This window comes from Rhizobium sp. P2_G9 (assembly GCF_056403475.1).
The window spans coordinates 1-51,605 of sequence record NZ_JBFUFK010000053.1 but is presented as its reverse complement, the minus strand read 5'-3'; the positions used below and the strand labels follow the sequence as shown (position 1 = coordinate 51,605).

Genomic DNA, 51,605 nt, shown 5'->3' with positions numbered 1-51,605 from the left:
GCATTCTCCAGCCGCCTCTCACACGTTGAGTGCTCGGCGCTCGACGCTGATCTGGGGCGGAGGTCGCGCCTCTTGCCAATCTCCCCCCTTGAGGGGGAGATGGCCGGCAGGCCAGAGGGGGGTGCCCCGGATCGCTGCGAGAAAAAACGGCTCCATACAGCATCAAAGGCTGAGACTATGCGCGACCACCTCAAACCTACGCTGCTGATCGGGCCGATCCTGCTCTTCCTCGCAGCTGCCTATGTCGTGCCCTTCCTCGGCGTGATCAACTGGAGTTTCACCCTCCCCCAGCCCGGCCTGCAGAACTACGCCAACGCCGTTACCGACCCGCTGGTGCTCTCTGTCTTCGTCCGCACCTTCCGCATCTGCCTCTTCGTGACAGTCTTTGCCGTCATCGCTGCCTATATGATCGCGCTCATCTGGGTGCGCGGCACGCCAACGCAGCGGCTGATCGCGGAACTCTGCATTCTCATCCCCTTCTGGATCTCGGTGCTGACCCGCGCCTTCGGCTGGGTGGCGCTCTTATCAAATCGCGGCCTGATCAACACTTGGCTGACCCAGCTCGGCGTCATCTCCGAACCGCTGACCCTGGTGCGCAATGAATTCGGCGTCATCCTCGGCATGGTGCATTATCTGATCCCCTTCGCCGTCTTCCCGATCGCGTCGTCCATGCGCAGCCTCGACGAGCGCGTCCTGCTCGCCGCCCGCGGCATGGGCTCGACACGCACCCGCACCTTCTGGCAGGTCTTTCTGCCGATGACCGGACCCGGCATATTGGGCGCCGCGATCATGGTCTTCGTCGTTTCGCTCGGCTTCTTCATCACCCCCGCCATCCTCGGCGGCGGCCGCTCGGTGATGGCAGCGGAGCTGATCTACCTGCGCATCTTCCAGAGCCCGGATTGGGGCCTGGGCGCAGCCATCAGCGTGCTGATGATGCTCATTGTCGGTGGACTGCTGGCGCTCCTGATGCGCTATGCCCGCCCCGCCAGCATGTTGAAGTGAGGTGCGATCATGTCGACCATGTATAGACCCAGCACCCTTGCCGTCGTCCTCGCCGCGATCGTGGCACTCTTCATGCTGCTGCCGCTGTTCGCCGTGATCCCGGTATCCTTCACGCCGACGCGCTTCCTCTCCATGCCCAACGGCAACTGGTCGTGGAAGCATTACGAAACGCTGATCACCAACCCCGCCTGGCTGCAGGCTGCCTGGCTCTCCATCCGGATCGGCATCATGAGCGCCGTCATTTCAACAGCTCTGGCGCTCGCCTTCGCCCTCGGCGTCTGGATGTTCCGGCCATGGTTTGCCGGCTTGCTGTTCGGCTTTGTGCTGATGCCGATGGTGGCGCCGCCGGTGGTTTCGGCGATCACCATCTATTTCTTCATGACCTCGCTTTCCAAGGTCAATGACTGGGTCGGCTATGACACACCGCTCGGCGTCGCCATCGCCCATTCTGTGATGAGCGCACCTTTCGCCGTCGTCCTGATCACCGTGGCTTTGTCGCAGGTCGACCGCCGCATCGATCTCGCCGCCCGCGGCTTCGGCGCCAGCATTTCCCAACGCATCTTCCGCGTCATCCTGCCGAACATCCGCTTCGGCCTGCTGACCGCCTTCTTCCTCGCCTTCGTTCTCTCCTGGGAGGAAATCGGCGTCACGCTGTTCATCACCTCGGTCAATGCCGTCACGCTGCCGCGCATGATGTGGATGGGCCTGCGCGACAATATCGATCCAGCCATCGCCTCGATCTCGGTCATCCTGATCATCATCGTCATCGCCGTCATCCTCACCAAGACCGCCGTCACGGCGCTGGCCTCGAAGAAGTGAAAAATCGCTGGCGCTTGCGGCCCAGGCTTATTATACAATTGAAGAATTAGAAAATCCGGGACGGGAGAGGGCTGTGATCAGCACGGGCATGTATCTGACGAAACTTCTGGAAGCCTATGGCGTCGACACCGTGTTCGGCATTCCGGGTGTGCATACGGTGGAACTCTATCGCGGCCTTGCCGGCTCGTCGATCCGCCACATCACGCCGCGCCACGAACAGGGCGCCGGCTTCATGGCCGACGGCTATGCCCGCGTCTCCGGCAGACCGGGCGTCTGCTTCATCATCACCGGCCCGGGCATGACCAATATCGCCACCGCCATGGCGCAGGCCTATGGCGATTCGATCCCGATGCTGGTGATCTCGACCGTCAACAGCCATGGCCGCATGGGCTCCGGCGAAGGCTGGCTGCACGAACTGCCGAACCAGCAGGCATTGCTCAACACCATCACCGCCTTCAGCTACACAGTCAACCGGCCGGAGGAACTGGCCCCGGCTCTCGCCCGCGCCTTTGCCGTCTTCGACAGCGCCCGCCCCCGTCCCGTGCATATCGAATTGCCGATCAACGTCATGCTCGCCGAAGCCGATCACCTGCCGGTGCCGGAAAAGATGGTGCGGCTGCAGCGGCCGGATGCTGCGAGCGCCCAGATCACAGAAGCTGCCAAACTGCTGAATGCGGCAAACGCGCCGGTGATCCTCGTTGGCGGCGGCGCCAGGCATGCCGCGGCCGAAATCCGCGCCTTGGCCGAAAAGCTCGATGCGCCGGTCGCGATGACCACCAATGGCCGCGGCATCCTGCCGGCAGGTCATCCGCTCGGCGTCTCGATCTCCGCCAGCTTCTCCGCAACCCGACAGCTGATCGAAGCCGCCGACGTCGTGCTGGCGATCGGCACCGAATTCGGACCGACCGATTATGACATGTACGAGGACGGCTTCTTCACCATCCCCGGCAAACTGATCCGCGTCGATATCGACCCGACCCAGGTGATGCGCACCATCGCGCCCGAGATCGGCATTGTCGGCGATTCCGCCACCGCTGCCACCCAACTCGCCGAAGCCGTCACAACGGCAAAGCACGACGGCGCCGCCCGCGCTGCAGCCGCCCGCAAGGATCCGCGCGGCGACCTGACCGCTCCGATGCGCGGCGACCTCTACCTGCTCGAAACCATCCGCGACCGCCTGCCTGGCGTGATCTTCGTCGGCGACTCTACCCAGCTCGTCTATGCCGGCAATCTTGGCTACACGGCTGCGGCACCCGGCACCTATTTCAACTCCGCCACCGGCTATGGCACATTGGGTTACGGTCTTCCTGCCGCGATCGGCGCCAAGGCAGCGGCACCCGACCGGCCCGTCATCGTGCTTGCCGGCGATGGCGGCGTGCAATTCTCCATCGCCGAACTGGCCTCTGCCAAGGAGGCAAAACTGCCGGTGGTCCTGCTGCTGCTCAACAATTTCGGCTATGGCGAGATCAAGTCCTACATGATCTCGAAAAACATCCCGCCGCTCGGTGTCGATCTCTACACGCCGGATTTCATCACGCTTGGCGAGGCCTATGGCTGGGAGACGGCGACGGCCCGTAGCGTCGATGATCTGCTCGGCATGGTCGAGGCTGCCAGCCGCGGCACGGAGCCGACGATGATTGTGTTCGGCGAAGAGGTGCGCAGGGAAGCAGAAGCAAAGGCTAAGGGATGAGTATGCGGCTACCCCCCTCTGCCCTGCCGGGCATCTCCCCCTCAAGGGGGGAGATTGGGTGGGCACCGTCCCGCACCTCTCCCGCCTCGCATGCCCTGTGCCTCGCATTTATTTTGGGCGGTGAGCGCGCCTCTAGCCAATCTCCCCCCTTGAGGGGGAGATGTCCGGCAGGACAGAGGGGGGTAACCTCAAATTCGACGTCCGTTTTGAAGAGGAACAGCAACCATGACCACCTTCAACCAGCCGCTCGGCGGCAACGACATGCCCCGCTTCGCTGGCCCTGGCACGATGATGCGTCTGCCATCACAGCCGACCGCCGAGGGTCTCGACGCTTGCTTCGTCGGCATCCCGCTCGATGTCGGCACATCGAATCGCCCCGGCACCCGTCTCGGACCGCGCCAGATCCGTCAGGAATCCTGCATGATCCGGCCCTACAATATGGCCACCGGCGCCGCCCCCTTCGACAGCATCCAGGTCTCCGATATCGGCGATGTCGCCATTGACACGTTCGACCTGAAGAAATCGGTCGACATCATCACCGCGGCCTATAACGACATCCTCAAACACGACGTCATCCCGCTGTCGCTCGGCGGCGATCACACCATGACCTATCCGATCCTGCGCGCCATTGCCAAAAAGCACGGCCCGGTGGCGTTGATCCATGTCGACGCGCACGCCGACATCAATGACGAAATGTTCGGCGAAAAGATCGCCCACGGCACGCCCTTCCGCCGCGCCTATGACGACGGCCTGCTGGTCAACGACAAGGTGTTCCAGATCGGCCTGCGCGGCTCCGGCTATTCGCCGGAGGATTTCAACTGGGGCCGCAGCAAGGGCTGGACGGTGATCCAGGCCGAGGACTGCTGGTACAAGTCGCTAAAGCCGCTGATGGACGATATCCGCGCCAAGATCGGCGACACAAAGGTCTATCTCACCTATGACATCGACAGCCTCGACCCGGCCTTCGCCCCCGGCACCGGCACAGTCGAAGTCGGTGGGCTCACCACCTGGCAGGCATTGGAAATCATCCGTGGCTGCGCCGGCCTCAATCTCGTCGGCGGCGACCTGGTCGAAGTTTCCCCGCCCTTCGATCCCTCGGGCAATACGGCGCTCATTGGTGCCAACCTGCTCTACGAAATGCTCTGCGTCCTGCCGGGCGTGAGACGCTGACGCTATCGTACCATCATTCCGGGCAACGTGTTCGCACGTTGCCAACTGACTGCAAATCTATTTATATTCGCAGCCACAGGAGGTGACCCGATGCGTTTTTCTCCCGCCCTCACAATTGTTCTAGTTGTCGTGACCATGCTGCTTTCTGCGTGTCAGACTCCCCCTCCGCAAAAATACAGCCGCCCCGATAATGCAATGAAACTTCACCCCGGCGGCTATCATGGCGGCAAAGGCGGCCACCATCACTGAGATGCGCCGCGAGGCAGCTACGAAGATTATTGAGCAATCACGCCGTTGAGGTCGAAATGCTTCGGGAAGAAGGCCGTGGCGAGCTGGAACATGCTCGCCAGCGCCTCCTTCACCGGATAGGGCTGCGGCGAAGTCATCAGGTCGAACCACAGGCCTTCCAGCGACACGCGCACCACCCGTCCAACCGCCGCCGCGTCGTGCGGATAGCCGCCTTCGGCGATGATCTCGGCGCAGACCCGATCGACCGTCTGGGCATATTCGAGATCGTAGGTCGCGCCATGTTCGACATAAAGCGGCCTGCTCAACGCCTCGCCCCAGAGCGCCGACCAGGCGCCCAGCCGCCCGGTATTGCAGATGTGCTCGACGAAATCGGCTCTGACCAGCGCATCGAGCTTCGCCGCCGGCCGATCCGGAGCGGCGGCGAGCGCCTGCGTCCAGTTGTCGCGATACTCCTTGGCAAGGAAGATCAGCGTCTCGATCAGCAGCTTTTCCTTCGTCTGGAAATGAAAGATGACGAGGCCATGCGACAACCCTGCAGTTGCAGCCACTTCTGTCAACGTCGTGCGTGCAAAACCGTTACGGGCCAGCGTTGCGATGGTCGCTTCGATAAATTGCTGCCGCCGAGCCTCTCGGCTTGCCTTGCGCGGAAGGGTTTCCTCGGTTTTTTCTGTGTCTGCCATCGACTTATGGTTGTTGAAAAATTCTTATCATAAGTCGCATGATCGCCCCGCAAACGGAAGAAATTATTTTTCGTCGGCTTCGAATTTTATTGATTGACAGTTCAGTCAAAATGCAAAAAACTAAATTTCAGAACCTGTCGGACGCTGCTAATCTCGCTTAGGAGAAGCCTGCGAACCAGATGGGCAGGGAACGAGAACGATGCCGCAGCCGGGCTATGCCGACCTTCTGACGCGCTTTCGTCGCCGCATTGCCGGCCGGCGGATGGTGCGGATGATGTCGTGTCGCCGGGGCATGCGGTAACGAGCGGGAGCCGATCCGATGAACCAGATGCACATGCCGCATCCCGCCTCGCCGCTTCTGGATCATTGTCCCGAGACCCTGCCCGCCAAGGCCTATTTCGATCCCGACTGGTTTGTCCGCGAACAACTGATGATCTGGTCGAAGCATTGGGTCTATGTCGGCCGCGATAACGGCCTGTCGGAAATGACCATGCGCCGGATCAGCGTCGCCGGCCAGAACCTGATCCTGATCAAGGACCGCGACGGCAATCTCTCCTGCTTCCACAATACCTGCCGCCATCGCGGCTCGGAACTCTGCTCGGTCGAGGAAAAACAGCTCGCCTCCAAACTGATCGCCTGCCCCTATCACCAGTGGAGCTACGCACTCGACGGCCGCCTCATCCGCACGCCGTTCATTTCGATGACACCGGATTTCCGCAAGGAAGATTTTGGCCTGTTCTCCGCACATGTGAAAGTCTGGAACGGCTTCATATATGTCTGTCTCGCCGACGAGCCACCGGACTTTGCCGCCGTGCCGGATATGGGCGAGCATGCGCTCGACAACTGGCCGATGACAGATCTCGTGACCGGTCACACCATGCTCCGCGAACTCGCCTGCAACTGGAAAGTCTTCTGGGAAAATTACAATGAATGCCTGCACTGCCCGGGCATCCATCCCGAACTCTCCGACATGGTACCGATCTATTCAAAGGGCTACATGGCACCCAACGAGGCGCCCGATTGGACGCCCGAGACGGATGACCACGGCCACGCGCTCAAGCAAGGCGCCCGCACATGGTCGATGGATGGTGGGACTTGCGGCCCGGAATTCCTCGGCCTGACCGAGGCCGAACGCGACATGGGCCAGCTCTTCGTCACCATGCTGCCGACCATGTTCATCGTCGCCCATGTCGACTATGTCCGCGCCGTCTCGTTGCGGCCGCTCGGACCCGAGACCACAGAACTCAGGGCCGAATGGCTATTCCTGCCGGAAACGCTCGGCGATCCCGAATTCAATCTTTCCAACGTGGTCGATTTCGCCACGCTCGTCATGGAGCAGGACGGCGCCGCTTGCGAGATGAACCAGCGGGGTCTCAGAAGCGCAAAATTCGATCACGGCCGGCTCATGCCGCAGGAATTCGACGTCTATCGCTTCCAGCAATGGATCAGGGGGGAAATGGCGTAAGCAGGTTCCGGAAAAGTGTCCCACGGTTTTCCGACAGGAACCTGCGTCAAAACAAAAGACTAAGCCGAGCATGGCGCCGGACGCCATCTTGCATCTCCGGTTAGAATTGACTTCTATCAATCATGACAAAACCATAACAGGGAACAGACATCATGACGGCAATCACCAGGCGCACAGCCCTTACCCTCATCGGCGGCACGGTGCTCGCGGCACCCTTCGTCAAGCGCGCCCGCGCCGAAGGCACGCTCAACGTCTACAACTGGGCGGATTATATCGGCGAGACGACGCTGGACGACTTCCAGAAGGCCACGGGCATTGCCGTGACCTACGACAATTATGCCTCAGCCGAGGAAATGCAGGCCAAGATGTTGGCCGGCTCGACCGGCTATGACGTCGTCCTCCAGTCAGGCCTCGGCATTCCCAACATGCTCAAGGCCAAGGTCTACCACAAGCTCGACAAGTCCAAGCTGCCCAACTGGGCCAATCTCGATCCGGCAATCCTAAAGATTGCTTCGGGCTGGGACCCCGCCAACGACTACGGCGCGCCCTATATGTGGGGCTCGGTCGGCATGACCTTCAATGTCGATATGGTCAAGCAGCGCCTGCCGAATGTCGACCTGCAGTCGCTCGACGTCCTGTTCAAGCCGGAAAATGCGTCGAAGCTCGCCGATTGCGGTATCTCGGTGCTCGACAGCCCCACCGACATTCTGTTCATGACGCTGAAATATATCGGCAAGGACCCGAACACCGCAACCGAAGCCGACTACAAGGCTGCCGCCGAGGCGTTCAAACCGATCCGCAAATATATCAAGACCTTCGACAATTCGAACTATCTCAACGCTATTCCCAACAAGGAACTCTGCGTCATCAACGACTGGTCCGGTGACTATGCCACAGCCCAAAAGCGCGCCGCGGACGCTGGGGTCAAGATCAACCTCGCCTATTATGTGCCGAAGACCGGGGCGCCTGCCTGGGTCGATCTCTGGGCCGTCCCGTCGGATTCCGCCAATCTCGACAATGCCCACAAGTTCATCAACTACCTGATGGACCCTGAGGTGATCGCCAAGTGCACCAACCTCACCAACTATGCCAATGCCAATCTCAAGGCTCTGCCCTTCATCGACAAGAAGATCGCGTCCAACCCGGCCGTCTATCCAGACAAGGAAGTGATGGGCCGTCTCTACACGCCGACGGCGCCGACCGAAGAACAGGAACGCGCCTATACCCGCGTCTGGACCGACGTGAAATCCGGCTGAGCGATCGCCCGGCACTCCGATTTCCGCCAACCAGAGAGATATGATGAACCAAGCCCAACAGCAGGCCGTCAAGACCACGCAGCCTGACTTTGTCAGGATCGAGAATGTAACCAAAACCTTCGCCGGCCTGCCTGCGGTGAAGAATGTCTCCATCGATATCGGCAAGGGCGAACTCTTCGCCCTGCTCGGCGGCTCCGGCTGCGGCAAGACCACGCTGCTCCGCATGCTTGCCGGCTTCGAGACCCCGACCGCCGGCAAGATCTATATCGACGGCAAGGACATGACCAATGTGCCGCCCTACGAGCGGCCGATCAACATGATGTTCCAGTCCTACGCCCTGTTCCCGCACATGACTGTGGAGAAGAACGTCGCTTATGGCCTGAAACACGACAACTTGACCGACGCCCAACGCAAGGACCGGGTCAAGGAAATGCTGAGCCTGGTGCAGCTCTCCGACCTCGGCCACCGCAAGCCCCACCAGCTTTCCGGCGGCCAACGCCAGCGCGTGGCACTCGCCCGCTCGCTCGCCAAGCATCCGAAACTGCTGCTGCTCGACGAGCCGCTCGGCGCGCTCGACAAGAAATTGCGCGAGCATACCCAGTTCGAGATCGCCAATATCCAGTACAAGACCGGCATCACCTTCGTCGTTGTCACCCATGACCAGGAAGAGGCGATGACGCTCGCCACCCGCATTGCCGTCATGGATCGCGGTATCGTGCGCCAGATCGGCACCGCTACCGAGGTTTACGAATACCCCAGTTCCAGCTTCGTTGCCGGCTTCATCGGCTCGATCAATATGTATGAGGGCCAGGTGAGGACGGCCAATGGCGTGGCGAGTGTCGAGGTGCCCCTGCTCGGCGCCACCGTCACCGCACCGCTTCCCGAAGGCATGAGCGCCGGCCAGACGGTCAAGGTCGCGGTGCGGCCGGAAAAGATCCACATCACCCGCGAGCCGCCGCCCGCCGGCATGAACGCCATCCCGGGAACGGTCGAGGACCTCGGCTATTTCGGCAAGGATTCGCTTTACCGCATCAAGCTCGACACCGGCACCGTGGTCGCCGTCAACAACGTCAACTCCCGCCGCGCCGCCGAAAGCGAACGCGTCGCGCAATGGGAAGACAAAGTGTGGCTGTCGTTCGAGCCGTCTTCCGTGATTCTGTTGCAGGAGTGAGGAGGATGGAAATATCTGCATTCCGGGTTCACCCCCCTCTGCCCTGCCGGGCATCTCCCCCTCAAGGGGGGAGATTGGATGGGGCACAGCTTAGCCTCCCTCTTCCGTCACAGCGCGCAGCACTCGACACTGACTTTGGGCAGAGTGCACGCCACTTGCCAATCTCCCCCCTTGAGGGGGAGATGGCCGGCAGGCCAGAGGGGGGTAGCCGCACACGCCGACAGCCGATCGAAGCAGGTGCCCACCCATGACCCGCCTCTCCCAATGGTTCAACGGCCGCGGCTGGCGCCAGGTCATCATCGGCACACCCTATATCTGGCTGACGCTGTTCTGCTTCCTGCCCTTCGTCATCGTTGTCGGCATCAGCCTCGCCAAGACCGCGCCGGCCTCGCCGCCACTGATGTACAAGCCCGGCTGGCCTTATATCTTCTGGGAAGGCTACGAGCGCCTGTTCACCGACACGCTCTATATCCGCGCCTACCTGATCTCGGTGTTCAACGCCGCCGTCGCCACCTTCTTCTGCCTGCTGATCGGCTATCCGATGGCGCTGGGCCTCACCCGCGTCAGCCGCACCTGGCGCAATTTCCTGCTGATCCTGGTGATCCTGCCGTTCTGGACCTCGTTCCTTCTGCGCGTCTATGCCTGGATGGGCCTGATGGGGTCCAACAGCTGGTTCAATCACGGCCTGACCACCATCTGGAATTTCATCGTGCCGGCCGACTGGGCGCTGACCAGCATTCCGATGATGAACACCAATTTCGCCGTCGTGCTGGTCATGGTCTATTCCTACCTGCCCTTCATGATCCTGCCGCTCTACGCCAATCTCGAAAAGCTCGACATGACGCTCAACGAGGCGGCGATGGACCTCGGCTCGAAACGCTACCAGGTGTTCATCGACATCACCCTGCCGCTCTCGGTGCCCGGCATCATCGCCGGCGGCCTGCTCGTCTTCATCCCCGCCTCCGGCGAACTCGTCATCCCAAGTCTGGTCGGCAATGCCTACGACCCGATGATCGGCCGCGTCATCTCCGACGAATTCTCCTCGGCGCGCGACTGGCCGATGGCCGCTGCCGTCGCCGTGGCGCTGCTGATCCTGCTGGTGATCCCGATGATGCTCTACACGCATTTCGAGGCCAAGGCGCAGGCGAAGGACAACAACTGATCATGAAACAGCGCCACACCTTCCTGATGAGCTGCCTGGCCTTCGGCTTCGCCTTCTTCTACATCCCGATCTTCTCGATGATCTTCTTTTCGTTCAACAAGTCGCGGCTCGCCACCGTCTGGGGCGGCTTCTCGACCGAATGGTATGGAAAGCTGTTCGCCAATCAGCAGATCATGAATGCCGCGATCCTGTCGCTGGAAATCGCGCTGACCAGCGCGACAGTAGCGACGATCCTCGGCACCATGGCCGGCATCACGCTTGCCCGCTTCGGACGCTTTCGCGGCAAGACCCTGTTCTCCGGCTTCGTCACCGCGCCGCTGATCATGCCGGAAGTCATCACCGGCATTTCCATGCTGATGCTGTTCATCCTCATGGGCCAATGGATCGGCTGGCCGGGCAAGCGCGGTTTCACCACCGTCACCGTCGCCCACATCACCTTCTCGATGACCTATGTGGCGACCATCATCCAGTCGCGTCTGACAAGCGTCGATATTTCGATTGAGGAAGCGGCGATGGATCTGGGTTCGCGGCCCTGGCAGGTGCTGAAGGACGTGACGCTACCGATCATTTTCCCGGCGATCATGTCCGGCTGGCTGCTTGCCTTCACCATCTCGCTCGACGATGTCGTCATCACCTCGTTCACCACCGGTCCCGGCTCGACGACACTGCCGATCCTGATCTGGAGCAAGGTGCGCCTCGGTGTCACGCCTGATATCAATGCGCTGGCAACCATCATCATCATCTTCGTCGGCATTTGCGTGGCCATTGCCGGCGTGATCATGGCGCGCGCCGACCGGCGACGGGAACGGGATATCCATCTGGCAACGGCGGCGAACGAGTGACGACATGCACGATGATGCCGCCATCCGCCACATGGTTCCCCTATAGCCCTGCTCTGAACCGGAAACCATCATGCCCGCAGCAGACCTGATCGTCCTCAACGGCAATATCGTCACCATGGATCCACTGGCGCCGCGCGTCGAAGCGCTGGCGGTCCGCGATGGTCGTGTGATGGCGTTGGGGACGGATGCGGAGATCAAGCGCCTTGCCACCTCCAGCACCGAGATCATCGACGCCGGCGGCCGCATGGTTCTGCCCGGTTTCCAGGATACGCACATCCACCTGCAGGATAGCGGCCAGGCCTTCGCCCACAACGCCAATCTCGAAGCCCCGCGCACTGTCGACGAGATGGTCGCGGCGTTGAAAGCATTCGGCGATACGCATGCCGGCGACTGGGTCAATGGCGTCGGCTGGTATACCGGCATCTTCACCGACACCAACCTGACCCGCGAGGTGCTCGACCGCGCCGTGCCGGATCGCCCGTCCTTCATTCTCGCCTCCGACGGCCACAATGCCTGCCTCAACTCGAAAGCCTGCGAGTTGCTTGGCCTCGTCAAGGGCATCGAGGACCCGTTCAACGGCCATTTCGTCCGCGACGACAAGGGCGTCCCGACCGGCATGCTGCACGAAGATGCGCTCGACTGGGCACGCGAGCGCATGCCTGAGCTTTCCGACGAAGACTATGCCGATGGCATCCGGTTCGCCCAGGCGCTCGCCAATCGCCACGGCATTACCGGAGTGCTCGACGCCTCGGTCGGCGAACGCCATGCCCGCGTCTATGCCGGCATGGAAGCGCGTGGTGAATTGACCGTGCGTGTCCGCGCCACCGCCAAGGTCGAACCCTTCGAGGCGACCAATGCGGCACTCGCCCGGGTATCAGCCCTGCGTGCAAAACATCGTTCCGAGATGTTTCACATCCATTCGGCAAAGTTCTTCCTCGACGGCGTTCTGGAAAACCGCACCGGCGCCATGATCTCCGACTATTCCGACGCCATCGGCGGCAATGCGCCGCTGATGTTCTCGCATCCGCAGATCTTGGAGCTTTTCACCGCCTTCGACGCCGCCCGTTTCCAGATCCATGTTCATGTGATCGGCGACATGGCGGTTCGCGCTGCCCTCGACGGCCTCGAAGCCGCCCGCAATGCCAATGGCCCCTGGCCGAGCCTGCATCAACTCGCCCATGTCCAGTGCATCGACCCCGATGACATCAAGCGTTTCCACAAACTCGGCGCCATGGCCAACATCCAGGCGCTCTGGGCGCGGCACGAGCCCTCTGTCACCGATGTCGCTTTGCCGATGGTCGGCACGGCACGCGGCAAATGGATGTATGCCTTCCGCTCGCTCATCGATGCCGGCGCCGGCTACGCGCTGTCGTCGGATTGGGGTGTGTCGACGCTCAATCCCTTCGAGATCATGGAAACGGCGATCACCCGCCAGCCACCGGCCCGGCCCAGCACGCATCCGATCTTCCTGCCGGAACAGCGCATGACGCGCGAGGAAGCGTTGAAGGGCTACACCACCTTCGCTGCTGCAGCCGCCTGGCGCATCGCCGATACCGGCTCCCTCTCGGTCGGCAAATATGCCGACCTGATCGTGCTCGACCGCGATATCCTGACCTGCGACGCCTACAACATCGGCGCCACGCAGGTATTGCTCACCCTGCTTGCGGGACGTGAGGTACATCGCGATCCTGGCTTCTGACGCCCCGGAGGTTAAAGCGCACCCCTGTTCGCCAAACGAGCGACGGCCTGCGGCCGGTTGATTGCGCCGAGCTTCCTGCGGGCATTGTCGACATGGAAGCGCACGGTCGTGTCGCTGATCCCGAGCAAGTCGGCGATATCGCTGTCCCGCTTGCCATCCGCCACATAGGCGAGGCAGTCGCGTTCCCGGGGAGAAAGCTCCGGCAAATCGTCCTCCAACCCGCCGGCAAACTCCATCAGCCGCTCGGTGAGCAGCAACCCCGCCATCTGCGCCACCCGCGCGGTTTGCGCATCAATGTCGCGGTCGCCAAATCCGAGATGCAGCGACGTGATCACACCCTTGGAGCCGTAGGAGGTGGCGCAAAGCGCGTCGGCGATACCGGCCTCGCCCATCGCATCCCAATAGTCCCTGAAAACACGATCATCATGCGGGGCAAAGTCCGAGAAGCGATAACGCGTCCGATTCTCGCGAATGGCGCTAAGCAACGGATTGCAGTCGAAACAGATATAGTTGAACGCAGCACTACCGGGCCATGTCGCAGGCGAGATGCGCTTGATAAAACCGCCGGCGGCCCAATGGGCCTGCGACGTCAGCCGCGCCATCGGCCGGCGGTAGAGCCGGGTCTGCAAATAGGTCGCGCCGACGCGCCGCGCCGCCTCGAAAAACCGGGCGCTCGCTTCCTCGGCCGTATCCGCCTCAAGCGCCCCGCCGGCGAGGCGCATTATCTGTTTTATCATCACCGTGAGCGCCCCCTGTTGCATGCGCCGGGATTGTCGCGCCGCCCCTGCCTCTTTTTTACACCAAGGGAAAAATGCTTTCAATGTAAGGAGATCGACGTATGCGAAACACGCCGGAAACACGATGAATGTTGGCCAAACCTAGCGGTTTCGAGAGTTTACACATTTGAACATGCAAAGCTAACATGTGCCAACGCTCGGGAGGCGCCACGGCAGCCGCTTCCTGTTGCCAATCTCGCTGCCTCCTCCGCGAAGTGCAACTTTATGACGAATTTGCTTGTACCCGCGCTCAGCCATTGCCGCCTCCTCGTCGTCGAGAACAACCGGGAGACGCGCGCCTGGATCGCCGAGAGCCTGAAGAGCGCTCTCGCCGGCGCGAATGTCACCGCGGTGGGGACCTTTGCCGAAGCGCAGCGGCTGCTTTTCGGCCGCAACGACGTCAGGCGCGATTTCGATGTCGCCCTCACCGATATTGCGCTGCCCGACGGCAACGGCATCGACCTGGTCCGGCGGATGTCCATATACCTGCCCGGCACCATGCCGATCATGCTCACCAGCGCCGATGACGACGCCAATCTCTTCGACGCGCTGTCCGCCGGCGCAATGGGCTATATCCTGAAGAGCCCCAAGACGGCACATCTGATCGAGCAGCTCAAGCGCATCGACCGCAACGAGCCGCCGATCTCGCCGCGGATCGCCCACCGCATCCTCGCCTATTTCCGGGCATCGAATCCAACTGCCCGGCCCGATATCGGCCCAGCATCCGCCGGAAACCTCACCAATCGCGAACTCGAGGTGTTGAGATTGCTCGGCAAGGGACTGACTGCCGCTGAAATCGCCGGCATCCTCGGCTTCTCGCAGAACACCTGCGCCACCCACATCAAGGCGATCTATCGCAAGCTCAACGTGTCGAGCCGTGCCGAAGCCGCCATCGAAGCCGACCGTCGTGGCCTGGTATAGCCCTTTACGTCAAATGCCGCTTGCTTTCCCCGTTTGCATTGCACAAACTCGCAGCAATAACAGGGGAACGGGCAAACCGCATGACCATCAAAGCCAGCATCTACCATCTGACCCATTATAAATACGACAATCCGGTCATACTGAGCCCGCAGATCATCCGCCTCAAGCCGGCAGCACACTCCAAGACCAAGGTTCTCAGCCACTCGCTCAAGGTCACGCCCGACACTCACTTCGTCAATCTGCAGCAGGACCCCTACGGCAATTATCTCGCCCGCTTCGTCTTCCCCGAGCCGGTGACGGAATTCAAGATCGAGGTCGATCTGATTGCCGACATGACGGTCTACAATCCCTTCGATTTCTTCGTCGAGGAATCGGCGGAAATCTGGCCGTTCAACTATCCGGAAGAGCTGAAGGAAGACCTATCGATCTATCGGACGCCGGAGCCGGCGGGCCCGGAACTGCAAGCTCTTCTCGATGCCTTCGATCGCACGCCGCGTAAGACCGTCGATCTCGTCGTCGATCTCAACGCAAAGCTTCAGCAACGGGTCGGCTATGTCATCCGCTTGGAGCCCGGCGTGCAGACGCCGGAAGAGACGCTTCTCTCCGCGCTCGGCTCCTGCCGCGATTCCGGCTGGCTGCTGGTGCAGATCCTCCGTCATCTGGGCTTCGCCGCCCGCTTCGTCTCAGGCTACCTGATCCAGCTTGCCCCGGACCTCAAGGCGCTCGACGGCCCGTCCGGCACCGAGGTCGACTTCACCGACCTGCATGCCTGGTGCGAGGTCTATCTTCCCGGCGCCGGCTGGGTCGGTCTCGACCCAACCTCGGGCCTCCTGACCGGCGAGAGCCACATCCCGCTTGCTGCCACGCCGCATTACAAGAATGCCGCGCCGATCTCCGGCGGCTTCTCGGGCAAGGCACAAACCGAATTCGCCTTCGACATGAAGGTTACGCGTGTCTCCGAACATCCACGCATCACCAAACCGTTCCCGCAGGACAGCTGGGAACAGCTCGATGCACTGGGCGAAGAGGTCGACGCCTATCTCAAGGCCGAGGACGTGCGCCTGACCATGGGCGGCGAACCGACCTTCGTCTCGATCGACGATTTCCAGTCCGACGAATGGAACACTGCCGCCGTCGGCCCGCAAAAGCGCGGTCTGGCCGATACGCTGATTCGCCGGCTCCGCGACCGCTTCGCGCCCGGTGGCTTCCTGCATTACGGCCAGGGCAAATGGTATCCAGGCGAAAGCCTGCCGCGCTGGACCTTCTCGCTCTACTGGCGGCGCGACGGCCTGCCGGTCTGGCGCGATCAGACACTGATCGCGGTCGAGAAGGCAGACTACAAGGTGACACAGGAAGATGCCGGGCGATTACTGGCGGCAATCGCAGTCGAGCTCGACATCCCAGCGGAAAACGTAGCCCCTGCCTTCGAAGATCCGGCCGAATGGATCATCAAGGAAGCCAGCCTGCCGGAAAATGTCGATCCCGCCAATTCCAAGCTGAAGGATCTTGAAGAACGGACGCGCATTGCCAAGGTCTTTTCGCGAGGATTGAACGATCCGACCGGTTATGTTCTGCCGGTGCAGGCCTGGAATGCGCGTGCCAGCGGCCGGATCTGGGTCAGCGAAAAGTGGAACACCCGTCGTGGTCGCATTTACCTGGTTCCCGGCGATTCTCCCGTCGGCTTCCGCCTGCCGCTCAATTCCCTGCCCTATATACCACCCGCCTGGTATCCCTATATCAACCCGACCGACCCTACGGTCGAGCGGCCTCCGCTGCCGGATTTCAGCGCCGACAAGGGGCGCATACTCGATGCCCATTCCTTTCGGGCATCGATCGACCGGCAGGTCCAGACGCCGCAATCCTATGAAGAGATCGGCGGACGCGTCAGGACAGCGATCTCCATCGAGCCGCGCGACGGCCGGCTTTGCATCTTCATGCCGCCGACCGTGTCGCTGGAAGATTATCTCGATCTCATCGCCTCGGCCGAACGTGCCGCAGCGGCGCTCGGCCTGCCGGTGCATATCGAAGGCTATGCGCCGCCGCATGACGAGCGGCTGAACGTCATCCGCGTCGCTCCCGATCCCGGCGTCATCGAGGTCAACATCCACCCGGCCACGAGCTGGAAGGAATGCGTCGACATCACCACCGCGATCTATGAGGAGGCCCGCCAATCGCGCCTCGGCGCGGAAAAATTCATGATCGACGGCCGCCATACTGGCACCGGCGGCGGCAACCATGTCGTGGTCGGCGGCATCAATCCCAACGACAGCCCGTTCCTGCGCCGGCCGGATCTGCTGAAGAGCATCGTGCTCTACTGGCAGCGGCATCCGTCGCTGTCCTATCTGTTCTCCGGCCTGTTCATCGGCCCGACCAGCCAGGCGCCGCGCATCGACGAAGCCCGCCACGACGGTCTCTATGAACTCGAAATCGCCATGTCGCAGGTGCCGGCGCCCGGCAAGGGCATGGCGCCCCTGCCCTGGCTCGTCGACCGCCTGTTCCGCAACTTGCTTGTCGATTCCACCGGCAACACCCACCGTTCGGAAATCTGCATCGACAAACTGTTCTCGCCCGATGGCCCGACCGGCCGGCTTGGCCTGGTCGAATTTCGCGGCTTCGAAATGCCGCCGGATGCGCGCATGAGCCTTGCCCAGCAGCTTCTTGTCAGGGCGCTGATCGCCCGCTTCTGGAAAGCGCCCGTTGACGGCAGGTTCACCCGCTGGGGCACGACCCTGCATGATCGATTCATGCTGCCGCACTATGTCTGGCAGGATTTTCTCGACGTGCTCGACGACCTCAGGAGCCACGGTTTCGAACTGCGGCCGGAATGGTTCGAAGCGCAGCTCGAATTCCGCTTCCCCTTCTACGGCGAGGTCGATTTCGACGGCACGAAGCTCGAGCTTCGCCAGGCACTTGAACCTTGGCATGTGACGGGCGAAACCGGCGCCATCGGCGGCACGGCGCGTTTCGTCGATTCCTCGATCGAGCGGCTGCAGGTCAAGCTCGATACCGGCAATCCCGAACGCTACACCGTGACCTGCAATGGCCGACCCGTACCGCTGCAGAAGACAAAAGCCGGCGGCCCGGCTGTGGCGGGCGTCCGCTTCAAGGCCTGGCACCCGGCCTCCGGCTTCCATCCGACGCTGCCGGTCAACACGCCGCTCACCTTCGACATTTACGACACATGGACAGGAAAGGCTGTTGGTGGCTGCATCTATCATGTTGCTCATCCGGGCGGACGCAATTATGAAACATTTCCAGTCAACGGCAATGAAGCGCAGGCGCGGCGGCTCTCGCGCTTCGAACCTTGGGGCTATACAGCCGGGCGCTACCCGCTCCGGCCCGAGGCTCCTAATGCGGAATTCCCGCTGACGCTCGATCTTAGGCGGCCGCCAGGGGTGTGAATTGACGGGGGTAAGCGGCAAGCGCGACACCGTTTCGGGGGGGAAACCAGGGCTCGATTACAAGCCACTGGCAGGCGCGGCCGACGAGATGCTCGGCCCGGATGGACAAGTGCGTCCCGTCTGGCGGCATTTCGTCGAGCGCTTCTCCGCCATGGATGCCGAAGATCGCGAAAATCGCATGGACAAGGCTGACCGCTATCTGCGCGATGCCGGGGTCTTCTATCGCGCCTATGGCGGCGGCGCCTCCAATGCCGAGCGTTCCTGGCCGCTGAGCCACGTGCCGGTGCTGATCGACGGCGCGGAATGGCAAAAACTCTCCGAGGGCCTCGTTCAGCGCGCCGAACTGCTGGAACGCCTGGTCGCCGACATCTATTCCGACAATCGGCTGGTGCAGGAAGGCTTCCTCCCTGCCTCCCTTCTCGCCTCAAATCCTGAATATCTCCGGCCCGTCGTCGGCCTGAAACCGGCTGATAGCGGCCATTTCCTGCATTTCATTGCCTTTGAAATCGGCCGCGGGCCGGATGGCGACTGGTGGGTGCTGTCCGACCGGACGCAGGCGCCGTCGGGCGCCGGCTTTGCGCTAGAAAACCGGGTCGCCACCACGCRCGCCTATTCCGATGTCTATGCTGAAATCCATGTCCACCGGCTTGCCGCCTTCTTCGGCGCCTTCCGTGACGCCCTGCAGGCCCGCAAGACGCATTCAGACGACCGCATCGCCATCCTGTCGCCGGGTCCGGCCAACGAAACCTATTTCGAGCATGCCTATATCGCCCGCTATCTCGGCTTCATGCTGCTCGAAGGCGAGGACCTGACTGTCGTCAACAACCAGGTCATGGTCCGCACCGTCGCCGGTCTCAAGCCGGTCAGCGTGCTCTGGCGTCGCCTCGACGCGGAATATGCCGATCCGCTCGAACTCAACCAGCGTTCGCAGATCGGCACGCCCGGCCTTGTCCAGGCGCTCAGGGCCGAGAGCGTCACGGTCGTCAATGCGATCGGCACCGGCATTCTCGAAACCCGCGCCCTGCTCGCCTTCATGCCTGCCATCTGTCGCCGGCTTATGAACGAGGACCTGAAATTGCCCTCGATCGCCACCTGGTGGTGTGGCCAGAAGGCCGAGCGCGAACATGTCGCCAAGAATCTCGACCGGATGATCATCGGACCGGCCTTTTCCAGCCTTGCCTTCTTCGACGAACAGGAATCGCAACTCGGCACGGTGCTGGCCGAGAAGGACAAGGATTTCCTCAAGCGCCTGAACCAGGAGGGCAGCCGGCTGGTCGGCCAGGAGATCGTAAAACTCTCGACCACGCCGGCCTTTGTCGACGGTAAACTGTCGCCGCGGCCGATGAGCCTGCGCGTCTTCGCCGCCCGCAGCCGCGACGGCTGGCAGATCATGCCCGGCGGCTTCGCTCGCATCGGCGCCAGCGAGGATGTCTCCGCGATCGCCATGCAGAAGGGCGGCGCAGTCGCCGATGTCTGGATCGTTTCCGACAAGCCGGTGAAATGGTCGACACTCCTGCCGCCGGAGGAGAGCTTCACCCGCAATATGCCGGGCAGCCTGCCGAGCCGCGCCGCCGATAACCTCTTCTGGCTTGGCCGCTATATCGAGCGGGCCGAAGGAGCGCTTCGCATCCTGCGCGCCTGGCACGGCCGCTTCGCCGAATATGCCGACCGCAAGCAGCCGCTGCTCGCCAAGTTCTCGGCCTATCTCGCCCAGCTCGACATCGACACCAAGGAAGTCGTGCCGGAAAGCCTGATGCGCAACATTTCGAGCGCGCTTTATTCCGCTTCCAACATCCGCGACCGGTTCTCCGCCGATGGCTGGCTGGCGCTCAACGACCTAGCCAAGACCACGCGCGAATTCCGCGAGAAGGTGCAGCCCGGCGACGACGCCACCGGCGCCATGACCGTGCTGCTGCGCAAATTGGCCGGCTTCGCCGGTCTGGTACATGAAAACATGTATCGATTCACCGGCTGGCGTTTCCTGTCGATCGGCCGCCACCTGGAGCGCGGCCTGCATATGTCGCGGCTGCTCGGCCACTTTTCCGGCTCCGATGCGCCCGACGGCGCGCTCGACATGCTGATCGAGATCGGCGACAGCGTCATGACCCATCGCCGCCGATACAACGTGGCAACGGCGCGGCTGACCGTGACCGACCTGCTGGCGCTCGATTCGCTCAATCCGCGCTCGGTCCTCTACCAGCTCAACGAGATCAAGGCAGAAGTCGAGCAATTGCCCAACGCGATCGTCCAAGGCCAGATGTCGCCCTTCTACCGCGAGGCGTTGCGCCTCTACTCGACGCTGGCGCTGATGACACCCGAAAGCATGACTGTCGACCTTTATGACCGGCTCGAAGCCGACATGGAAAACTTTTCCGACCTTCTCGCCCGCACCTATATCGGTTAGAGCCTACAGACATGCTCTACGACGTTTCGATGAAAATCAGCTACAGTTACGAGGTTGCCGCATCCGGGGCACGGCAGATCGTGCGCGTGCTGCCGCTGACGTTGGACAGGGGCCAGCGCCTGATCGCCGGCACGGTGGCCTTCGGACCAGGCCCTGACGAGCGCACCGATTTCGCCGATTTTTTCAACAATCCCGCCACGGCTATCACTTTCCGCAACCCGCTCGACGAATTCGAGATCCGCATGCAGGCGCGTGTGCAGGTTGAAAATGCCTCGCCCCAGGCGGATTCTTCTCCACGCGTCGGCAAGATCGGCGATGAGGTGACCGACTGCTGGTCACTAGGTCCCGAAGCGCCGCATCATTTCCTCGGCGACAGCCCCAGGCTTCCGGCATCGCGCGATATCGGCGACTGGGTGCGCACGATGTTCAAGCCTGATATGTCGGTCCGCGAAGCCGCGACCGTCATCTGCCAGCGCATCAACAAGCAATTCACCTATGTGCCCGGCGCCACCAAAGTCGACACACCGGCGGGCGAGGCCTTCAAACTGAAGAAAGGCGTCTGCCAGGATTTTGCCCATATCATGATCCTCGGCCTGCGCTCGGTGGGCATTCCCGCCGGCTATGTCAGTGGTTATCTGCGCACCATCCCGCCGCCCGGCAAGGAGCGGCTCGAAGGTGCCGACGCCATGCATGCCTGGGTGCGCGTCTGGTGCGGCCAGGCGAGCAGCTGGATGGAATGGGACCCGACCAATAATATCATGGCCGGCAGCGACCATATCCGGGTCGGCTACGGCCGCGACTATTCCGACGTCGCCCCGGTCATCGGGATATTGAAAAGTTACGGCAGTCACACGACGGACCAAGCCGTCGACGTCGTCCCGGTCAAGGCCTGAACTTTTTTTACACGGCAAGCGGAACCTTTTCGCGTCTCGCGCGTATTAGGAGCAGCCGGAGACATGGTTTCCGGCAATTCTTTCGTGCGGCCACGCGAAAGTCTGAAAAAAGTGTAACTTTCACCGAGAAATTTTAACACTAAACTTTCGTTAAATCGAAGTCTTTTCAGAAACTTAATTCGAACACATCGCTGTTAACTTCTTCTCAAAATATTAGAAGTCAACCCTTCCTCCGAGTGGCCGCCATGACATCATCCCCGTCATTTCTACGCCGTTTCCTCCGTAACAAGGCTGGCAACCTATCGCTCATGGCGGCACTGATCCTGCCGGTCGGGCTGGCCGCCGGAGGACTGGCGCTGGATATGTCGAAGATGATCGCCACCAAGGCGGCGCTGCAGAACGCCGCCGATGCCGCGGCCCTGGCCGCCGCGTCGGCGCTCGCCAACAAAGGCATTACCGACGACCAGGCGAAGACGCTTGCCGCGGACTTCATCACCGGCCAGATGTCCAACCATATGGACAACCCGGACAAGGAAAAGACCAATCCGTTCAACTTTTCAAGCTGCACGCATGTGACCGTCAACGACCAGACGACGGTCGGCACCGCCAAGAAATACGATGTCACGGTCCAGACCTGCTATGACGTGCAATATTCGACGCTGTCGGCCTTTCTCGGCCAGACCGGCGGCCGGCTGACGGTGACCAGTTCGACGGAATCGACGACGGCGAGCAAGAATGCGCTGTCGATGTACCTTGTGCTCGACCGCTCCGGCTCGATGGCGGAATATACCAATACCGTCTCCGGCAGCTATACCTGCCGCTATGGCCGCAAGACCTATACCTGCTACACTTACTACGACAAGATCACCGCGCTCCGGATGGCGGCGACCAACCTGATGAACCAGCTTGCCACCGCCGATCCGGCGACAACCCTCGTCCGCACCGCCGCGGCCTCTTACAATACCGCCATGCAGACACCCAGCACGCTCGCCTGGGGCGAGACGGCCACGAAAACCTATATCAGCAAGCTGACTGCCGACGGCGGCACCGATTCCGGCCTCGCCTTCAAGACGGCGTACCAGTCGCTCGTGGCCGCATCGGAGAACACCGCACACCTCAACAAGAACGGCCAGGTGCCGTCGAAATACATCGTCTTCATGACCGACGGCGACAACAACTATGACTCGGCCGACACCGAGACGAAGAAGTGGTGCGATCTTGCCCGCACCAATGGCATAGAAGTCTATACGATCGCCTTCATGGCGCCGACACGAGGCAAAGCGCTGCTGAGCTACTGCGCCACGACCAGCTCGCATTATTTCGCCGCCGAAAACGCCGACGATATCAACGCCGCCTTCGAATATATCGGCGAGCGCGCCACCGAGACGGCAACACGCCTGACCCAATAACACTCCTACCTCCCCGAGCCTGTCCCAACGACCTTGAACCGCCGGTTTCATAGCCGGCGGTATTTTTTTGAATCCATATTGATCCTAAATCGATTAAATGCCTAATATGACTCCCTGGGAGCGTTCGGGAGGTTTGGCGCGTGCAGTTTTGGCGCCGGTTCATCGAAGTGTCACGATTTAACCATAGCTCTGTTTTCAGCAGTGGATGGAATAAACCGTTGCATGTCTTTTTGAACGGTGCAAATCTCGCGAGACGCGGTGGCGATTTGTCCAGCGTGCCCGCCGATCGTCAACCCCCGAAGTAATTGAGCTCACAATGAAAACCTCTGCAGAGAAAGTCGAAATCCCGAAGCCGCCGGAAAGACTGTCCGATCCCGCGACCCTGGCCGAAGACATTGTCGAGCGCCTGACCTACCGCATTGGCAAGGATGCCACCGTGGCCAAGCCGCATGATTGGCTGACCGCTGCCATCCTGGTCATTCGCGACCGGGTGATCGACCGCTGGATGGAGTCCACCCGCCGCACGTATGAGAGCGAGGGCAAGCGTGTCTACTATCTCTCGCTGGAATTCCTGATCGGCCGGCTGACGCGCGACGCTGTTTCCAATCTCGGCCTGATGGACGAACTGCGTGAAGCGCTGAAAATGCTCGGCGTCGACTTCGACGTCGTCGCGGCGCTTGAACCGGACGCAGCACTCGGCAATGGCGGTCTCGGCCGCCTCGCCGCCTGCTTCATGGAATCGATGGCGACGACGGATATCCCCGCCTATGGCTATGGCATCCGCTATGTCCACGGCCTGTTTCGCCAGCAGATCGCTGACGGCTGGCAGGTGGAACTGCCGGAAACCTGGCTTGCCCACGGCAATCCCTGGGAGTTCGAGCGCCGCGAAAGCGCCTATGAAGTCGGCTTCGGCGGCGCCGTCGAATCCGTGCTCGCTCAAGATGGCGAGGCTCGTTACGTCTGGAAGCCGGCCGAGCGCGTCATCGCCATGGCCTATGACACGCCGATCGTCGGCTGGCGCGGCAATCGCGTCAACACGCTACGCCTCTGGACGGCCCAGCCGATCGACCCGATCCTGCTCGCCGCCTTCAATGCCGGCGACCATATCGGCGCATTGCGCGAAAGCAACAAGGCCGAGAGCCTGGCGCGCGTGCTCTACCCCGCCGACGCAACGCCCGCCGGCCAGGAACTCAGGCTCCGGCAGGAATTCTTCTTCTCCTCGGCCTCGCTTCAGGACATTCTGCGCCGCCATCGCCAGCAATACAACACGCTGGAAAACCTCCACGAAAAGGTTGCAATCCAGCTCAACGACACGCATCCTGCCGTCTCCGTCGCTGAACTGATGCGCCTTCTCTGCGACGTCCACGGCTTCGAATTCGATGCGGCCTGGGAGATTACCCACAAGACGGTCTCCTACACCAACCACACGCTCCTGCCGGAAGCGCTGGAAACCTGGCCGGTGCCGCTCTTCGAGCGCCTGCTGCCGCGCCATATGCAGATCATCTACGGCATCAACGCCAAGGTGCTGCTCGAAGCCCGCAAGGCCAAGAACTTCAGCGACCCACAAGTCCGGGCCATCTCGCTGATCGACGAAAGCGGCGACCGCCGCGTGCGCATGGGCAACCTCGCCTTCATCGGCTCGCATTCGATCAACGGCGTTTCAGCGCTGCACACCGACCTGATGAAGGTCACCGTGTTCGCCGACCTGCATCGGCTCTATCCGGACCGCATCAACAACAAGACCAACGGCATCACGCCGCGTCGCTGGCTCAACCAGTGCAATCCTAGCCTGGTCAAGCTGCTGCGCGAAACGATCGGCGACAAGTTCCTCGACGATACCGAGGCACTGCAGAGCCTCAATGCCTTCGCCGAAGACGCCGAATTCCAGAAGAAGTTCGCCGCCGTCAAGCGCGACAACAAGGTCCGCCTCGCCCAGCTCATCCAGAGCCGTATGGGCCTGAAGCTCGACCCGTCGGCCATGTTCGACATCCAGGTCAAGCGCATCCACGAATACAAGCGTCAGTTCCTCAACATCATCGAGGCGGTATCGCTCTACGACCAGATGCGCTCCCGTCCTGAACAAGACTGGGTGCCGCGGGTGAAAATCTTCGCCGGCAAGGCGGCGCCGAGCTATCACAACGCCAAGCTGATCATCAAGCTCGCCAATGACGTCGCCCGTGTCGTCAATTCCGACCCGGCGGTGCGTGGCCTGCTCAAAGTCGTCTTCGTGCCGAACTACAATGTCTCGCTCGCCGAAGTGCTCGTGCCTGCGGCCGACCTTTCCGAACAGATCTCGACCGCCGGCATGGAAGCCTCCGGCACCGGCAACATGAAGTTCGGCCTCAACGGCGCGCTCACCATCGGCACGCTCGATGGCGCCAATGTCGAAATGCGTGACTACGTCGGCGCAGACAATATCCAGATTTTTGGCATGACCGCAGAACAAGTCGCCGCGGCACGCGCCGAAGGCCACAATCCGCGGGCCATCATCGAAGGCTCGCGCGACCTGTCGCAAGCACTGCACGCGATTGCTTCGGGCGTCTTCTCGCCCGATGACCCAACCCGCTTCGCCAGCCTCGTCGACGGCCTCTACCAGCACGACTGGTTCATGGTGGCGGGTGATTTCGATGCCTATACCAAGGCCCAGCGCGAGATTGATCGCACCTGGGAGAATGAAAAAAGCTGGTATGCAAAAACAATCCGGAACACAGCGCGCATGGGATGGTTTTCCTCTGATCGGACAATCCGGCAATATGCCAAGGAAATCTGGAGGGCGGGATGAGTATCGAGGCGGGCAAGGCCGATCGCAGGACGGTAAAGTCGGAAGCAGATGCGAACGGAGGCGCCACGCCTGACGCAAACGCGGCGGCAGACAATGCCGCCGCCAAGAAGCCAGCCAAGGTCAAGGATTTCCGCATCTTCGATGAAGAGGTGGCCGCGATCGTCGCGGGCGTGCATGCCAATCCGTTCGCCGTGCTCGGCCTGCATGAATTCGGCAAGGAATTCGTCGTCCGCGCGTTCGTCCCCGGCGCCGAGCAGATCACCGCCTATACGCTGAAGGGTGAAGATCTCGGCTCGATTCCCCGTCGCGACGGTGCCGGCTTCTTCGAGGGGCTGCTCTCCGTCAAGGCACGGCAACCACTCCGTTACCACGCGAAAAACGCCRTCGGCGAATGGGATGTGGTCGATCCCTATTCCTTCGGCCCCGTGCTCGGGCCGATGGACGACTATTATCTGCGCGAAGGCTCGCATCTGAGATTGTTCGACAAGATGGGCGCCCATCCGATCGAGCATGAAGGTGCGGAAGGCTTTCATTTTGCCGTCTGGGCGCCGAATGCCGCCCGGGTCTCGGTCGTCGGCAGCTTCAACAACTGGGACGGCCGCCGGCATGTCATGCGCTTCCGCAGCGACAGCGGCGTCTGGGAAATCTTCGTTCCCGGCATTGGCGGTGGCGAGACCTATAAATATGAAATCCTCGCCCGCGACGGCACGCTGCTGCCGCTGAAAGCCGATCCCTACGCACGCAAATCGGAGCTCAGACCGAAGACAGCTTCGCTGACCACGCCGGAGATCGAACAGGAATGGGAGGATGCGGCACATCGCGAATGGTGGTCCACCATCGATGCCCGCCGCCAGCCGATCTCGATCTACGAAGTCCACCCCGCCTCCTGGCGGCGTGGCCCCGACGACGCGATGCTGACCTGGGACGAACTCGGCGACCTGCTCATCCCCTATTGCGTCGAAATGGGCTTCACCCATATCGAATTCATGCCGATCACTGAGCACCCTTTCGACCCGTCCTGGGGTTATCAGACGACGGGCCTGTTCTCGCCCACCGCCCGATTCGGCGAGCCGGAAGCCTTTTCACGTTTCGTCAACGGCGCTCACAAGGCGGGCATCTCGATCCTGATGGACTGGGTGCCGGCGCATTTTCCGGTGGACCAGCACGGGCTTCGGCATTTCGACGGAACCGGGCTTTACGAGCATGAGGACCCGCGCCAGGGATTTCACCCCGACTGGAATACCGCCATCTACAATTTCGGCCGCACCGAAGTCGTAAGCTTCCTGATCAATTCAGCGCTCTACTGGGCGGAAAAATTCCACATCGACGGCCTGCGTGTCGATGCCGTCGCCTCCATGCTTTACCTCGATTATTCGCGCAAGGAAGGCGAGTGGATTCCCAACAAATACGGTGGCCGCGAAAACCTCGAGGCGGTGGAATTCCTCAAAGACATGAACCGCCACCTCTACGGCTCGCATCACGGCATCCTGACCATCGCCGAGGAATCCACCTCCTGGCCGAAAGTCTCCGCACCGGTCTATGACGGCGGCCTGGGCTTCGGCTTCAAGTGGAACATGGGCTTCATGCATGACACGCTCGAATATCTGAAGCGTGATCCGATCCACCGCAAGCATCACCATAACGAACTGACCTTCGGCCTGCTCTATGCCTGGTCGGAGAATTTCGTCCTGCCGCTTTCCCATGACGAAGTCGTGCATGGCAAGGGCTCGCTGATCACCAAAATGGCCGGCGACCAGTGGCAGAAATTCGCCAATCTGCGCGCTTATTACGGCTTCATGTGGGGATATCCCGGCAAGAAGCTGTTGTTCATGGGCCAGGAATTCGCCCAGTGGAACGAATGGTCGGAATCGCGCTCGCTCGACTGGAACCTGCTCGATTTCCCCAACCACGACGGCATGCGCCGTCTCGTGCGCGATCTCAATCAGCTCTACAAAACCAAGCCGGCCCTGCATGCCCGCGACTGCGAGGGCGAAGGCTTTGAATGGATGATCGCCGACGACCACGAAAATTCGGTCTATGCCTGGATCCGCAAGGCGCCAGGCGAGAAGCCGGTGGCCGTGATCACCAATTTCACGCCTGTCGAGCGCGGCAATTACGACGTGCCCTTGCCGATGGAAGGCAAATGGCGTGAGATCATCAATACGGATGCCGAGACCTATGGCGGTTCAGGAAAAGGCAATCTTGGGGAAGTGACCGCCCATAGGCAGCCAACCGGACGGATCGTCGGGACACTCGTCCTGCCGCCGCTCGGCACGATCTGGCTGGAGCCCGTATGAGTACGCGTAACGATCACTGGGAGGAAATAAAATGGCAGAAAGAAGACTCCAGCCTTTGGCGCGCGATGCCATGGCTTATGTGCTGGCCGGTGGACGCGGCAGCCGTCTCAAGGAATTGACGGACCGACGTGCCAAACCGGCGGTTTATTTCGGGGGCAAGACGCGCATCATCGATTTCGCACTTTCCAATGCACTGAATTCCGGCATTCGCCGCATGGGCGTCGCCACCCAGTACAAAGCGCATTCGCTGATCCGCCACCTGCAGCGCGGCTGGAACTTCTTCCGCCCGGAGCGAAACGAAAGCTTCGACATCCTGCCCGCCTCCCAGCGCGTCTCCGAAACGCAATGGTATGAAGGCACGGCCGACGCCGTCTACCAGAACATCGACATCATTGTTCCGCACAATCCGGAATATATGGTCATCCTCGCCGGCGACCATATCTATAAGCAAGACTACGAGCTGATGCTGCGCCAGCACGTCAATTCCGGCGCCGACGTCACCATCGGCTGCCTGGAAGTGCCGCGCATGGAGGCTGTGGCCTTCGGCGTCATGCATGTCGACAACAAGGACGTGATCATCGACTTCGTCGAAAAGCCCGCCGACCCGCCCGGCATTCCCGGCAACGAGAGCATGGCGCTCGCTTCGATGGGCATTTACATCTTCCACACCAAGTTCCTCGTCGACCTCCTGCGGCGCGACGCCGCCGACCCGAACTCCTCACGCGACTTCGGCAAGGACCTGATCCCCTATATCGTCAAGAACGGCAAAGCCGTCGCCCACCGTTTCAGCCAATCCTGCGTCAAGGCGGAGATGGAGACGGAGGCCTATTGGCGCGACGTCGGAACCGTCGATGCCTATTGGCAAGCCAATATCGACCTGACGGATGTCGTGCCGGAACTCGATCTTTACGACGTCCAGTGGCCGATCTGGACCTATTCCGAGATCACGCCACCGGCCAAGTTCGTCCATGATATCGACGGCCGTCGCGGCACAGCCATCTCCTCGCTGGTCTCGGGCAATTGCATCATTTCCGGTGCATCCGTCCATCGCACGATGCTGTCGACCGGTTGCCGGGTAAATTCCTATTCAAGCCTCGACCACGCGGTCGTGCTGCCGGAAGTGATCGTCAACCGCCACGCTCGGCTGAGCAAGGTGGTCGTCGATCGGGGCGTCATCATCCCGGAAGGCCTGGTCGTCGGCGAGGATCCCGAACTCGATGCCAAGCGCTTCCGCCGCACCGAGTCCGGCATCTGCCTCATCACCCAGGCCATGATCGACAAACTGGGTTGAGCGATGAAAGTCCTGTCCGTCGCCTCGGAAGTCTTCCCGCTGATCAAGACCGGAGGGCTCGCGGATGTCGCGGGCGCGCTGCCGCTCGCGCTCGCGCCTTTCGGCGTCGAGATGCGGACGCTTCTGCCCGGCTATCCTTCCGTCATGGCCAAGATCGGCGAGACGAAAGTCATCGCCGATCTGACCTGGCTCCTGGGCGAACCGGCGCGCGTGCTCTTTACCCAGCACGCCGGGTTGGATCTCTATATCCTCGACGCGCCGGCCTATTTCGACAGGCCGGGCGGCCCCTATACCGACGCAGCGGGCCTCGACCATGTCGACAATTGGCGGCGGTTCGCCGCACTCTCCTATATCGGCGCCGACATCGCCAACGGATTGGATCCTGCCTGGTTACCGGACCTCATCCATGTCCATGACTGGCAGGCGGCAATTACACCGATCTATCTGAAATACAGCGCCGCCGGCGGCCGCGTGCCGTCGGTGATCACCATTCACAACATCGCCTTCCAGGGCCAGTTTTCGTCTGCGATTTTCCCCCAGCTGGAACTGCCGCCGGATGCCTTTAACGTCAACGGCCTCGAATATTACGGCGATGTCGGCTATCTCAAGGGTGGGCTGCGCACCGCCTGGGCGCTGACCACCGTGAGCCCTACCTATGCGGTCGAGATCACCGAGCCGCAATTCGGCATGGGTCTCGAAGGCTTGATCGCCGCCCGCGCTGCCGATCTCACCGGCATCGTCAACGGCATAGACGACCAGATCTGGGACCCGGAAAACGACCGGCACATCGTCGCCAACTACAACTCCTCCTCGCTCAAACGCCGCGAGGAAAACCGCAAGGCGCTCGCGACCCGCGTGGGGCTCACCCCTGGCGCTGGGCCGATCTTCTGCATCGTCTCACGGCTCACCTGGCAGAAGGGCATCGATCTCGTCGTCGACAATATCGACTATATCGTCGCCAATGGCGGCAGCCTGGCTATACTCGGCTCCGGCGACGCAGCGCTCGAAGAGGCGCTGCAGGCGGCGGTGGCGCGCCATCCCGGCCGCGTCGGCATGGTCGTCGGCTATGACGAGCCGCTGTCACATTTGATGCAGGCCGGCGCTGACGCCATCCTCGTTCCCTCTCGCTTCGAGCCCTGCGGGCTGACCCAGCTCTATGGCCTGCGCTACGGCTGCCTTCCGGTTGTCGGCCATACGGGCGGGCTAGCCGACACGATTATCGACGCCAATGGTGCTGCAGTTACCGCCAAGGTCGCGACCGGCATCGAGTTCTCCCCCGTCACCTCCGATGGCCTGCGCGACGCGTTGCGCCGTACTTTCCGGCTCTACGCGGACCAGAAGACCTGGGCGCAGATTCAGAAGGCGGCGATGAAATCCGACGTCTCCTGGGGCGCCAGTGCCCGTCAATATGCCAGCCTCTACCAGAATCTCATCAGCAGGGTTTGACCGCCATGATCCTCACCGTCTCGACCACACCCTACAATGACCAGAAGCCTGGCACATCAGGCTTGCGCAAGAAGGTGCCGCATTTCCAGCAGCCCAACTATGTGCAGAACTTCGTCCAGTCGATCTTCGACTCACTCGAAGGCTTTCTCGGCCAGACGCTGGTGCTCGGCGGTGATGGCCGCTACTATAACCGCGAAGTCATCCAGATCGTGCTGAAAATGGCGGCCGCCAACGGCTTCGGCAAGGTCATGGTCGGCCGCGGCGGCATCCTCTCGACGCCGGCGACCTCCAATATCATTCGCAAATACAAGGCCTTCGGCGGCATCATCCTGTCCGCCTCGCACAATCCCGGCGGCCCGACCGAGGATTTCGGCATCAAGTACAATGCCGAAAACGGTGGCCCGGCGCCTGAGAAGATCACCGACGCGATCTTTGCCCTCTCCAAGCAGATCGATAAATATATGATCTCCGATGCCCCTGATATCGACATCGATGTGCCGGGCATGAAGTCGCTGGAAAACATGGAAGTCCACGTCTTCGACCCGGTCGAGGATTATGCGGCGCTGATGGAGACGCTGTTCGACTTTCCGGCAATCAAGGCCAAGATCGGCTCCGGCTTCCGCGTCGTGTTCGACGCGATGAGCGCGGTCACCGGTCCCTATGCCAAGGAGATCCTCGAAAACCGTCTCGGTGCCGCCAAGGGCTCGGTGCGCAATTTCGTGCCGCTGCCGGATTTTGGCGGCCACCACCCCGACCCCAACCTTGTTCACGCCAAGGACCTTTATGACGAGATGATGGGACCGGATGCGCCGGATTTCGGCGCCGCCTCGGACGGTGATGGCGACCGCAACCTGATCATCGGCAAGGGCATTTTCGTCACCCCGTCCGACAGCGTCGCCATGTTGTCAGCCAATGCTCATCTCGCTCCCGGCTATGCCAAGGGGCTTGCCGGCATCGCCCGCTCGATGCCCACCTCGGGTGCGGCCGACCGCGTTGCTGAAAAGCTCGGCATCGGCATCTACGAGACGCCGACCGGCTGGAAATTCTTCGGCAACCTGCTCGATGCCGGTATGGCGACGATTTGCGGCGAGGAAAGCGCCGGCACCGGTTCCAACCACGTGCGCGAAAAGGACGGCCTCTGGGCCGTGCTGCTCTGGCTCAATATCCTTGCGGTGCGCAACGAGAGCGCCAAGGACATCGTCACCAAGCATTGGGCCGCCTTCGGCCGCAATTATTATTCGCGCCACGACTACGAGGAAATCGAGACCGGAGCGGCCAATGGCCTGGTGGACAATCTGCGCAGCCAGCTCGCCACCCTGCCCGGCCAGAAATTCGGCGAGCTGACGGTCCAGACCGCCGACGACTTCGCCTATCACGACCCGGTCGACCATTCCGTGTCCGAGCACCAGGGTATCCGCATCCTCTTCGAAGGCGGCAGCCGCGTCGTCTTCCGCCTGTCAGGCACCGGCACGTCCGGGGCGACGCTGCGCGTCTATATCGAGCGCTACGAGCCCGACGCCTCGCGCCACGACCTCGACACGCAGCAGGCGCTGGCCGACCTGATCGCCGTGGCAGACCAGATCGCCGGCATCAAGTCGAGAACCGGACGCGACAAGCCGAGCGTGATAACCTGAGCTTCGATATACGGAAATCTCGCTGTTACGGCAGTATTGTCGGAACAGGGGAGGACATCACAAACTCCGTTTTTTGAAGATGATCCGCCGACGCGAGCCGCCGGCGGATCGCAGCGTTTCGGCGCGCTCAGGCAGACCTGGTCTTCATCCGGCTCAGAGCGGCAATCAGTGCCTCCGCTGCTTCACTCGATGAGGCCGGATTCTGACCGGTGATGAGCTGGCCATCGATCACTGTATGCACACCCCAATCCTTGACTTTGGAGAAGACCGCGCCGAGACCGATCAACTCGTCCTCGACCAGGAACGGCACGACCTTTGTGAGGCCCACAGCCTCTTCCTCGGTATTGGTGAAGCCGGTGACGTAGCGTCCCTGAACGAAGGGGCTGCCGTCGGGTTTTGTCACATGACGCAGAACACCTGGCGCATGGCAAACCAAAGCGACTGGCTTGCCCGTCGCAACGAAGGATGCGATCAGTTCGATCGAATTCCGATCTTCGGCCAGATCCCACAAAGGGCCGTGACCACCGGGGTAGAAGACTGTATCGAAGTCCTTCTGGTCGATGCTATCCAGGCGCACAGTCTCTGCCAGCTGCGCCTTGGCCGCTTTGTCGCCGTTGAAGCGCCGCGTCAGGTCGGTCTGGAACGTCGGCTCATCGCTCTTCGGGTCGAGAGGAGGCTGGCCGCCTTTCGGCGAGGCGAGAGTGATCTCGGCGCCGGCATCCTTGAAGACGTAGTAGGGCGCTGCCAGCTCTTCGAGCCAGAAGCCGGTCTTCCTGCCGGTGTCGCCGAGCGTGTCGTGCGAAGTGAGTACGATGAGGACTTTCATTGCCGGATCCTTCCGTGAGATGGCGCCATGGGCGTAGCAGCCGGTTGATTTGGAGTTCGTTCAGCCGCGGCGGCTTTTCGATGTGGTGACAATGGCATTGGCCCATATATTTCGGAAATTTATTTCTTTGATTTTAGATATTCACATGAGATTATATCTCGATGAGATACGATCTGAACCTGCTCCCGGTTTTCCTGGCCCTGATGGAAGAGCGGAGCGTGACGCGGGCCGCAGCGCGGCTGGGCATCACGCAACCGGCACTGTCCAATTCGCTGAACCGCCTGCGCGAAACCCTGCGTGACCCGCTGTTCATCCGAGAAAGATACGGCATAAAACCGACAGAACTGGCAGAAGAGATCGCCCCGACAATCGAAGCAGCGCTGGCGCAACTCGACGATCTCGTTTCGAACCAGCAGGAGTTTCAGCCGGCAAACGCCGAGCGCCTGTTCACGCTTGCTCCCAACAGCTACGCGGAACTTGTTTTGATGCCGGCACTGGCCGCGAGAATGCGCGAGCGGGCGCCGGGCATTAAGCTCCGCATGACGCCATTCGGAAATGATCTCGCCGAGACCGGCGTCGTTTCCGGGACAACGACCATGGTGCTTGGCCGGATTGTCGATCCACCGGATAACCTTGTCGTTCAGCATCTTATGGATGACGGGCTTGCCTGTGTGGTGCGCGCCGATCATCCCGAGATCGGAGATCGTATGTCCCGAGAGCAGTTTGAGGGCCTAAAGCATGTGAACGTTCTCCCGCCGGGCCGGCTGCGCGCAGGCCTCTTCCAGGCGTTAGGGCAGCATAACCTCAAACGGGAGGTTGCCGTTTCCGTGACGCACTTTCTCGCCGTCCCCGAGATGCTTGCCGTCACGGACTACTGCGCAACGCTGCCGCGCCTGATCTGTCAGAAGCTGGAGCAGGATCCGCGCCTGAAAGTGCTTCCGACGCCCGTCGACCTCGGCACCTTCCCTGTGCAAATGGCTTGGCACATTCGCTATCGTCACGACCCAGCCCACAGGTGGTTGCGTTCGATGATCAGCGAATTGGCAGGAGAAATGATCGCAAGAGAGACTTAAAATCGGTTGCCCACGCTCGTGTTCATGTAAGCTGAGAGGGCACTTCGCTCCTGACCGTATCAGGCTGCACGTGATATTGGATCGCCGAAATTCGCCTGGATTTCGGCGAAACGTCCCTCAATCTCGGCAAACACTTCGACGAGTTTCGGATCGAAATGCCGACCACGTTCGGCCAGGATAATGCTCACCGCCTCCTCATGCGGCATTGCCGGCTTGTAGACCCGCTCCGAAATCAGCGCGTCGTAGACGTCGGCGATCGCCATCAGCCGGCCGGCGAGCGGAATCTCGCTGCCTTTCAATCCGTTCGGATAACCGGAACCATCCCATTTCTCGTGATGCGTCTCGGCGATCTGTCCGGCAACATGCAGGAAGCCGGAGTCGACGCCGAGATTGTTCTGGGCATTGGCGATGGCGCGCCCGCCGAGCATGGCGTGCGTCTTCATGATGGCGAATTCGTCGCCCGTCAGCTTGCCCGGCTTGCGCAGGATGGCGTCGGGAATGGCGATCTTGCCGATATCATGCAGCGGCGCTGACTTGTAGAGCAGCGCAATCGTCTCGGAATTGAGTTCTCCCGCATAGACGCCGCGCGCCAGGCAGGCCTCGGCCAGCGCGCGGACATAGTGCTGCGTGCGACGGATATGGTTGCCGGTCTCGTTGTCGCGCGCCTCGGCCAGATCCGCCATCGCCATCACCATGGCATCCTTGGCGCGGATCGCCTCGTCGCGCGCAGCGCGCAGCGAATTGGCAAGCGCGATATTGGTCATCGCCACCGCAGCACTGTTGGCGATGCGCTGCAGGGTGCGAATGATGCTGTTCGACGGCCGATGATGCGACGCCCAATAACAACCGATCGCGCCCACCGGATCGTCGCGCCGCACCGGAACCATGACCAGGCTTTTGACGAAAGTCGGCTGATAAGCTGCGTGCGGAATGCGCTGGTCGGCATAGATATCCTCGATGACCACCGCTTCCTTGTGCAGCATCGACCAACCGGAAATGCAGCTTTCCAGCGGAAAACGCTGACCTTTCCACAGCGGCCCGATCGCATCCTCATCCGCGTAGAAGCATTTATCGCCATCGCGCAGCACGAAGGTCACGCCATCGGCGCCGACCAGCGGCCGCGCCGCGCTACGGACGATCGCCGTGACTTCGTCGAAACCACGCGCCAGTGAAAGCTGCAGAATAAGGTCGTCAATATCCAGGGCGGTCCCCCGATCGCTCGTCATTGCCTCTGCCACTATCGGCTGCCCACGGAACTGGTGTTGAACGAAGGACAGCTTCCTATAGTTGACTTACTGGAATCCTAATATTCACAGGCAAGTTTTGACAAAAGCTAACTGACCACCCGACGAGCCCAAATTATTTAGTAAATACTAATTTTCTATTGGCGAAAGAACGACTTGGTCGCTCCAGATCGTCGGACGGCTGTCTCGGATGCCAAACCCAGCCTTTGCCGCCAGAGGCGAAAAGCCCTCCAGCCCGCGCAAGATCAGCTTGATGCGGCTTTGTGCGAGCAGTTTCCGGCGCTGCTCGTCGTCGCGCGTCACCGACCCGACGACGAAACGAACACCTTTGCCATCGGCAGCCAAAACTTTGAGATTGTCGATGATTGCCTGGTCGCTGCCATATTCGAACAGGCCCCCCTCCGAGGAGGCGGCAATGATCGCATTTCGCCCAACACAGTCCGCGATGAGCTCACCGAGAAGACCGACATCGTTCCAGTCGTAAGCGCGATGGTGGAAGGCAATATCGAGGCTGGCGAGAGCCCGGTTCTCCGCTTGCAGCGCCGCAAGCGCATTGCGCCCAAAGAATGGACCAGCATCGTCCTGATCCAGCACATGGATCGCGATCTTGCGTGCCAGCAATACCGGGTTACGCCGCCTGAGAATGATCAGCGCGTTGAGCGTATCGATCGTCGGCCCACCGGCAATATTGATGATATGCAGCGGCCGTGCATCGGGGCGAAGATAGGGTATTAGCCCGTCGGCCATCAGTTCCGCCATCTGCTGCGTTCTCAGCCTGAGATAGGTTGCATGCGGCGAGGCGGCGAAACGTCGGTCGATCGGCGCGTCATAAGGCGGCACGAGATTGTCGGCGCCGAGCTTCATCACATAGGTGGTGATGCCGTCGAGAAAGCTTTCCCGGCCGCCGAAGAGTGCTGCCAGCAGCTTCGATTTCTGCACCGCCGACTTCAGCATCCAGCGCATGACAAAGCGCGGGATCAGGCGGTTGCGCCGCTCGCTGCGCAGGAACGCTTCTTGCAGAGCCGGCCGGCCGGCCGCATCGTCCGGCACGTGGAAACGCGGATGCGTGACATCGATCACCGGCAGGCTAACGCTATCGCGCGTTTCAGCATGAACGATCACCTCACTCTTCGGCTCCATCTCCATGTACCGCTCCTTCTTGGCTTCTTTCTAATATCATCGACACCGCGACGCACAGGAATTTCCTAATTGGGGCTGTCGGTTTCGCCTGAAATAACGTTTTCTTGTTTCCGCCATACGTTGTGCCGAATCGTTCCAATCGAAAGTCTCCCCCATGCCCCAAGCCAAGCCTGGCGTGACGATCACTTCTCGCGGCATCGATTTCTCCATCCGGTCCCGATATGCGAGGGCAATCGATCTATGCCTCTACGAGGACGATGGCGGCCTTGAGCTCTCGCGATTGCCGATGACGGTGGGTAACGATCACGTCTGGCATTTATCGGTCGACAGCGCACGGGCGGGAACACATTACGGCTATCGTGCCCATGGCGATTGGGCGCCGGAACGCGGGCTCTGGTTCGATCCGTCGAAACTGCTTGTCGACCCCTATGCGGTGGAGCTCGACAGGCCCTTCCGCTACGACCCAATCCTGTCGCAGTTCGGCGCCGACACGGCCGCCGTGGTTCCGAAATCGATTGCCAGGCAATGCAACCCGATTCCGCATCACGCACCGCATTTCCAGACCGGCGGATTGATCTACGAGGTCAATGTCCGCGGCCTGACCATGCAGCATCCCGACATCCCCGAAGCCGAGCGCGGCACCGTGCGGGCGCTGAGCCACCCGGCGATCATCGCCCATCTTCGGAAACTCGGCGTCTCGGCCGTCGAACTGATGCCGATCACCGCCTGGATCGATGAGCGCCACTTGCCGCCGCTCAATCTGCGCAACAGCTGGGGCTACAATCCCGTCGCCATGATGGCGCTCGACCCGCGCCTCTGCCCCGGCGGCGTGCGCGAACTGGCAGAAGCTGTCGCAGCGCTGCATGCCCATGGCATCGGTACCATTCTCGACCTCGTCTTCAACCATACCGGTGAAAGCGACAAATTCGGGCCGATCGTCTCGATGCGCGGCATCGACAGCCTCACTTACTACCGTCATCCCCAAGGCGATCCGGGCGGTCTGGTCAACGACACCGGCACCGGCAACACGCTCGCCTGCGACCATCGCCCGGTGCGCGAACTGGTGCTCGATACGCTCCGGCACTTCGTCCGCCATTGCGGCATCGATGGCTTCCGCTTCGACCTCGCCCCGATCCTCGGCCGCGGCCCGCACGGCTTCCACCCGGACGCAGCAGTGCTGGCGACGATGCGCGAGGATGCACTGCTGGCCGACCGTGTCCTGATCGCCGAACCCTGGGATATCGGTCCCGGCGGCTATCAACTCGGCAATTTCCCCGAGGGCTTTCTCGAATGGAACGACCGCGCGCGCGACGACATGCGGATGTTCTGGCGTGGCGATGATCATAAGATCGGCGATCTCGCTTCCCTGCTCGCCGGCTCCTCCAGCACCTTTTCTCGTCACGGCGGCACCGCGACCCGCACGGTCAATTTCATCGCCGCCCATGACGGTTTCAGCCTGCTCGATCTCGTGTCCTTCAATGCCAAGCACAATGCGCTGAACGGCGAGCAGAACCGCGATGGCCACAATGAGAACTATTCCTGGAACAATGGCGCCGAAGGCAAGACCAGCGATCCCCTGATCAAAAGTCATCGCCGCAGCGATGTGAAGGCCTTACTGTCGACGCTGTTTGCCAGCCGCGGCGCGATCATGCTGACGGCCGGCGACGAATTCGGCCGCAGCCAGGACGGCAACAACAATGCCTATGCGCAGGACAATCCGCTGACCTGGCTCAACTGGGCTGAGCGGGATATCGAGATCGAGGATCATGCCGCCACGCTCTCGGCCATCCGCCGGCGCTTCGACATTTTTTCCAGCACCCGATTCCTGACCGACCAGGATGTCGAATGGCTGTCGCCATCAGGCATGCCGATGCAGGTCTGGGACTGGGATGCACCCGGCAACGGCTATCTGCTGATGTCGCTGAAAACCGTCGACCGCGAAGCCAACGAACTCTGCCGGCTCGCCATCGCCTTCAACCGGACCCGCGACGACAAGCTCATTCATCTGCCAGGCGGGGCGCGGAACTGGAAGGTCGTGCTTGGTACCGGCATGACGGTCGCCGCGCGCTCGGTGTCGATTTTTGCCGGCAGGCTCGATTAGCGCTCAAGCTGCCGCACGGCTCGAAACGGCCGGCAGTGATCGCTTGCGCACGAAAATTGATGACCGCCGTCATAGCCTCGGCGATGAGCGCATGTGAAACTGCGCATAGCACAAGAGCAGATCAAGGAGGGCTGAATGCCTTACGATATCCGCGCCGCATTCCTCGGCCAGGCAAAGGCCTGCGACAGCCTGGGCTCGCCCTTCACCGCCCGTGTCTGCCGCCTGCTGGCCGAACGGCTCGAAGCCGACAATCCGGTAGGAACCACCATTCTCGGATGGGAAGGCGATCCCTCCCCCGCGGCCGATTCCGTGCCGTTGCGCATCGCCGGCTGTTTGCACGCACTCGTGCTGCAGGGCGGCGACGGTCTTCTTTCCGCCGCCTATCCACCATCCGAAAGCGATGACGATGCACTCTGGGCAGCCATCCGCCACGCTTTAACGGCGCATTCCGATTTCATCCTCGAACGCCTGAAATCGGCGCCGCAAACCAATGAGGTGCGCCGTTCGGGCGCGTTGCTGCCCGGTTTCCTGACACTCGCCGCCCGTTTCGGCAAGCCGCTGGTTCTGTCGGAAGTCGGCTCCAGCGCCGGCCTCAACCTGCAATGGGACCGCTATTTCTATCGCCTCGGTGAGGCGACCTGGGGCAACCCGGATTCGCCCGTCGTCATCGCCCCGGAATGGCGCGGCGCACCCCTGCCCTCCGCGTCCCTGACTGTCCAGGATCGCGCCGGCTGCGACCTCAACCCGGTCGATGCCGCCAACCCCGAGCACCGCCTGCGGATGCTCTCCTATATCTGGGCCGACCAGGCAGACCGCCTCGCCCGCACCCGTGCAGCCCTCGACCTTGCCGCCGCCCATGGCCTCAATATCGACCAGGCCGACGCCATCGACTGGTTGAAAACCCGGCTAGAGGTCATCCACCCCGGAGCGGTGCATGCGATCTTCAACACGATCGCCTGGCAATATCTGCCGAAGGCCTTGCAGGCTGAAGGTGAGCGGCTGATCGCCGAGGCTGGTGAAAGAGCAACTGAGGATGCGCCTCTGGCGCGCTTGCAGTTGGAGGCCGACGGCAAGCCGGAGGGCGCGTTGCTCACTCTGCAGATTTGGCCAACAGGAGAGAAGCAGGAAGTTGGCCGCAGCGATTTCCACGGCCGATGGGTGGATTGGAAGGGCTGGCAATAGCCCTATTTCGTCGCTTTATCATTCCCTTGATCTGGAAAAATATCCGGTTCGGGAGGTGGCAATTCGTTGTCTGTGCCCCACGAAGCCATCCATCGCTCGATGGCTTCCGACGAAATGAATATTCCCTTGTCCGCTTCGGCAATGGCAGCCGCAATTTCTCGCCGCTTATACTCTCGATTGTCGAGGAAAGTTTCGATCGCTTGCGCAGCCATCGCCGCAACTGAAACATCTTCGTCCCGCGCAACCTCTTCGAGTCGACGCTGCAGCTCCGGCTCAAGATGAAGAGGAAAGGGAACACTGGCCATCGAACAATCCACCATGCGCTATATCCACCAGGAATATAGCGCATGGTATCTGGTTCTCAAAGCTCAGAGATCGGCGTCTGCCGCACCCTCGGCCAGCATGCCGAAGCAATATTCGGCGAACGAGCGCCAGCATTCGACGCGATAAACATCTTGAGCCGTCCGGTAGAGGATGATCTCCATCTTGCCGAGCACGGTGCGGGCGCAGGCGCCGACCGGGAACGAGGCTTCCGAGAGATCATGCGGGCAGCCCGCGTTGATCGCGGCGGCCGCACCCGACCCGGTGACGAGGATGCCGACATTGCGGTGCGAGATATCGACCGCCGAATGCAGCACGCCGGAATTGCCGGCAAGGGCGACAAAATCGGTGCCGTCTGGCCCGATCAGGAACCATTCGTCCGGCCCGATCCACAGCACATGCCTGTCGTTGCTCGCAGACGAATGCTTCGGCTGCGTCGGCAGCGTGACGCCAAGCGCACTGGAGAGCGCACCGACCGCATCCGGCTTGGCGCGCAACGCGGCGCGGGCCGCCGCCGGCAGCAGGTCGATACGCACTGTAGCAGAACCTGCGGCAGCATGGGAGAGCGGCGATTTACGGACTGCTTCAGCCATTGATCCGGCCTCCTTCCTTGTCATAGAACACCATGTCGCAAACCTCGACCGGGATCACCCGGTCCGGCATCGGCACGTAAAGCGTCTGGCCCATTTTCGACCGTCCGCCGGCGACCAGCGCCAGTGCAATCGAATGGCCGAGATTTTCCGACCAATAGGACGAGGTGACGTGGCCGAGCATTTTCATCGGCTTCGGCTGGTTCGGATCGGCGACGATCTGCGCGCCTTCGTCAAGCACCACCTTCGGATCCTTGGTGCGCAGGCCGACGAGCTGCTTGCGGCCTTCGCGGACGATGTCCGGACGCTTCAGGCCGCGAATGCCGACAAAGTCAGCCTTCTTCTTGCCCACCGCCCAGGAAAGGCCGGCATCGTCGGGCGTGACCGTGCCGTCGGTATCCTGGCCGACGATGATATAGCCCTTCTCGGCGCGCAGGATGTGCATCGTCTCGGTGCCATAGGCGCAAGCGCCCAGGGGTCCCGCGCGCTCCCAGATCGCTTCCATCACCGACTGACCGTAATCAGCCGGCACGTTGACTTCGAAGCCGAGCTCGCCGGCAAAGGTCATGCGGAAGAGCCGCGTCGGCACGCCGGCGATCTTGCCTTCCACCACGCTCATATGCGGGAAAGCCTCGGCGGAGAGATCGATGCCTTCGAGCAGCGGCTCGATGATCTCGCGCGCCTTCGGGCCCTGCACGGCAATGACGGCCCACTGTTCCGTGGTCGAGGTCAGCCACACGTCGAGATGCGGGAATTCTGTCTGCAGATAGTCTTCCATGTGGTGCATGACGCGCGGCGCACCGCCCGTCGTCGTGGTCACATGGAAGCGATCCTCCGCCAGCCGGCCGACGACGCCGTCGTCATAGACGAAACCATCCTCGCGAAGCATGATACCATAGCGGCAACGGCCCGGTTTCAGGCTGTCCCAGCTATTGGTGTACATGAGGTTCATGAACTTGGCCGCATCCGGCCCGACGACCTCGATCTTGCCGAGCGTCGAAGCGTCGAACACGCCAGCAATGTTGCGCACCGTCGTGCATTCGCGATCGACGGCCTGGTGCATGTCCTCGCCCGGCTTGGCATAGAACCAGGCGCGCTTCCAGTTGCCGACATCCTCGAACACCGCTCCCTGCGCCACCGACCAGTTATGGATCGGCGTCTTGCGGGCCGGGTCGAACAGCGCACCGCGCGAATGGCTGACCAGCGTGCCGAAGGTCACCGGCGTATAGGGCGCGCGGAAGGTCGTTAGACCCACTTCAGGGATCGGCTTGCCGAGCGATTCTGCTGCGATCGCCAGGCCATGAACATTGGAGAGCTTGCCCTGGTCGGTCGCCATGCCGTTGGTGGTAAAGCGCTTGATATGCTCGATGGAATGCATGCCCTCGCGCACCGCAAGCCGGATATCCTTGGCGGTCACATCGTGCTGGAAGTCAACGAAGGCCTTGGCCGTCGTGTTATCCGGGCCGGCACCTTCAGCCGCACCCGCCATGCCACCGGTCCAGGCGAAAGGCTGGCTGGCAGAGATGGAGAGCGACACCGGCTTTTCACCACCGGTCGCCCGTGCCATCAGTTCGCCTGCGCCGATCGCCTCTTGAACGGCGGCCTCGATCGAGTCTGTGCCGTTGCAGGCGCCGACCGAGAAGCTGTTCTCGTGGTTGGTGCCGGGCAGGAAACGCTGGTTCTCGCCATCGAAGGCAAGCTTGCCGCGCGACTGCGAGAAGAGATGCACCGCAGGCGTCCAGCCGGAGGAGACGATCAGCGCGTCGACGGCGATCTTCTCGCCCTGGCGCATGCCCCGGCGGGCCACCTCGATCGACTTGATACGCAGGCTGCCGGACGTGCCGATGACAGCGGAGCCGGTCATGACATTGATGCCGAGAGAACGCGCCTTGGCGAGCACTTCCTCACCGGGCCGGTCGCGGCTGTCGACGATGACGGGAACCTGCACGCCGGCCGCCTTGAGATCGAAGGCTGCCTCATAGGCCGAATCATGCGCCGTGTAGACGCCGACCTTGGCGCCGATGACGACACCATAATGGTTGAGATAGGTACGCGCGGCCGACGCCAGCATGATGCCCGGCCGGTCATTGCCGTCAAACACCATATGCCGCTCGATGGCGCCGGTGGCGAGGATGACGCGCTTGGCGCGCACCTGCCAGAGCCGCTCGCGCGGCTGATGCTTGTCGGGATTGGCGAGATGGTCGGTGACGCGCTCGGCAAGGCCGAGGAAATTATGCTCATAATAACCGAACACCGTCGTACGGGTCAGCACCCGGACATTCGGCATGGCGGCGAGCTTGGCGCCCATCGCCTGCGCCCAGGCATAGCCGTCCTGGCCGTCGATGGTCACGCCGGCATCGAAGTGCAGCGCACCGCCCAAGGTCGGCCGCTCATCCGCGAGGATGACGCTGGCGCCGGCTTCGGCCGCGGCCAGCGCCGCAGCAATGCCGGCAATGCCGCCGCCAGCGACCAGCACGTCGCAATGCGCATAGCGGCCGGCATAGTGATCTGGATCGCCTTCCTTCGGCGCTTCGCCGAGGCCGGCCGCCTTGCGGATCTGCGGCTCATAGACGTTCTTCCAGGCCGACTTCGGCCACATGAAGGTCTTGTAATAGAAGCCGGCGGCGAAGAACGGCGACAGCAGATTGTTGACCGCACCGACATCGAAGGCCAGCGACGGCCAGCGGTTCTGCGACTTGACCTTCATGCCGTCGAACACTTCCTGCACCGTGGCGCGGACATTCGGCTGGGCGCGGGCGGCGTCGCGGGAAATATCGAACAGCGCATTCGGCTCTTCCGGACCGGCGGTCAGGATGCCACGCGGCCGATGATATTTGAATGAGCGGCCGGCGAGATGGATGCCGTTGGCGAGCAGCGCCGAGGCGACGGTGTCGCCTTCCAACGCGCCGAGCACACGGCCGTCATAGGTGAAGCGCGCCGTCTTGGCGGGCGTCAGCCGGCCCTTGCCGGCAATACGATTGGCTCCGCTCATTTTGCGCCTCCTGCAAGCCGGGCTTCGATGGTCGCCTCGTCAGGCCGCGGCTCTTCCTGCTTGTAGGTCATCACGAACTTGTCCGTCACGGTGTGGCGGATGGCGCGGAAGAATTTTCCGCAGCCATGGATATGCCGCCAGCGTTCGAAGATCAGGCCCTTGGGATTGTCACGCATGAAGAAATATTCGGCGAATTGCTCGTCGGAGATTTCGGTGATGTTCTGCGGGCGGTCGATATGCGCGTCGCCGGCGCCGCGGAACTCGAGTTCCGAACGGTCTTCCTGGCAATAGGGGCAAAAGATAAGCAGCATTGTCGGAGACCTCGTTCAGTGCGCCACGGCCGCAGCGGCGGCTTCGTCGATCAGCCGGCCGCTGGTGAAGCGGTCGAGCGTCAGGCCGGCGGCCAGCGGATGCGGTTCGTCCTTGGCGATCAGGTGGGCGAAGAGATGCGCCGAACCCGGCGTCGCCTTGAAGCCACCCGTGCCCCAGCCGCAATTGACATAGAGATGCTTGACCGGCGTCTTCGACTGGATTGCCGAACGGTCCGGCGTGTTGTCGGTGATACCGCCCCACTGGCGCATCATCTTCACCCGTCGGAAGATCGGGAAGATTTCGCAGATGGCATCCAGGGTGTGCGTGATGATCTGCAGGCCGCCCGTCTGCGAATAGGAGACATATTGGTCAGTGCCGGCGCCGATCACCAGTTCGCCCTTGTCTGACTGGGAGATATAGGCATGCACGGTGTTGGACATGACCACGCAGGGGAAGATCGGCTTCATCGGCTCGGAAACCAGTGCCTGCAGCGGATTGGAATGCAGCGGCACGCGCACGTCGGCCATCGCCATCAGCACGGTGTTGTGACCCGAGGCCGACACCGCCACCTTCTTGGCGCCGATAAAACCCTTGGACGTGTCGACGCCGGTGACCGCGCCATCGGGACCACGGCGAATGCCGGTGACTTCGCAATTCTGTATGACATGCACGCCGCGATCCGAAGCCGCGCGAGCATAGCCCCAGGCAACGGCATCGTGACGGGCCGTGCCGCCGCGACGCTGCAGCGCCGCGCCGTTGATCGGATAGCGGGCAGCGGCGGCGATATCGAGCGGCGGGCAATATTCCTTCGCCTGCTCCGGCGTCAGCCATTCATTGTCAATGCCGTAGAGACGGTTGGCATGGACATGGCGCATGAAGGTCTGGCGGTCATGCACCGTATGCGACAGCATCATCACGCCGCGCGGCGAATACATGACGTTGTAGTTCAGGTCCTGCGACAGATTCTCCCAGAGCTTCAGCGAATGCTCATAGATATCCATGCTCTCGTCATAGAGGTAATTCGAGCGGATGATCGTGGTGTTGCGGCCTGTATTGCCGCCGCCCAGCCAGCCCTTTTCGATCACCGCGATATTGGTGATGCCATGCTCCTTGGCGAGATAATAAGCGGCACCGAGGCCGTGGCCGCCGGCGCCGATGATGATGACATCATAGTCCTTGCGCGGCTCGGGCGAAGACCATTGCTTCTCCCAGCCTGTATGGCCACGCATGGCCTCGCGGGCGATGGCGAAAACTGAATATTTGCGCATCCGATGGAAGCTCCCTATCGTCAGGCGGTGCTGATGTCGTTGCAGGACCAAATCGCAAAAATACGACGTTGGCAACGTCCGTTTTGCGACGCTGCAAAGCGCGCCTCCGCCATGGCTATAAAGTCTGACATAGAGATATTTGCGACAGGGATGCAGCGGATTTGCATCAAAATATAAAGTCGGCACTGGACTTGGAGCGACGCTTCTGGTAGTGCGTTCCCTCAATCGCGTGACCTCCGGCCATGCGAAGGCAAACTTTGTTTTCCGGAATCTTCGCTATTCCGGCGCCAACTCGAGATAAGGAACGGGATTCACGTGCAGGTACTGGTTCGCGACAATAATGTTGATCAGGCGCTTCGCGCTCTCAAGAAGAAGATGCAGCGCGAAGGCATTTTCCGTGAAATGAAGATGCGCGATTACTACGAGAAGCCCTCTCAGAAGCGCGCCCGCGAAAAGGCGGAAGCCGTTCGCCGCGTCCGCAAGCTGGCTCGCAAGCGCGCCCAGCGCGAAGGCGGCATAGTCAGCGGCGGCCGTCCTGCTGCAGCCCGTTGATCTGCCGTCGTTCTGACGAAATCTGATAGATAAGTGGCGGGGGCGATTCGGTTCGCCACCGCCTTTTTGATTGAGTTTGGCTGTCCGCCGGGGCGGTTTGCGGGAAGACGATCGATCATGAACAAACGCACTGCAGATTGCCGGGGCAGCCTTTTCAACGGACGCGGGCTTGCCGCGATGCGCACGGGCCTCATTCTGCTGTCGCTTACCGGCTCCCTTGCAGCCTGCACCACCGACACCACCGATACGATTCGCATCAACAAGGCGCAGGGCGCGGAAGAGAACATCGCCTCGCTGACGGCCGTGATCAACGCCAACCCGTCGGATCCGGAAGGCTACAATACCCGTGGCTCCGCCTATGGCCGTGCCGGCGAATTCAGCGACGCGCTCGACGACTTCAACAAGGCGATCGAACTCAATCCGAAATTCTACCAGGCCTATGCCAATCGCGGCCTGATCGAACGCAATATGGGCAAGCCGGATCTGGCGCTGCAGGATTACACCACCGCGCTCAAGCTCAGCCCGCGCTACGACGTCGCCTTTATCGGTCGCGGCAATGTCTATCGCCAGGCCGGACAGCTCGACCAGGCGCTCGCCGACTATAATCAGGCGATCGGCCTCGACACGACCGATCCGCGCGCCTACCACAACCGTGGCCTGATCGAGCAGAAGAAGGGCAATCACGCCAAGGCGATCGAGGACTTCTCCTCCGCGATTTCGCTGTCGCCCAATTCGCCCGAGCCCTATAACGGCCGCGGCATCTCCTATCTGGCGACCGGCGACGACGATAACGCGTTCGCCGACTTCAACCACGCCATCGAACTCGACGGCACGCTGGCAGAATCCTGGGCCAACCAGGCGCTGGTCTACGAGCGCCGCAAGGACTTGAAGCGCGCCTACAAGTCCTACATGCATGCGATACAGCTCGACCCCAAATACCAGCCGGCGCGTGACGGCGTGGATCGCACGAGAAGTTCGGTCGTGGCGAATTAACCGCTTCTGATCCAATCGAAATCTCCGCTATGCTGCGCCCAGCAAGCGGAGATTCGACATGGCAAAGCCCAACATCATTGTCATTGGCGGCGGCATCATCGGCGCATCCATTGCCTGGCATCTGGCTCGACGTGGTGCGAAGATCACGGTCTGTTGCACCCAGCCAGGCGGTGTGGCGACGCCCAATTCCTTTGCCTGGATCAATGCCAGCTGGGGTAATCCGGAACCCTATTTCCATCTCAGGCGCCATGCCATGGCCGGCTGGCGGCGGCTGGCCGAATCCGTCCCCGGCATCGCGCCGCGCTGGAGCGGATCGATCTGCTACGACCTGCCGCCGGATGGGTTGGAAAATTTTGCAGCCGAGCACTCATCCTGGGGATACGGAATGGAGCGCGTCAGCCGCGCGCAGATCGCAGCGCTTGAGCCGCATATCGCCGAACCGCCGGAATGGGCGCTGAAGATCGACGAAGAGGGCATGATCGAGCCGGACGCTGCCGCCCGCGACCTGCTTGCCGATGCAGAAAGATTAGGCGCAACCCTGCTCGAAGGCGTCCATGTGAGCGCCCTCTCCGCCCGCAACGGCCGGGTCACCGGCATCGTCACCGACGCCGGTATCATAGACGCCGATGAAGTGATCGTCGCGGCCGGCGCCGCCACGCCGGAGCTTGCCGCATCCATCGGCGTCACGGTTCCCCTGACAGCGTCACCCGGCCTGTTGGTGGACACCAGGCCAGCTCCGCCGTTTATCCGGCACATCATCGTCGCACCCGGCATGGAAATGCGTCAGGCTGCCGATGGCCATATCGTTGCCTCAACGTCGTTCAACGGTACCGATCCCGGCGAGGATCCGGAAGCCACTGCGCACGCCGTTTATGACAACCTTGTCTCGCGGCTTTCCGACACAAGCGATCTCGCATACAACAGCTTCCGCATCGGCTTCCGCCCGATGCCGAAGGACGGCTTCCCGATAATCGGCCGCGCACCGGGTGTCGAAGGTCTCCACCTCGCCGTGACGCATTCAGGCATCACACTGGCGCCGGCGATCGGCGAATTTGCCGCCGATGAAGTCCTCGACGGTTCTTCGCAGCACCTGCTCGCACCTTATCGGCTTTCACGCTTCGGATAGATGCGGAGGAAGAGCAGCTTTTCCCTTGATATCTCGAAAGACGATTTGCCAATGTTCATCATATTCGCAGGCCTTCCCGGGGCAGGCAAAAGCACCATCTCGCGTCTACTGGCCGAACGCCTGGGAGCGATGTACCTCCGCATCGACACGATCGAACAGGCGATCCGCTCATCAGGCATTTTGCCTGCGGGACCAGATATCGGACCCGCAGGTTATATTGCGGCGTATCGAATCGCGGCCGACAATCTCCGGCCGGACCGCGTGGTGATCGCCGACTCGGTCAACCCATTGAAACTCACACGAGATGCCTATCGGCATGTCGCTGAACAGGCAGGCGTCGGCTTCCTGGAGGTCGAAGTCATCTGCTCCGACGTCGACAGGCATCGAGAACGGGTGGAAACCCGGCATACGGACGTGGAGGGACTGACAAAGCCGAGCTGGCAACAGGTCGAAGACCGTCACTACGAAACGTGGGATCGGCCGCATCTTGTACTGGACACGGCCGTCCTATCGGTCGATCAGAGCGTCGAGCGAATTATCTTCGCGCTCAATGCGCCATCGCCTTGACGATTTCCTCGGTGACCTTCTTGGCGTCGCCGAGCAGCATCATGGTGCCGTCCTTGTAGAACAGCGTGTTGTCGATGCCGGCATAACCGGAGCCGAGCGAGCGCTTGACGAACAGGCAGGTCTTGGCCTTGTCGACGTCGAGGATCGGCATGCCGTAGATCGGCGAAGACTTGTCGTCGCGCGCCGCCGGATTGGTGACGTCGTTGGCGCCGATGACATAGGCGACATCGGCCTGGGCGAATTCCGAATTGATGTCTTCGAGTTCGAACACATCGTCATAGGGCACGTTGGCTTCGGCAAGCAGCACGTTCATATGGCCCGGCATGCGGCCGGCCACCGGATGGATGGCATATTTGACCTCGACCCCGGCCTTCTTCAGCGTGTCGGCCATTTCCCTGAGCGCATGCTGCGCCTGCGCCACCGCCATGCCATAGCCCGGCACGATGATCACCTTGGACGCATTGGCCATCAGGTAGCCGGCATCCTCGGCCGAACCGAGCTTGACCGTCTTGTCGGAATTGTCCTGCGCCGGCCCACCCGTCTCGCCGCCGAAGCCGCCAAGGATGACCGAGATGAACGAGCGGTTCATGCCCTTGCACATGATGTAGCTGAGGATCGCGCCCGACGAACCAACCAGGGCGCCGGTGATGATCAGCGCCAGGTTGCCGAGCGTGAAACCGATGCCGGCAGCCGCCCAGCCGGAATAGGAGTTGAGCATCGAGACGACGACCGGCATGTCGGCGCCGCCGATCGGGATGATCAGCAGCACGCCGAAGGCAAGCGCCAGAAGCACGATCAACCAGAACACCACATGGCTTTCGGTGACGACCAGCACGCCGACGAGAATGATGATCGCGGCAAAGATCGCGGCATTGATCACATGCCGCATCGGCAGCATGATCGGCTTGCCCGACATGCGGCCATCAAGCTTGAGGAAGGCGATGACCGAACCGGTGAAGGTGATGGCGCCGATGGCGACGCCGATCGACATTTCCACCAGCGCCTGGGCATGGATGGAACCGACATCGCCAATGCCGAACGAGGCCGGTGCATAGAGCGCGCCTGCCGCCACCAGCACCGCGGCGAGGCCGACCAGCGAGTGGAAGCCGGCAACCAGCTGCGGCATCGCGGTCATGGCGATGCGCCGGGCGATCACCGCACCGATGCCGCCGCCGATGGCCAAGCCAAGTATGATCAGGCCGAAGGCGGGTAGCGACGGCTTGGCCAGCGCCAGCGTGGTGAGAATGGCGATCCCCATGCCGACCATGCCATAGGTATTGCCCTTGCGGCTGGTCGAGGGATGCGACAGACCCCTGAGCGCCATGATGAACAGCACGCCGGAGACGAGATAGAGGAAGGCTGCGAAACTGACATTCATCGGTGCCGCCTCACTTGTCTTTTTTCTTGTACATGGCGAGCATGCGCTGGGTGACCAGGAAGCCGCCAAAGATGTTGATCGAGGCCAGGATCAGCGCCACGAAGCCGAAGCCGGTGGCCCAGCCCGACAGCGACAGACCAACCGCCAGCAGCGCGCCGACAACGATCACCGAGGAGATCGCATTGGTCACCGCCATCAGCGGCGTATGCAGCGCCGGGGTCACCGACCAGACCACATAATAGCCGACGAAGATGGCGAGCACGAAGATCGCCAGGCGGAAGACGAAGGGATCGATGACGCCGCCGGAGAGCGCATGCGCGGCATCGGCGATCGACGGCTGGGTGGCGACCGCGTCATGGACGGCGGCGACGGCCTTGTCGAGGTTCTGGAGGGCGGTATTTACGCTATCGTTTGCCATTTCAGCCCTCCTTGGCCGGAGCCGGTGCCCCGCCAAAATTCGGATGCACCACCGCTCCGCCATGGGTGAGCATGGTGGCCTTGACGAGTTCGTCGTCGAGCTTCAGCGCCAGCTCCTTCGTCTCCTTGGAAATCATCGTCTCCAGGAAGGTGACGAGGTTCTTGGCATAGAGCGCCGAGGCAGAGGCGGCGATGCGGCCGGCAACGTTGAGATAGCCGATCACCTTGACGCCCTCGACATCGGCGATTTCTCCGGCCACCGCGCCTTCGATATTGCCGCCACGCTCGACGGCGAGATCGACGGCGATCGAGCCGGGCTTCATCGATTTGAGCATATCGCGGCTCACCAGCTTTGGCGCCGGCCGGCCGGGGATCAGCGCCGTGGTGATGACGATGTCCTGCTTGGCGATATGCTCGGCAACCAGTGCGGCCTGCTTGGCCTGGTATTCCGCCGACATCGGCTTGGCATAGCCGGCGGCGGTTTCGGCGGCTTTGAATTCCTCATCCTCGACGGCGATGAATTTGGCGCCCAGCGAGGCGACCTGTTCCTTGGCGGCGGGACGGACATCGGTGGCCGAGACCACGGCGCCCAGACGACGGGCGGTGGCGATCGCCTGCAGGCCGGCAACGCCGGCGCCCATGACGAACACTTTCGCGGCCGGCACGGTGCCGGCGGCGGTCATCATCATCGGCATCGCCCGGTCATAGATCTCGGCTGCGTCGATCACCGCCTGGTAGCCGGCAAGATTGGCTTGCGAGGAGAGCACGTCCATCGACTGCGCCCGGGTGATGCGCGGCATCAGTTCCATGGCAAACGCGGTCAGTCCGGCCGAGGCCATGTCGGCGATCGCAGCTTCGTTGCCATAGGGATCCATGATGGCGATGACGATCGCGCCGGATTTATAACCACGAATCTCGTCGGCGGTGGGGCGGCGGACCTTGAGCACGACATCGGCCAAAGTGGCGTCGGCAATCAGGCCGATCCGTGCGCCGACCTTCTCATATTCGCCATCCGGAATGCGCGACAGCGCGCCGGCACCCGCCTCGATCACAACGTCGAGGCC

At 61.7% G+C, this 51,605-nt stretch carries 41 protein-coding genes; 28 read left to right on the top strand and 13 right to left on the bottom strand.

Annotation, left to right across the window (positions count from 1 at the left end):
- Positions 1 to 177: 177 nt before the first annotated feature.
- From AC1DYF_RS33370 to AC1DYF_RS33350, 5 genes are all read left to right on the top strand, one after another.
- The gene (locus AC1DYF_RS33370; RefSeq protein WP_477882282.1) at positions 178 to 1,002 is read left to right on the top strand and encodes an ABC transporter permease; all 825 of its coding nucleotides are present in this window, start codon (positions 178 to 180) and stop codon (positions 1,000 to 1,002) included.
- A 9-nt stretch (positions 1,003 to 1,011) separates the two neighbouring features.
- Positions 1,012 to 1,821, top strand: a complete 810-nt coding sequence (locus AC1DYF_RS33365; protein ID WP_477882280.1) for an ABC transporter permease — start codon at positions 1,012 to 1,014, stop codon at positions 1,819 to 1,821.
- A 73-nt stretch (positions 1,822 to 1,894) separates the two neighbouring features.
- Positions 1,895 to 3,511, top strand: a complete 1,617-nt coding sequence (locus tag AC1DYF_RS33360) for a 5-guanidino-2-oxopentanoate decarboxylase (RefSeq protein WP_477882278.1) — start codon at positions 1,895 to 1,897, stop codon at positions 3,509 to 3,511.
- Positions 3,512 to 3,736: 225 nt separating this feature from the next.
- Positions 3,737 to 4,681 (top strand): agmatinase, encoded by a 945-nt coding sequence (gene speB / locus AC1DYF_RS33355; RefSeq protein ID WP_477882276.1) that lies wholly within the window; start codon positions 3,737 to 3,739, stop codon positions 4,679 to 4,681.
- A gap of 90 nt (positions 4,682 to 4,771) precedes the next feature.
- Positions 4,772 to 4,930: a hypothetical protein gene (locus AC1DYF_RS33350; protein ID WP_477882274.1), complete on the top strand. Its 159-nt coding sequence runs from the start codon at positions 4,772 to 4,774 to the stop codon at positions 4,928 to 4,930.
- 26 nt (positions 4,931 to 4,956) lie between these two features.
- On the opposite strand, the gene AC1DYF_RS33345 is transcribed toward AC1DYF_RS33350, so the two are convergent.
- A complete protein-coding gene (locus AC1DYF_RS33345; protein WP_477882272.1) occupies positions 4,957 to 5,610 on the bottom strand; it encodes a TetR family transcriptional regulator C-terminal domain-containing protein in 654 nt (217 codons plus the stop codon).
- A gap of 319 nt (positions 5,611 to 5,929) precedes the next feature.
- Here AC1DYF_RS33345 and AC1DYF_RS33340 point away from each other — a divergent pair, with 319 nt between their 5' ends.
- The 6 genes from AC1DYF_RS33340 (at position 5,930) to AC1DYF_RS33315 (ending at position 13,205) form a co-directional block, all read left to right on the top strand.
- Positions 5,930 to 7,075, top strand: coding sequence for an aromatic ring-hydroxylating oxygenase subunit alpha (locus AC1DYF_RS33340; RefSeq protein ID WP_477882271.1), 1,146 nt, complete (start codon positions 5,930 to 5,932; stop codon positions 7,073 to 7,075).
- Positions 7,076 to 7,227: 152 nt separating this feature from the next.
- Positions 7,228 to 8,331, top strand: coding sequence for a polyamine ABC transporter substrate-binding protein (locus AC1DYF_RS33335; protein ID WP_477882269.1), 1,104 nt, complete (start codon positions 7,228 to 7,230; stop codon positions 8,329 to 8,331).
- Between the two features lie 43 nt (positions 8,332 to 8,374).
- Positions 8,375 to 9,502 carry an ABC transporter ATP-binding protein gene (locus AC1DYF_RS33330; RefSeq protein WP_477882267.1) on the top strand — a complete coding sequence of 376 codons (1,128 nt, stop codon included), beginning with the start codon at positions 8,375 to 8,377 and terminating at the stop codon, positions 9,500 to 9,502.
- Between the two features lie 247 nt (positions 9,503 to 9,749).
- Positions 9,750 to 10,664: an ABC transporter permease gene (locus AC1DYF_RS33325; protein ID WP_477882265.1), complete on the top strand. Its 915-nt coding sequence runs from the start codon at positions 9,750 to 9,752 to the stop codon at positions 10,662 to 10,664.
- Positions 10,665 to 10,666: 2 nt separating this feature from the next.
- Positions 10,667 to 11,506, top strand: a complete 840-nt coding sequence (locus tag AC1DYF_RS33320; RefSeq protein ID WP_477882263.1) for an ABC transporter permease subunit — start codon at positions 10,667 to 10,669, stop codon at positions 11,504 to 11,506.
- Positions 11,507 to 11,576: 70 nt separating this feature from the next.
- Positions 11,577 to 13,205, top strand: a complete 1,629-nt coding sequence (locus tag AC1DYF_RS33315; RefSeq protein ID WP_477882261.1) for an amidohydrolase — start codon at positions 11,577 to 11,579, stop codon at positions 13,203 to 13,205.
- Positions 13,206 to 13,216: 11 nt separating this feature from the next.
- On the opposite strand, the gene AC1DYF_RS33310 is transcribed toward AC1DYF_RS33315, so the two are convergent.
- Positions 13,217 to 13,942: a helix-turn-helix transcriptional regulator gene (locus tag AC1DYF_RS33310; protein WP_477882259.1), complete on the bottom strand. Its 726-nt coding sequence runs from the start codon at positions 13,940 to 13,942 to the stop codon at positions 13,217 to 13,219.
- 264 nt (positions 13,943 to 14,206) lie between these two features.
- Between AC1DYF_RS33310 and AC1DYF_RS33305 the strand changes: the two genes are divergently transcribed.
- The 10 genes from AC1DYF_RS33305 (at position 14,207) to AC1DYF_RS33260 (ending at position 32,459) form a co-directional block, all read left to right on the top strand.
- Complete coding sequence (locus AC1DYF_RS33305; protein WP_477882257.1) at positions 14,207 to 14,902, top strand: LuxR C-terminal-related transcriptional regulator; 696 nt, start codon at positions 14,207 to 14,209, stop codon at positions 14,900 to 14,902.
- Between the two features lie 80 nt (positions 14,903 to 14,982).
- Entirely contained in the window at positions 14,983 to 18,303 is a 3,321-nt protein-coding gene (locus tag AC1DYF_RS33300) for a transglutaminase family protein (RefSeq protein ID WP_477882256.1), read from the top strand.
- Between the two features lies 1 nt (position 18,304).
- Positions 18,305 to 20,707 carry a circularly permuted type 2 ATP-grasp protein gene (locus AC1DYF_RS33295; RefSeq protein WP_477882254.1) on the top strand — a complete coding sequence of 801 codons (2,403 nt, stop codon included), beginning with the start codon at positions 18,305 to 18,307 and terminating at the stop codon, positions 20,705 to 20,707.
- An 11-nt stretch (positions 20,708 to 20,718) separates the two neighbouring features.
- The gene (locus tag AC1DYF_RS33290; RefSeq protein ID WP_477882252.1) at positions 20,719 to 21,600 is read left to right on the top strand and encodes a transglutaminase family protein; all 882 of its coding nucleotides are present in this window, start codon (positions 20,719 to 20,721) and stop codon (positions 21,598 to 21,600) included.
- A gap of 245 nt (positions 21,601 to 21,845) precedes the next feature.
- Complete coding sequence (locus AC1DYF_RS33285) at positions 21,846 to 23,009, top strand: vWA domain-containing protein (protein ID WP_477882250.1); 1,164 nt, start codon at positions 21,846 to 21,848, stop codon at positions 23,007 to 23,009.
- A 316-nt stretch (positions 23,010 to 23,325) separates the two neighbouring features.
- A complete protein-coding gene (locus AC1DYF_RS33280) occupies positions 23,326 to 25,791 on the top strand; it encodes a glycogen/starch/alpha-glucan phosphorylase (protein ID WP_477882248.1) in 2,466 nt (821 codons plus the stop codon).
- Positions 25,788 to 28,088: a 1,4-alpha-glucan branching protein GlgB gene (gene glgB, locus AC1DYF_RS33275; RefSeq protein WP_477882246.1), complete on the top strand. Its 2,301-nt coding sequence runs from the start codon at positions 25,788 to 25,790 to the stop codon at positions 28,086 to 28,088. The genes AC1DYF_RS33280 and glgB overlap by 4 nt, the downstream gene beginning before the upstream one ends.
- 31 nt (positions 28,089 to 28,119) lie before the next feature.
- Positions 28,120 to 29,379 (top strand): glucose-1-phosphate adenylyltransferase, encoded by a 1,260-nt coding sequence (glgC, locus tag AC1DYF_RS33270; RefSeq protein ID WP_477882244.1) that lies wholly within the window; start codon positions 28,120 to 28,122, stop codon positions 29,377 to 29,379.
- 3 nt (positions 29,380 to 29,382) lie between these two features.
- Positions 29,383 to 30,825: a glycogen synthase GlgA gene (glgA, locus tag AC1DYF_RS33265; protein WP_477882242.1), complete on the top strand. Its 1,443-nt coding sequence runs from the start codon at positions 29,383 to 29,385 to the stop codon at positions 30,823 to 30,825.
- Positions 30,826 to 30,830: 5 nt separating this feature from the next.
- On the top strand, positions 30,831 to 32,459 hold the full coding sequence (locus AC1DYF_RS33260) for an alpha-D-glucose phosphate-specific phosphoglucomutase (protein WP_477882240.1): 1,629 nt from the start codon (positions 30,831 to 30,833) through the stop codon (positions 32,457 to 32,459).
- A 127-nt stretch (positions 32,460 to 32,586) separates the two neighbouring features.
- Here AC1DYF_RS33260 and AC1DYF_RS33255 read toward each other — a convergent pair whose 3' ends face one another.
- Positions 32,587 to 33,285: a type 1 glutamine amidotransferase domain-containing protein gene (locus AC1DYF_RS33255; protein WP_477882238.1), complete on the bottom strand. Its 699-nt coding sequence runs from the start codon at positions 33,283 to 33,285 to the stop codon at positions 32,587 to 32,589.
- A gap of 161 nt (positions 33,286 to 33,446) precedes the next feature.
- Between AC1DYF_RS33255 and AC1DYF_RS33250 the strand changes: the two genes are divergently transcribed.
- Entirely contained in the window at positions 33,447 to 34,358 is a 912-nt protein-coding gene (locus tag AC1DYF_RS33250) for a LysR family transcriptional regulator (protein ID WP_477882236.1), read from the top strand.
- Between the two features lie 59 nt (positions 34,359 to 34,417).
- Here the strand turns inward: AC1DYF_RS33250 and AC1DYF_RS33245 are convergent, their stop codons facing one another.
- Positions 34,418 to 35,584, bottom strand: coding sequence for an HD-GYP domain-containing protein (locus tag AC1DYF_RS33245; RefSeq protein ID WP_477882234.1), 1,167 nt, complete (start codon positions 35,582 to 35,584; stop codon positions 34,418 to 34,420).
- Positions 35,585 to 35,731: 147 nt separating this feature from the next.
- The gene (locus AC1DYF_RS33240) at positions 35,732 to 36,748 is read right to left on the bottom strand and encodes a hypothetical protein (protein WP_477882232.1); all 1,017 of its coding nucleotides are present in this window, start codon (positions 36,746 to 36,748) and stop codon (positions 35,732 to 35,734) included.
- Positions 36,749 to 36,896: 148 nt separating this feature from the next.
- Here AC1DYF_RS33240 and glgX point away from each other — a divergent pair, with 148 nt between their 5' ends.
- Both glgX and AC1DYF_RS33230 read left to right on the top strand, forming a co-directional pair.
- Positions 36,897 to 38,843, top strand: coding sequence for a glycogen debranching protein GlgX (glgX, locus tag AC1DYF_RS33235; RefSeq protein ID WP_477882230.1), 1,947 nt, complete (start codon positions 36,897 to 36,899; stop codon positions 38,841 to 38,843).
- A gap of 135 nt (positions 38,844 to 38,978) precedes the next feature.
- The gene (locus tag AC1DYF_RS33230; protein ID WP_477882228.1) at positions 38,979 to 40,025 is read left to right on the top strand and encodes a DUF2332 domain-containing protein; all 1,047 of its coding nucleotides are present in this window, start codon (positions 38,979 to 38,981) and stop codon (positions 40,023 to 40,025) included.
- 2 nt (positions 40,026 to 40,027) lie between these two features.
- Here AC1DYF_RS33230 and AC1DYF_RS33225 read toward each other — a convergent pair whose 3' ends face one another.
- The 5 genes from AC1DYF_RS33225 to AC1DYF_RS33205 form a co-directional block, all read right to left on the bottom strand.
- Positions 40,028 to 40,330, bottom strand: a complete 303-nt coding sequence (locus AC1DYF_RS33225) for a ribbon-helix-helix domain-containing protein (RefSeq protein WP_477882226.1) — start codon at positions 40,328 to 40,330, stop codon at positions 40,028 to 40,030.
- 63 nt (positions 40,331 to 40,393) lie between these two features.
- Positions 40,394 to 40,939, bottom strand: coding sequence for a sarcosine oxidase subunit gamma (locus AC1DYF_RS33220; protein ID WP_477882224.1), 546 nt, complete (start codon positions 40,937 to 40,939; stop codon positions 40,394 to 40,396).
- Positions 40,932 to 43,928, bottom strand: a complete 2,997-nt coding sequence (locus tag AC1DYF_RS33215; RefSeq protein ID WP_477882222.1) for a sarcosine oxidase subunit alpha — start codon at positions 43,926 to 43,928, stop codon at positions 40,932 to 40,934. The genes AC1DYF_RS33220 and AC1DYF_RS33215 overlap by 8 nt, the downstream gene beginning before the upstream one ends.
- Positions 43,925 to 44,239, bottom strand: a complete 315-nt coding sequence (locus tag AC1DYF_RS33210; RefSeq protein ID WP_477882220.1) for a sarcosine oxidase subunit delta — start codon at positions 44,237 to 44,239, stop codon at positions 43,925 to 43,927. The genes AC1DYF_RS33215 and AC1DYF_RS33210 overlap by 4 nt, the downstream gene beginning before the upstream one ends.
- Before the next feature lie 15 nt (positions 44,240 to 44,254).
- Positions 44,255 to 45,508 (bottom strand): sarcosine oxidase subunit beta family protein, encoded by a 1,254-nt coding sequence (locus AC1DYF_RS33205; protein WP_477882218.1) that lies wholly within the window; start codon positions 45,506 to 45,508, stop codon positions 44,255 to 44,257.
- Between the two features lie 297 nt (positions 45,509 to 45,805).
- Between AC1DYF_RS33205 and rpsU the strand changes: the two genes are divergently transcribed.
- The 4 genes from rpsU (at position 45,806) to AC1DYF_RS33185 (ending at position 48,746) form a co-directional block, all read left to right on the top strand.
- Positions 45,806 to 46,060 carry a 30S ribosomal protein S21 gene (gene rpsU / locus AC1DYF_RS33200; protein WP_477882284.1) on the top strand — a complete coding sequence of 85 codons (255 nt, stop codon included), beginning with the start codon at positions 45,806 to 45,808 and terminating at the stop codon, positions 46,058 to 46,060.
- 117 nt (positions 46,061 to 46,177) lie between these two features.
- Positions 46,178 to 47,053, top strand: a complete 876-nt coding sequence (locus AC1DYF_RS33195) for a tetratricopeptide repeat protein (protein ID WP_477882216.1) — start codon at positions 46,178 to 46,180, stop codon at positions 47,051 to 47,053.
- 58 nt (positions 47,054 to 47,111) lie between these two features.
- Complete coding sequence (locus tag AC1DYF_RS33190; protein ID WP_477882214.1) at positions 47,112 to 48,179, top strand: NAD(P)/FAD-dependent oxidoreductase; 1,068 nt, start codon at positions 47,112 to 47,114, stop codon at positions 48,177 to 48,179.
- Positions 48,180 to 48,230: 51 nt separating this feature from the next.
- A complete protein-coding gene (locus tag AC1DYF_RS33185) occupies positions 48,231 to 48,746 on the top strand; it encodes a P-loop nucleotide/nucleoside kinase family protein (RefSeq protein WP_477882212.1) in 516 nt (171 codons plus the stop codon).
- Here AC1DYF_RS33185 and AC1DYF_RS33180 read toward each other — a convergent pair.
- The 3 genes from AC1DYF_RS33180 to AC1DYF_RS33170 form a co-directional block, all read right to left on the bottom strand.
- The gene (locus AC1DYF_RS33180; RefSeq protein ID WP_477882210.1) at positions 48,727 to 50,124 is read right to left on the bottom strand and encodes an NAD(P)(+) transhydrogenase (Re/Si-specific) subunit beta; all 1,398 of its coding nucleotides are present in this window, start codon (positions 50,122 to 50,124) and stop codon (positions 48,727 to 48,729) included. The genes AC1DYF_RS33185 and AC1DYF_RS33180 overlap by 20 nt on opposite strands.
- A 10-nt stretch (positions 50,125 to 50,134) precedes the next feature.
- The gene (locus AC1DYF_RS33175; protein ID WP_477882208.1) at positions 50,135 to 50,542 is read right to left on the bottom strand and encodes a proton-translocating transhydrogenase family protein; all 408 of its coding nucleotides are present in this window, start codon (positions 50,540 to 50,542) and stop codon (positions 50,135 to 50,137) included.
- A 1-nt stretch (position 50,543) separates the two neighbouring features.
- Positions 50,544 to 51,605, bottom strand: a 1,062-nt coding sequence (locus AC1DYF_RS33170; RefSeq protein WP_477882206.1) for an NAD(P) transhydrogenase subunit alpha, incomplete at its 5' end; no start/stop codon positions are given.

What these genes read in the sequence shown, in the direction of transcription:
- AC1DYF_RS33370 (WP_477882282.1), top strand. Translation starts at nt 178, where the DNA reads ATGCGCGACCACCTCAAACCTACGCTGCTGATCGGGCCGATCCTGCTC.
- AC1DYF_RS33365 (WP_477882280.1), top strand. Translation starts at nt 1,012, where the DNA reads ATGTCGACCATGTATAGACCCAGCACCCTTGCCGTCGTCCTCGCCGCG.
- speB (WP_477882276.1), top strand. Translation starts at nt 3,737, where the DNA reads ATGACCACCTTCAACCAGCCGCTCGGCGGCAACGACATGCCCCGCTTC.
- AC1DYF_RS33350 (WP_477882274.1), top strand. Translation starts at nt 4,772, where the DNA reads ATGCGTTTTTCTCCCGCCCTCACAATTGTTCTAGTTGTCGTGACCATG.
- AC1DYF_RS33345 (WP_477882272.1), bottom strand. Translation starts at nt 5,610, where the DNA reads ATGGCAGACACAGAAAAAACCGAGGAAACCCTTCCGCGCAAGGCAAGC.
- AC1DYF_RS33340 (WP_477882271.1), top strand. Translation starts at nt 5,930, where the DNA reads ATGAACCAGATGCACATGCCGCATCCCGCCTCGCCGCTTCTGGATCAT.
- AC1DYF_RS33335 (WP_477882269.1), top strand. Translation starts at nt 7,228, where the DNA reads ATGACGGCAATCACCAGGCGCACAGCCCTTACCCTCATCGGCGGCACG.
- AC1DYF_RS33330 (WP_477882267.1), top strand. Translation starts at nt 8,375, where the DNA reads ATGAACCAAGCCCAACAGCAGGCCGTCAAGACCACGCAGCCTGACTTT.
- AC1DYF_RS33325 (WP_477882265.1), top strand. Translation starts at nt 9,750, where the DNA reads ATGACCCGCCTCTCCCAATGGTTCAACGGCCGCGGCTGGCGCCAGGTC.
- AC1DYF_RS33320 (WP_477882263.1), top strand. Translation starts at nt 10,667, where the DNA reads ATGAAACAGCGCCACACCTTCCTGATGAGCTGCCTGGCCTTCGGCTTC.
- AC1DYF_RS33315 (WP_477882261.1), top strand. Translation starts at nt 11,577, where the DNA reads ATGCCCGCAGCAGACCTGATCGTCCTCAACGGCAATATCGTCACCATG.
- AC1DYF_RS33310 (WP_477882259.1), bottom strand. Translation starts at nt 13,942, where the DNA reads ATGATAAAACAGATAATGCGCCTCGCCGGCGGGGCGCTTGAGGCGGAT.
- AC1DYF_RS33305 (WP_477882257.1), top strand. Translation starts at nt 14,207, where the DNA reads ATGACGAATTTGCTTGTACCCGCGCTCAGCCATTGCCGCCTCCTCGTC.
- AC1DYF_RS33300 (WP_477882256.1), top strand. Translation starts at nt 14,983, where the DNA reads ATGACCATCAAAGCCAGCATCTACCATCTGACCCATTATAAATACGAC.
- AC1DYF_RS33290 (WP_477882252.1), top strand. Translation starts at nt 20,719, where the DNA reads ATGCTCTACGACGTTTCGATGAAAATCAGCTACAGTTACGAGGTTGCC.
- AC1DYF_RS33285 (WP_477882250.1), top strand. Translation starts at nt 21,846, where the DNA reads ATGACATCATCCCCGTCATTTCTACGCCGTTTCCTCCGTAACAAGGCT.
- AC1DYF_RS33280 (WP_477882248.1), top strand. Translation starts at nt 23,326, where the DNA reads ATGAAAACCTCTGCAGAGAAAGTCGAAATCCCGAAGCCGCCGGAAAGA.
- glgC (WP_477882244.1), top strand. Translation starts at nt 28,120, where the DNA reads ATGGCAGAAAGAAGACTCCAGCCTTTGGCGCGCGATGCCATGGCTTAT.
- glgA (WP_477882242.1), top strand. Translation starts at nt 29,383, where the DNA reads ATGAAAGTCCTGTCCGTCGCCTCGGAAGTCTTCCCGCTGATCAAGACC.
- AC1DYF_RS33260 (WP_477882240.1), top strand. Translation starts at nt 30,831, where the DNA reads ATGATCCTCACCGTCTCGACCACACCCTACAATGACCAGAAGCCTGGC.
- AC1DYF_RS33255 (WP_477882238.1), bottom strand. Translation starts at nt 33,285, where the DNA reads ATGAAAGTCCTCATCGTACTCACTTCGCACGACACGCTCGGCGACACC.
- AC1DYF_RS33250 (WP_477882236.1), top strand. Translation starts at nt 33,447, where the DNA reads ATGAGATACGATCTGAACCTGCTCCCGGTTTTCCTGGCCCTGATGGAA.
- AC1DYF_RS33245 (WP_477882234.1), bottom strand. Translation starts at nt 35,584, where the DNA reads ATGACGAGCGATCGGGGGACCGCCCTGGATATTGACGACCTTATTCTG.
- AC1DYF_RS33240 (WP_477882232.1), bottom strand. Translation starts at nt 36,748, where the DNA reads ATGGAGATGGAGCCGAAGAGTGAGGTGATCGTTCATGCTGAAACGCGC.
- glgX (WP_477882230.1), top strand. Translation starts at nt 36,897, where the DNA reads ATGCCCCAAGCCAAGCCTGGCGTGACGATCACTTCTCGCGGCATCGAT.
- AC1DYF_RS33230 (WP_477882228.1), top strand. Translation starts at nt 38,979, where the DNA reads ATGCCTTACGATATCCGCGCCGCATTCCTCGGCCAGGCAAAGGCCTGC.
- AC1DYF_RS33225 (WP_477882226.1), bottom strand. Translation starts at nt 40,330, where the DNA reads ATGGCCAGTGTTCCCTTTCCTCTTCATCTTGAGCCGGAGCTGCAGCGT.
- AC1DYF_RS33220 (WP_477882224.1), bottom strand. Translation starts at nt 40,939, where the DNA reads ATGGCTGAAGCAGTCCGTAAATCGCCGCTCTCCCATGCTGCCGCAGGT.
- AC1DYF_RS33215 (WP_477882222.1), bottom strand. Translation starts at nt 43,928, where the DNA reads ATGAGCGGAGCCAATCGTATTGCCGGCAAGGGCCGGCTGACGCCCGCC.
- AC1DYF_RS33210 (WP_477882220.1), bottom strand. Translation starts at nt 44,239, where the DNA reads ATGCTGCTTATCTTTTGCCCCTATTGCCAGGAAGACCGTTCGGAACTC.
- AC1DYF_RS33205 (WP_477882218.1), bottom strand. Translation starts at nt 45,508, where the DNA reads ATGCGCAAATATTCAGTTTTCGCCATCGCCCGCGAGGCCATGCGTGGC.
- AC1DYF_RS33195 (WP_477882216.1), top strand. Translation starts at nt 46,178, where the DNA reads ATGAACAAACGCACTGCAGATTGCCGGGGCAGCCTTTTCAACGGACGC.
- AC1DYF_RS33190 (WP_477882214.1), top strand. Translation starts at nt 47,112, where the DNA reads ATGGCAAAGCCCAACATCATTGTCATTGGCGGCGGCATCATCGGCGCA.
- AC1DYF_RS33185 (WP_477882212.1), top strand. Translation starts at nt 48,231, where the DNA reads ATGTTCATCATATTCGCAGGCCTTCCCGGGGCAGGCAAAAGCACCATC.
- AC1DYF_RS33180 (WP_477882210.1), bottom strand. Translation starts at nt 50,124, where the DNA reads ATGAATGTCAGTTTCGCAGCCTTCCTCTATCTCGTCTCCGGCGTGCTG.
- AC1DYF_RS33175 (WP_477882208.1), bottom strand. Translation starts at nt 50,542, where the DNA reads ATGGCAAACGATAGCGTAAATACCGCCCTCCAGAACCTCGACAAGGCC.